At 63.3% G+C, this 56,918-nt stretch carries 49 protein-coding genes (2 of these 49 running past the window's edge); 20 read left to right on the top strand and 29 right to left on the bottom strand.

Going from position 1 to position 56,918, the window contains the following annotated elements:
* Nucleotides 1-685 carry the final stretch of a sodium:solute symporter gene (locus J5M71_RS06520; RefSeq protein WP_207830924.1) on the top strand. It extends 695 nt beyond the left edge of the window, so only the last 685 of its 1,380 coding nucleotides appear in the window; its start codon lies beyond the left edge, outside the window; the stop codon is at nt 683-685.
* 181 nt (nt 686-866) lie between these two features.
* On the opposite strand, the gene J5M71_RS29550 is transcribed toward J5M71_RS06520, so the two are convergent.
* The gene (locus J5M71_RS29550; protein ID WP_009683677.1) at nt 867-995 is read right to left on the bottom strand and encodes a PA1414 family protein; all 129 of its coding nucleotides are present in this window, start codon (nt 993-995) and stop codon (nt 867-869) included.
* Between the two features lie 124 nt (nt 996-1,119).
* The gene (locus tag J5M71_RS06515; RefSeq protein ID WP_207830922.1) at nt 1,120-2,013 is read right to left on the bottom strand and encodes a LysR family transcriptional regulator; all 894 of its coding nucleotides are present in this window, start codon (nt 2,011-2,013) and stop codon (nt 1,120-1,122) included.
* 106 nt (nt 2,014-2,119) lie between these two features.
* Here J5M71_RS06515 and J5M71_RS06510 point away from each other — a divergent pair, with 106 nt between their 5' ends.
* Nucleotides 2,120-3,292 (top strand): MFS transporter, encoded by a 1,173-nt coding sequence (locus J5M71_RS06510; protein WP_207830920.1) that lies wholly within the window; start codon nt 2,120-2,122, stop codon nt 3,290-3,292.
* Between the two features lie 126 nt (nt 3,293-3,418).
* On the opposite strand, the gene J5M71_RS06505 is transcribed toward J5M71_RS06510, so the two are convergent.
* The 4 genes from J5M71_RS06505 to J5M71_RS06490 all read right to left on the bottom strand — a co-directional run bounded on the left by J5M71_RS06505 (nt 3,419) and on the right by J5M71_RS06490 (nt 5,435).
* Nucleotides 3,419-4,345 carry a DMT family transporter gene (locus J5M71_RS06505; RefSeq protein WP_207830917.1) on the bottom strand — a complete coding sequence of 309 codons (927 nt, stop codon included), beginning with the start codon at nt 4,343-4,345 and terminating at the stop codon, nt 3,419-3,421.
* 106 nt (nt 4,346-4,451) lie between these two features.
* Entirely contained in the window at nt 4,452-4,847 is a 396-nt protein-coding gene (locus tag J5M71_RS06500) for a transcriptional regulator (protein ID WP_207830915.1), read from the bottom strand.
* A 77-nt stretch (nt 4,848-4,924) separates the two neighbouring features.
* On the bottom strand, nt 4,925-5,179 hold the full coding sequence (locus J5M71_RS06495) for a BrnA antitoxin family protein (RefSeq protein ID WP_046614667.1): 255 nt from the start codon (nt 5,177-5,179) through the stop codon (nt 4,925-4,927).
* Entirely contained in the window at nt 5,157-5,435 is a 279-nt protein-coding gene (locus J5M71_RS06490) for a BrnT family toxin (RefSeq protein WP_207830913.1), read from the bottom strand. Before J5M71_RS06490 ends, J5M71_RS06495 begins: the two co-directional genes overlap by 23 nt.
* Before the next feature lie 268 nt (nt 5,436-5,703).
* Here J5M71_RS06490 and J5M71_RS06485 point away from each other — a divergent pair, with 268 nt between their 5' ends.
* Nucleotides 5,704-5,976, top strand: a complete 273-nt coding sequence (locus tag J5M71_RS06485; RefSeq protein ID WP_013973700.1) for a hypothetical protein — start codon at nt 5,704-5,706, stop codon at nt 5,974-5,976.
* A 125-nt stretch (nt 5,977-6,101) separates the two neighbouring features.
* Here the strand turns inward: J5M71_RS06485 and J5M71_RS06480 are convergent, their stop codons facing one another.
* Nucleotides 6,102-7,463 (bottom strand): DEAD/DEAH box helicase, encoded by a 1,362-nt coding sequence (locus J5M71_RS06480; RefSeq protein ID WP_063912922.1) that lies wholly within the window; start codon nt 7,461-7,463, stop codon nt 6,102-6,104.
* 103 nt (nt 7,464-7,566) lie between these two features.
* Here J5M71_RS06480 and J5M71_RS06475 point away from each other — a divergent pair, with 103 nt between their 5' ends.
* The gene (locus J5M71_RS06475) at nt 7,567-8,868 is read left to right on the top strand and encodes a mechanosensitive ion channel family protein (protein ID WP_207830909.1); all 1,302 of its coding nucleotides are present in this window, start codon (nt 7,567-7,569) and stop codon (nt 8,866-8,868) included.
* 321 nt (nt 8,869-9,189) lie between these two features.
* On the opposite strand, the gene J5M71_RS06470 is transcribed toward J5M71_RS06475, so the two are convergent.
* From J5M71_RS06470 to J5M71_RS06455, 4 genes are all read right to left on the bottom strand, one after another.
* Nucleotides 9,190-10,566 carry a cytosine permease gene (locus J5M71_RS06470; protein ID WP_207830906.1) on the bottom strand — a complete coding sequence of 459 codons (1,377 nt, stop codon included), beginning with the start codon at nt 10,564-10,566 and terminating at the stop codon, nt 9,190-9,192.
* 72 nt (nt 10,567-10,638) lie between these two features.
* Complete coding sequence (locus J5M71_RS06465) at nt 10,639-11,520, bottom strand: carboxylate/amino acid/amine transporter (protein WP_207830903.1); 882 nt, start codon at nt 11,518-11,520, stop codon at nt 10,639-10,641.
* Between the two features lie 285 nt (nt 11,521-11,805).
* The gene (locus J5M71_RS06460; RefSeq protein ID WP_039612586.1) at nt 11,806-12,405 is read right to left on the bottom strand and encodes an FMN-dependent NADH-azoreductase; all 600 of its coding nucleotides are present in this window, start codon (nt 12,403-12,405) and stop codon (nt 11,806-11,808) included.
* A 111-nt stretch (nt 12,406-12,516) separates the two neighbouring features.
* Nucleotides 12,517-12,831: a hypothetical protein gene (locus J5M71_RS06455; protein ID WP_063912931.1), complete on the bottom strand. Its 315-nt coding sequence runs from the start codon at nt 12,829-12,831 to the stop codon at nt 12,517-12,519.
* Between the two features lie 48 nt (nt 12,832-12,879).
* On the opposite strand from J5M71_RS06455, the gene J5M71_RS06450 reads away from it, so the two are divergent.
* From J5M71_RS06450 to J5M71_RS06435, 4 genes are all read left to right on the top strand, one after another.
* Nucleotides 12,880-13,803, top strand: coding sequence for a LysR family transcriptional regulator (locus J5M71_RS06450; RefSeq protein WP_012273620.1), 924 nt, complete (start codon nt 12,880-12,882; stop codon nt 13,801-13,803).
* A gap of 13 nt (nt 13,804-13,816) precedes the next feature.
* A complete protein-coding gene (locus tag J5M71_RS06445) occupies nt 13,817-14,629 on the top strand; it encodes an alpha/beta hydrolase (protein WP_063912932.1) in 813 nt (270 codons plus the stop codon).
* The gene (locus J5M71_RS06440) at nt 14,623-15,180 is read left to right on the top strand and encodes a peptidylprolyl isomerase (RefSeq protein WP_207830899.1); all 558 of its coding nucleotides are present in this window, start codon (nt 14,623-14,625) and stop codon (nt 15,178-15,180) included. Before J5M71_RS06445 ends, J5M71_RS06440 begins: the two co-directional genes overlap by 7 nt.
* Before the next feature lie 63 nt (nt 15,181-15,243).
* Nucleotides 15,244-17,076 (top strand): ABC transporter ATP-binding protein, encoded by a 1,833-nt coding sequence (locus J5M71_RS06435; protein WP_207830897.1) that lies wholly within the window; start codon nt 15,244-15,246, stop codon nt 17,074-17,076.
* Between the two features lie 125 nt (nt 17,077-17,201).
* Here J5M71_RS06435 and J5M71_RS06430 read toward each other — a convergent pair whose 3' ends face one another.
* Nucleotides 17,202-18,329 carry a GNAT family N-acetyltransferase gene (locus J5M71_RS06430; RefSeq protein WP_207830895.1) on the bottom strand — a complete coding sequence of 376 codons (1,128 nt, stop codon included), beginning with the start codon at nt 18,327-18,329 and terminating at the stop codon, nt 17,202-17,204.
* Nucleotides 18,330-18,591: 262 nt separating this feature from the next.
* Between J5M71_RS06430 and J5M71_RS06425 the strand changes: the two genes are divergently transcribed.
* Complete coding sequence (locus tag J5M71_RS06425) at nt 18,592-19,836, top strand: putative porin (RefSeq protein WP_025340175.1); 1,245 nt, start codon at nt 18,592-18,594, stop codon at nt 19,834-19,836.
* A 198-nt stretch (nt 19,837-20,034) separates the two neighbouring features.
* Here the strand turns inward: J5M71_RS06425 and J5M71_RS06420 are convergent, their stop codons facing one another.
* Nucleotides 20,035-21,156 (bottom strand): beta-ketoacyl-ACP synthase III, encoded by a 1,122-nt coding sequence (locus J5M71_RS06420; RefSeq protein ID WP_207830893.1) that lies wholly within the window; start codon nt 21,154-21,156, stop codon nt 20,035-20,037.
* 237 nt (nt 21,157-21,393) lie between these two features.
* Nucleotides 21,394-25,299, bottom strand: a complete 3,906-nt coding sequence (hrpA, locus tag J5M71_RS06415) for an ATP-dependent RNA helicase HrpA (RefSeq protein ID WP_207830891.1) — start codon at nt 25,297-25,299, stop codon at nt 21,394-21,396.
* Nucleotides 25,300-25,833: 534 nt separating this feature from the next.
* Between hrpA and J5M71_RS06410 the strand changes: the two genes are divergently transcribed.
* Together J5M71_RS06410 and J5M71_RS06405 are read left to right on the top strand one after the other, a co-directional pair.
* The gene (locus tag J5M71_RS06410; protein WP_207830889.1) at nt 25,834-27,198 is read left to right on the top strand and encodes a glutamine synthetase family protein; all 1,365 of its coding nucleotides are present in this window, start codon (nt 25,834-25,836) and stop codon (nt 27,196-27,198) included.
* A gap of 24 nt (nt 27,199-27,222) precedes the next feature.
* Nucleotides 27,223-28,530 (top strand): FAD-binding oxidoreductase, encoded by a 1,308-nt coding sequence (locus tag J5M71_RS06405; RefSeq protein ID WP_063912939.1) that lies wholly within the window; start codon nt 27,223-27,225, stop codon nt 28,528-28,530.
* A gap of 149 nt (nt 28,531-28,679) precedes the next feature.
* Here J5M71_RS06405 and fadD1 read toward each other — a convergent pair whose 3' ends face one another.
* Together fadD1 and fadD2 are read right to left on the bottom strand one after the other, a co-directional pair.
* Nucleotides 28,680-30,377 (bottom strand): long-chain-fatty-acid--CoA ligase FadD1, encoded by a 1,698-nt coding sequence (fadD1, locus tag J5M71_RS06400; RefSeq protein WP_207830887.1) that lies wholly within the window; start codon nt 30,375-30,377, stop codon nt 28,680-28,682.
* A 359-nt stretch (nt 30,378-30,736) separates the two neighbouring features.
* Nucleotides 30,737-32,425: a long-chain-fatty-acid--CoA ligase FadD2 gene (fadD2, locus tag J5M71_RS06395; RefSeq protein WP_207830885.1), complete on the bottom strand. Its 1,689-nt coding sequence runs from the start codon at nt 32,423-32,425 to the stop codon at nt 30,737-30,739.
* A gap of 219 nt (nt 32,426-32,644) precedes the next feature.
* On the opposite strand from fadD2, the gene J5M71_RS06390 reads away from it, so the two are divergent.
* Both J5M71_RS06390 and J5M71_RS06385 read left to right on the top strand, forming a co-directional pair.
* Nucleotides 32,645-33,589: an alpha/beta hydrolase gene (locus J5M71_RS06390; protein ID WP_207830882.1), complete on the top strand. Its 945-nt coding sequence runs from the start codon at nt 32,645-32,647 to the stop codon at nt 33,587-33,589.
* A gap of 34 nt (nt 33,590-33,623) precedes the next feature.
* On the top strand, nt 33,624-34,094 hold the full coding sequence (locus J5M71_RS06385; RefSeq protein ID WP_196182458.1) for a MaoC family dehydratase: 471 nt from the start codon (nt 33,624-33,626) through the stop codon (nt 34,092-34,094).
* Between the two features lie 126 nt (nt 34,095-34,220).
* On the opposite strand, the gene J5M71_RS06380 is transcribed toward J5M71_RS06385, so the two are convergent.
* The 7 genes from J5M71_RS06380 to J5M71_RS06350 all read right to left on the bottom strand — a co-directional run bounded on the left by J5M71_RS06380 (nt 34,221) and on the right by J5M71_RS06350 (nt 37,919).
* Complete coding sequence (locus J5M71_RS06380) at nt 34,221-35,459, bottom strand: RNA polymerase sigma factor (RefSeq protein ID WP_207830879.1); 1,239 nt, start codon at nt 35,457-35,459, stop codon at nt 34,221-34,223.
* Entirely contained in the window at nt 35,459-35,944 is a 486-nt protein-coding gene (locus J5M71_RS06375; RefSeq protein WP_063912944.1) for an SRPBCC family protein, read from the bottom strand. Before J5M71_RS06375 ends, J5M71_RS06380 begins: the two co-directional genes overlap by 1 nt.
* Nucleotides 35,945-35,965: 21 nt before the next feature.
* Complete coding sequence (locus J5M71_RS06370) at nt 35,966-36,310, bottom strand: YciI family protein (protein ID WP_013973721.1); 345 nt, start codon at nt 36,308-36,310, stop codon at nt 35,966-35,968.
* Between the two features lie 43 nt (nt 36,311-36,353).
* A complete protein-coding gene (locus tag J5M71_RS06365; protein WP_207830876.1) occupies nt 36,354-36,779 on the bottom strand; it encodes a nuclear transport factor 2 family protein in 426 nt (141 codons plus the stop codon).
* Nucleotides 36,780-36,936: 157 nt separating this feature from the next.
* Nucleotides 36,937-37,269: a type II toxin-antitoxin system HicB family antitoxin gene (locus J5M71_RS06360; RefSeq protein ID WP_015271315.1), complete on the bottom strand. Its 333-nt coding sequence runs from the start codon at nt 37,267-37,269 to the stop codon at nt 36,937-36,939.
* The gene (locus tag J5M71_RS06355; RefSeq protein WP_207830874.1) at nt 37,266-37,520 is read right to left on the bottom strand and encodes a type II toxin-antitoxin system HicA family toxin; all 255 of its coding nucleotides are present in this window, start codon (nt 37,518-37,520) and stop codon (nt 37,266-37,268) included. Before J5M71_RS06355 ends, J5M71_RS06360 begins: the two co-directional genes overlap by 4 nt.
* A 141-nt stretch (nt 37,521-37,661) precedes the next feature.
* Complete coding sequence (locus J5M71_RS06350) at nt 37,662-37,919, bottom strand: DUF2790 domain-containing protein (protein ID WP_207830872.1); 258 nt, start codon at nt 37,917-37,919, stop codon at nt 37,662-37,664.
* Between the two features lie 354 nt (nt 37,920-38,273).
* Here J5M71_RS06350 and J5M71_RS06345 point away from each other — a divergent pair, with 354 nt between their 5' ends.
* Nucleotides 38,274-38,642 (top strand): GNAT family N-acetyltransferase, encoded by a 369-nt coding sequence (locus J5M71_RS06345; RefSeq protein WP_207830870.1) that lies wholly within the window; start codon nt 38,274-38,276, stop codon nt 38,640-38,642.
* Here the strand turns inward: J5M71_RS06345 and def are convergent.
* Together def and J5M71_RS06335 are read right to left on the bottom strand one after the other, a co-directional pair.
* Nucleotides 38,597-39,133, bottom strand: coding sequence for a peptide deformylase (gene def / locus J5M71_RS06340; RefSeq protein WP_063912947.1), 537 nt, complete (start codon nt 39,131-39,133; stop codon nt 38,597-38,599). The genes J5M71_RS06345 and def overlap by 46 nt on opposite strands.
* Nucleotides 39,130-40,089, bottom strand: a complete 960-nt coding sequence (locus J5M71_RS06335; RefSeq protein ID WP_207830868.1) for a YihY/virulence factor BrkB family protein — start codon at nt 40,087-40,089, stop codon at nt 39,130-39,132. Before J5M71_RS06335 ends, def begins: the two co-directional genes overlap by 4 nt.
* Nucleotides 40,090-40,383: 294 nt before the next feature.
* Between J5M71_RS06335 and J5M71_RS06330 the strand changes: the two genes are divergently transcribed.
* Nucleotides 40,384-40,764 (top strand): hypothetical protein, encoded by a 381-nt coding sequence (locus tag J5M71_RS06330; RefSeq protein ID WP_013973727.1) that lies wholly within the window; start codon nt 40,384-40,386, stop codon nt 40,762-40,764.
* Here J5M71_RS06330 and J5M71_RS06325 read toward each other — a convergent pair whose 3' ends face one another.
* Nucleotides 40,765-41,601, bottom strand: a complete 837-nt coding sequence (locus tag J5M71_RS06325) for a S1-like domain-containing RNA-binding protein (protein ID WP_207830866.1) — start codon at nt 41,599-41,601, stop codon at nt 40,765-40,767.
* 130 nt (nt 41,602-41,731) lie between these two features.
* Here J5M71_RS06325 and J5M71_RS06320 point away from each other — a divergent pair, with 130 nt between their 5' ends.
* A complete protein-coding gene (locus J5M71_RS06320; protein ID WP_207830864.1) occupies nt 41,732-42,592 on the top strand; it encodes a DUF6279 family lipoprotein in 861 nt (286 codons plus the stop codon).
* 111 nt (nt 42,593-42,703) lie between these two features.
* Here the strand turns inward: J5M71_RS06320 and aceK are convergent, their stop codons facing one another.
* A complete protein-coding gene (gene aceK / locus J5M71_RS06315; protein ID WP_207830862.1) occupies nt 42,704-44,419 on the bottom strand; it encodes a bifunctional isocitrate dehydrogenase kinase/phosphatase in 1,716 nt (571 codons plus the stop codon).
* Nucleotides 44,420-44,668: 249 nt separating this feature from the next.
* Here aceK and J5M71_RS06310 point away from each other — a divergent pair, with 249 nt between their 5' ends.
* Nucleotides 44,669-45,544, top strand: a complete 876-nt coding sequence (locus tag J5M71_RS06310) for a DMT family transporter (RefSeq protein WP_063912951.1) — start codon at nt 44,669-44,671, stop codon at nt 45,542-45,544.
* Between the two features lie 13 nt (nt 45,545-45,557).
* Nucleotides 45,558-46,016, top strand: coding sequence for a DUF4265 domain-containing protein (locus J5M71_RS06305; protein WP_207830860.1), 459 nt, complete (start codon nt 45,558-45,560; stop codon nt 46,014-46,016).
* A gap of 3 nt (nt 46,017-46,019) precedes the next feature.
* On the opposite strand, the gene J5M71_RS06300 is transcribed toward J5M71_RS06305, so the two are convergent.
* Nucleotides 46,020-46,901 (bottom strand): DMT family transporter, encoded by an 882-nt coding sequence (locus J5M71_RS06300; RefSeq protein WP_207830857.1) that lies wholly within the window; start codon nt 46,899-46,901, stop codon nt 46,020-46,022.
* Between the two features lie 646 nt (nt 46,902-47,547).
* On the opposite strand from J5M71_RS06300, the gene J5M71_RS06295 reads away from it, so the two are divergent.
* Both J5M71_RS06295 and J5M71_RS06290 read left to right on the top strand, forming a co-directional pair.
* Nucleotides 47,548-48,408: a formylglycine-generating enzyme family protein gene (locus tag J5M71_RS06295; protein WP_207830854.1), complete on the top strand. Its 861-nt coding sequence runs from the start codon at nt 47,548-47,550 to the stop codon at nt 48,406-48,408.
* Between the two features lie 126 nt (nt 48,409-48,534).
* Entirely contained in the window at nt 48,535-50,988 is a 2,454-nt protein-coding gene (locus tag J5M71_RS06290) for a TonB-dependent siderophore receptor (protein ID WP_207830851.1), read from the top strand.
* Nucleotides 50,989-51,256: 268 nt separating this feature from the next.
* Here the strand turns inward: J5M71_RS06290 and J5M71_RS06285 are convergent, their stop codons facing one another.
* On the bottom strand, nt 51,257-56,918 hold the final stretch of the coding sequence (locus J5M71_RS06285; RefSeq protein ID WP_207830849.1) for a non-ribosomal peptide synthetase. 6,170 nt of this gene lie beyond the right edge of the window; only the last 5,662 of its 11,832 coding nucleotides appear in the window; its start codon lies beyond the right edge, outside the window; the stop codon is at nt 51,257-51,259.

Below are 56,918 nucleotides of genomic sequence, written 5' to 3'. Positions count from 1 at the left end.
CTTCGGCATCCTCATCGGCCAGGACATCTGGCAGCGGGTGTTCACTGCCCGTGACGAGAAGGTCTGCCAGCGTGCCGGTACCACTGCCGGTGTGTACTGCGTACTGTACGGCCTGGCCTGCGCCACGATCGGCATGGCTGCGCACGTGCTGATGCCCGACCTGGCCAACCCGAACAATGCCTTTGCCGAGATGATCAAGACCACCCTGCCCGATGGCATCCGTGGCCTGCTGATGGCAGCGGCGCTGGCCGCCATGATGTCCACCGCCAGCGCCGGCCTGCTGGCTGCGTCGACCACCCTGACCGAAGACCTGCTGCCCAAGCTGCGTGGCGGCAAGCAGTCGAGCCTGGGCGTCAGCCGCCTGTTCACCCTGCTCACCGGGCTGGTGGTGCTGGGCATCGCCCTGATGGTGAACGATGTGATCAACGCCCTGACTTTGGCCTACAACCTGCTGGTCGGCGGCATGCTGATCCCGCTGATCGGGGCGATCTTCTGGAAACGCGCTACCACCGCCGGGGCGATCGCCAGCATGTCGCTGGGCTTCGCTACCGCGCTGCTGTTCATGTTCAAGGATGGGCTGGAGGCCAATACGCCGATCTACTACAGCCTGGCGGTTGGCCTGGTGAGTTTTGTGGTCGTTAGCCTGATGTCGCGTAAATCGGTGGCGGCGGTGAAACTGGCCTGATCTACAGCCTGAACTGGCCTCTTCGCGGGCTCGCCCGCTCCCACAGGGATACCACAAGCCTTGAAATTCATGGGGTACCTGTGGGAGCGGGCAAGCCCGCGATGAGGCCGGTACAGGCAACACAACTGGCAGACACGAAAAGGCCGCTGCACCCACCCAGGTGCAGCGGCCTTTGTATTTATCAGCGACGACGCGGTTGGCGTTTGCGCTGCTCCTCATCAGTCGGGATCGGCACCGGCTGCAAGGGTGGTGGAATCAGCCCCAAGGCGACAGCCAGGTCGTGGAGCCAGTTGGACAGTGGTTTATTCATAATGCCCCCTTGACGGGTCAGCCTCACGGCAATTCAATCCTGCGATGTTTCATACAGATCATAGCCCTATGTCCTGTATTACGCATGCCTCTACACCTACAGATACGGGCCATTTTGATACGGATCAAGCCGTAGCGGCGCATTCCGACGACTGGTTAATCGTTTCGCTTTGTTGCAGGTCGATCCAGGCCTGCAAATTCGCCCCGCGCATGCCCTGGCGCCACATCAACCAGGTGACCGCCTGATCGAACGGTGCCTGCAGTTGGTGCACCCGCACCCGGTCGCGCCCGGGCAGGCTGTCGAGCATCGACCGGGCCATCATCGCCACCCCCGCGCCGGCGATCACGCAGGCCAGCATGCTCTGGTAAGACTCGATCTCCATCACCCGGCCCATGGGCGTATGGGCATGGGCATACCAGGCCTCCAGACGCATGCGGTACGAGCAGCCCTGACGGAAGGTGAACACCGCCTTGCCCGCCACATCCTTGGCAGTGTGCACCACAGGATGCTCAGGGCTGGTGATCAGCACCAGCTCCTCCTCGCACAACGGCACGCCATCCAGCCCCGCCAGGCTCGGCGGCCCGTCCACCAGGGCCGCGTCCAGGCTGTGGTTGAGCAGGCCTTCCAGCAGTTCGCCACTGGGCGCGGCGCGCACCTGCAGGTTCACCGCCGGGTAGGCCTGATGATAACGCGCCAGCAACGCCGGCAAATGGGTCGCTGCCGTGCTGTACATGGTCCCCAGCACGAAGTCCCCGGCCGGTTGGCCACCCCGCACGGCGGCCAGCGCCTCGTCGCGCAAGGCTGACATGCGGCTGGCGTAGTCCAGCAGCACCTTGCCCGCCGGCGACAGCTGCAGGCGCTGGCGCTCGCGCAGGAACAGCTCGACACCCAGCTGCTCTTCGAGCTGGCGCAAGCGCGTCGACAGGTTCGACGGTACCCGATGCAGGCGCTCTGCGGCGCGGGTGACCGAACCCTCCTCGGCCACGGCCTGGAAGATACGCAGCTGGCTGAATTCCACGACATTCTCCAAAACAGAACAACTTGATCATCATTATTCAATTTTATTGAAAAAGAAACCGCCCTAACCTGCCAGCCATCGCTTACATCCGTGCAGGAGACTTGCCATGTCGCCACTCATTCAACTGCTGGCCAGCGCCGTGGCGCTGATGATGGCCATGGGCATCGGCCGCTTCGCCCTTACCCCGCAGCTGCCGCAACTGATCGCCGAAGGCCAGTTCGACCTGACGGTCGCCGGGCTGGTGGCAGCGGCCAACTACCTGGGTTACTTCATCGGCGCGGTCGACGCCATGTTTGCCCGCGCGCCGGGCCAGGTGCGCCTGCGCCTGCATGGCGGGCTGTGGCTGTGCGTGCTGCTGACCCTGGCCTCATGGGCCGCCGACGGGTTCTGGAGCCACCTGCTGCTACGCTTCGGCACCGGCGTGGCCAGCGCCTGGGTGCTGGTGATGATCACCAGCCTCAGCCAGCAGGTAGCCAATGCCAACAACCGCCAGCGCCTGGGTGCCCTGGTGTTCGCCGGGCCCGGCCTGGGCATTGCGCTGACGGGTTTGCTGGCGCTGGTGGCGCATTTGTGGGGACTGGGCTCGGCTGCACTGTGGCTGATCTATGCCGTGGCCGCGCTGGTGATGCTGCTGGCGCTCCGGCCTTGGCTGCCCCGGGCGCTGCAAGCGGCGCCGGTGCCGTCGGCTGCAGGCCAGGGCCCGACGCGCAGTGTCGGCATCGGCCGCCTGGGGCTGGTTTATGCGCTGTATGGCGTGGGTTACATCCTGCCGGCCACCTTTCTGTCGCAGATGGCCAACCAACAGTTCCGCGGGCAGTGGCTGGCCGACCTGTTCTGGCCGGCGTTCGGCCTGGCGGCGGCGCTGGGGGTGCTGCTGGTGAGCCTGCGGCGTGGTGGCCGCACCTCGACCTGGTTGACCGCCACCCTGTGGTTGCAGGGGCTGGGCGTGCTGGCCTGCCTGATGGGCGGGGGTGTCGGGCTGGCGTTGGGCGTGGTGCTGTGTGGCGGGCCGTTCCTGGCCTGCATGCAGCTGGTGATGCAGCGCTCGCGGGAGCTGGCGCCGCATGCCACGCAGCGCAATGCCGGGCTGCTGACGGCGTGCTTTGCCCTGGGGCAGTTGAGCGGGCCGTTGCTGGCGGCGCTCAGCAGCCATTACAGCGGCGGGCTGCAGCCGGCGCTGATGGTGGCGGCGGGAGGGTTGGTGGTGGCTGGGGGGTTGGTGCTGTTTGCCGGCTCTGCACCGCAGGGCAGCACCTGTCAGGCCAAGGCTGCATCCTGAATTGCAGTTGCCTGTGCCGGCCTCTTCGCGGGTAAACCCGCTCCCACAGGTACTGCACAGGTCTTGAGGATCGTGCCCCCCTGTGGGAGCGGGTTTACCCGCGAAGAGGCCGGCACAGGCTACAGATTACCCAACAAGCTTACGCAGTTGCTGCTTCACCCAAGGCTCGGCACTCACCAGGATCACCCCCAGCAGCACCATCAACGCGCCAACCACAAAGTTCAGGCTCAGCGGCTCATCCAGCAGCAACACGCCAAAGGTCACCCCGAACAGCGGGGTGATGAACGAAAATACCGCCAGGTTCGACGCCAGGTACTTGCGCAGCAACCAGAACCAGGTCAGGTAGCTGATGAACGACACCACAATCCCCTGGAACAGCACGCTACCCATCGCCAACGGTGTAAACGACACCGCGCCGATCTGCCCACTGAGCAAGGCAATCAGCAGCAAGCCGGCAAAGCCCACCGCCAACTGATAGAACAGGGTCAGGGTGGCCGGCGCTTCCGACAGCCGCGAGCAACGCACCACCACCGTGGTCGCGCCCCAGGCCAGCCCGGCAATCACGCCAAACGCATCCCCCAACAGGGTGCGGCCATCCATGTGCTCGAACGACATACCGCCGGCAAATGCCATGGCAATGCCGCCGAAGGCCAGCAGAATCCCCAGCCATTGCAGCAGCCGCAGGCGTTCGCTGGGCAACCTGAAATGCAGGCCCAACGCGGTGAACACCGGCGCGGTATAGAGGAACACCGACATATGCGCCGCCGAGGTCAGCTTCAGCCCCTCGGCAATGAACAGGAACTCCAGGCCGAACAGCCCGCCCGCCACCGCCCCGGCTCGCCAAGTGCTGCCGACCTGCTCCCAGCCCCCGCGCCAGCACAGCATCAGGCCCACCAGCACGGCGGCGATGCCATTGCGCAAGGCCGCCTGCATCACCGGCGCGATATCGACAGCGGCGGTCTTGATCAACACCTGCTGGCAGCCCCAGATCAGGCACAGCCCCAGCATCACCTGGAAGGCAAAGGCATCAGGGTTCTTGCGGACCGCGCTCATGGGCGGGCCTCTGCGGTGGTCATTGGCATGGGCAAGGGCTCGGCAGTGTTCAGGAACTACCGATTATCGGGTTTCCATGGCCGCCCTTGCCAGCCTCAAAACGACCTCAGGCAATCTGCGCCTTCGCCGACACCTGCTCGAAGGTGGTTTCGTCCAGCGCGTCCTCCTGCTCGTCCAGCACCTGGCGCGGGTGCTCGAAGCCGGGGATGCTGCTGTCGATCAGGCTCAGCAGCCGCGAACCGCGCTCGGTCAGCACGAAGTTCTCGCCATTGCCACCGTCCTCTTCGGGCCGGGTTTCGATAAAGCCACGTTCGAACAGCAGCCTTTCGTACTCGCAGGCACGGGTTTTCAGGTGGTCCAGGTCGCCCACCGGCTCCCCCTTGGCAGCCAGTGCCGCAGCGTGCTGCTCGGCATAGGGGCGTGGCGTGAAGCTGTGACCGGCGCCGTTCTGCACCTCGTGCAGCAAACGCTCGATCAGGTCCCAGTCGTAGGCGATGCTCATGGCTACGGGCTCCTGCTGTGGACGGAAGGGGTACACAGGTTGGGACCTGTCGAGGTTGCCCGGCGTTCCGAAATATCTCAGCGCTGGCGTTGTTGCGCTTGCATGTACTGGCGCAGCAACTGGTTGATCCGGGTCTGGTAGCCACTACCCTGCTCTTTGAACCAGGCGAGGACATCGGAATCGAGGCGAATGGTCACCGTCTGCTTGGCTGGAACTCGCAGCTCGGCCTCTCGGAAGAAATTTTCATCCAGCTCAGGAATATCCGAGGTATCAATAGCCTGGTCGTCCTGTCGAGCCAGGCGACTCCAGTCAGTTTTCGATGCTTTGGTCATAATGTTTGGCCTCCCATCTGGTGGCTTTGCATGCAGAAATGATGCGAATGACATCACCCTGCCTTTCCGTGTACACGACCACGCCTATCAGACACTTCAGCCAGCCCAGGCAGACCCAGCGTTCCTCATCGTGGTCCGGATTGTCATCGCGGCGAATCAGCATCGGGTGATTGAACATATCCGGAACATCGCTGAAGTCGATGCCGTGCTTGCGGATGTTTATCTGGTTCTTGGCATCGTCCCATTCAAAGAACATGGGACGCTCCGTATTTACATCTGTACATACGATACCTCCTGATCCAGGCCAAGGCTAGGGAGCGATCGCCCACTCTTCAATAGCTTCAGGAGGTTTTGGGAAAGGGATTACAACCTGGAGGGAAGTGGCCTGGCCAAATGGCTCACAAGGCTAGGTCAGATGCCCGGCTGCGGACAGGCTGACCATGAAGTGCCACCGGTCGAAGGCGCTGAACTAACGGCCAGGCACATGCCTCCACCGGGCATCACCACCGCCGGAGGTAGGAAGGATGAAACTGCTGCTGCCCATTGCCTGTGCTACTGCCCTGTCCTGCGCCCTGCCCGCCTGGGCCTGCACACCGGAAGAAGCGACGCAGAAACGCGAAGAGCTGGCCGGGTTGGTCACCCAGTTGACCGAGCAAAACCCGCAGAAGGCCAAGGAGATCAATGACGAGCTTCAAGGGATGGAGCTTGGGACGGCGAGCAAGGATTTGCCCGACAAGTGTCAGCTGATCGACAAGCGCATCAAGGAGTTGAAAGAGGCGGAGAAAAAGGCTGAATAGTTGTCGCCTGTGCTGGCCTCTTCGCGGGTAAACCCGCTCCCACAGGGATCGCACAGGCCTGGAAGCCTGTGGGGTCGCTGTGGGAGCGGGTTCACCCGCGAAGAAGCTAACACCGTTACCGAGCGTTACTCAGCCGCAGGCTTGCGCTTCTTCAGCGGCGCCAGGCCGTCAGCGCTGGCCAGCGGTGCATTGGCCTTCGGCTTGGCGGTTGGCTTGCGCTTGGCGGCTGCCTTCTTGTCACCGGTCTTCTTCTCGACCTTTTTCTTCTTGCTGCCCGCCGCCTTGCCCGAGGCCTTGACCTTCTTCGGCCCGCTGTAGGTGCCCTTCACTTCCTTGATTACCCGGCGCTCGAACTGCTGCTTGAGGTAGCGCTCGATGCTCGACATCAGGTTCCAGTCGTTGTGGGTGATCAGCGAGATCGCCAAACCTTCGCCACCGGCGCGGCCGGTACGGCCCACGCGGTGCACGTACTCGTCACCGCTGCGCGGCATGTCGAAGTTGATCACCAGGTCCAGGCCGTCGATGTCCAGGCCACGGGCCGCCACGTCGGTAGCTACCAGCACCTTGGAGCTGCCCTGCTTGAAGCGGTCCAGGGCCAGCTTGCGGTCCTTCTGGTCCTTCTCGCCATGCAGCACGAAGGCCTTCACGTCCTTGGCCACCAGGTGGCCGTAGATACGGTCGGCCAGGGCGCGGGTGTTGGTGAAGATGATCGCCTTGTCGAAGGTTTCGTTGGCCAGCAGCCACTGCACGATCTGCTCTTTGTGCTGGTCGTGGTCGGCGGTGATGATCTGCTGGCGGGTGCCTTCGGCCAGCTGCGAAACGCTGTTGAGCATCAGGTGCTCAGGGTCTTTCAGCACCTTGCCGATCATGTCGCGCAGGGCCGCACCACCGGTGGTGGCAGAGAACAGCAGGGTCTGCTGGCGGTTCTCGCACTCCTTGCACAGGCGCTCCATGTCTTCGGCGAAGCCCATGTCGAGCATGCGGTCGGCTTCGTCGAGGATCAGCACCTGCACGTGGGACAGGTCGAGGTTGCCGGCGTTCAGCTGCTCCAGCAGGCGACCCGGGGTGCCGATCAGCACGTCCGGCACCTTGCGCAGCATGGCGGCCTGTTCCTTGAAGTCTTCACCACCGGTGACCAGGCCCGACTTGATGTAGGTGAACTGCGAGAACAGCTGCACCTGCTTGAGGGTCTGCTGGGCCAGTTCACGGGTCGGCAGCAGGATCAGCGCACGGATCTCCACGCGGCGCTCGCGCAGGTCGACCAAGCGGTTGAGCAGCGGCAGCACGAAGGCTGCGGTCTTGCCGCTGCCGGTCTGCGCGGTCACGCGCAGGTCACGCCCTTGCAGGGCCAAGGGGATGGCCGCGGCCTGCACCGGGGTTGGCTCGACAAAGTTAAGCTCGGCCACGGCTTTAAGCAGGCGTTCGTGCAGGGCGAATTGGGAGAACACGGAGGTAACCTCAGGCAAGTGCGGGAAATTCAGTTGCATAGGGTAACGTTTTCTGCCGCCTTAGCCGAATTTCTTTTGGCAACTTTGTCGCCATACGCGCTCTAATGGCGCTTCGTTTGGCAACAAGACTGTACGCAAGCCCATGGATATCCAACGAATCTGGCGTGACTCCCTCGACCTGTGGGGCACCCTTGACCAACATCCGATGTTGCACGCGGCCATCGGCCTGGCGGTGCTGCTGCTGGTTTCCCTGGTCATCGGCCGCCTGGCGCGCTTCCTGGTGCTGCATGGCGCCCGCCTGCTGGCCCGCCAGCCAGCGCTGAAGTGGCTGGATGACCTGCGCAACAACAAGGTGTTCCACCGCCTGGCGCAGACCACGCCGTCACTGGTGCTGCAGTTCGGCCTGAAACTGGTGCCCGAGCTGTCCGACACCGCCCAGCACTTCCTCGGCAATGTCGCCCTGGCCTTTACCCTGCTGTTCATGACCATGGCGCTGTCGTGCCTGCTGGATGCCCTGCTCGACATCTATGCCCGCACCGAACACGCCCGCACCCGCTCGATCAAGGGCTACGTGCAGCTGGCCAAGATGATGTTGTGGATCTTCGCCGCCATCGTCATCGTCGCCACCCTGATCGACCGCTCGCCACTGTTGCTGCTGTCGGGCCTGGGTGCCATGTCGGCGGTGCTGCTGTTGGTGTACAAGGACACCCTGCTGTCGTTCGTCGCCAGCGTGCAGCTGACCAGCAACGACATGCTGCATGTGGGCGACTGGATCGAGATGCCCCAGGTGGGCGCCGATGGCGATGTGGTGGACATCACCCTGCACACCGTGAAGGTGCAGAACTTCGACAAGACCATCGTCTCCATCCCCACCTGGCGCCTGATGAGCGAGTCGTTCCGCAACTACCGCGGCATGCAGCAGTCCGGTGGCCGGCGCATCAAGCGCAGCCTGTTCATCGATGCGGCCGGGGTGCGCTTTCTCACCCGCGAAGAGGAACACCGCCTGAGCCAGGTGCACCTGCTGGCCGACTACCTGGCCGCCAAGCGCCAGGAACTGCAGCGCTGGAACGAGGCCATGGGGCCGGTGGCCGAGCTGTCGGCCAACCGCCGCAAGCTCACCAATATCGGCACCTTCCGCGCGTTTGCCCTGGCCTACCTGAAGAACCACCCCAATGTTCACCCGAACATGACCTGCATGGTGCGGCAGATGCAGACCACCGCCGAGGGCGTACCGCTGGAGATCTACTGCTTTACCACCACCACCGTGTGGGCCGATTACGAGCGGATCCAGGGGGATATCTTCGACTACCTGCTAGCGGTGTTGCCGGAATTTGGCTTGAGCCTGTATCAGCAGCCGAGTGGCAACGACATGCGGGTGGGGTTGAGCGGGCGTGTATCGCAAGAGCCTGTGCCGCGTCGGCTGGAAGAAATGAGCGAGGCTTGAGATTGCCGGGGCTGCTTCGCAGCCCATCGCCCAGCCCTTTGGGCTGCGCTGTCGCGTAGATAACTGAAATTGCAAGCAATCCGCGCCCCCTGTGGGAGCGGCTTTAGCCGCGAAGAATCCAACGCGGTGCATGGCACCGGCTGCGCCGGTGTTCGCGGCTAAAGCCGCTCCCACAGGGCCCCTGCTAATTCAATGAGTTATGTGCAGTTCAATGAGAGCTGGCTTGCCGGCGATGGGCCGCAAAGCGGCCCCAAATTGCTTGATTGACAGGCATTACGCCTGAGGGGTGTTTAAGCAGCCCCTTTCCGTGCCAAGGCCGAGTCAGGGGTGCGCATTCCAGGTTGTCGAAAGCGGCTTGCTCTCGCGCCCATGGACCATGCAATACAGCGCACCAGCCAGGATCAACCCCATCGCCCAACTGATGTCCGCCCCCAGCCATTCGGCCACGAAGCCCGTGTAGAACGACAGCTTCATGAACGGGATGGTACCGATGATCGACACGGCGTACACCGCCAGGCTTCGACGATTGAAGCAGCCATAACGCCCCTTGGCGTCATACAGCGCCCCCACATCATAGTGGCCGCGGCACACCCAGTAGTAATCCACCAGGTTGATCGCGCTCCATGGAATCAGCAGGTACAGCTGGCCGATCAGGATGTCGGCAAAGAACGTATCGAAATTGTACTGGGTGGCGATGGCGATCACCGTTGCCGCTGCGGTCAGGCCAGCCATTACCAGGGCCTTGGCAGTCGCGGTCACGCGCCGGATGGTCTTGAAGGCGCCAAAGATCGTGACCGACGACATGTAGGCACTGTACAGGCACAGGACGTTGTACTGGATCACCCCCAGCGCAATCACTGCCAGCGCCAACGGCGCCCACGGGCCAAACAACGCGGCAATGGCTGTGGCCGGGTCATGCCCCAGTGCCGAGGGCAGCTCCACGGCTACCAGCGCGCCCAATGCCATCATGGCGAAGGAGCCCAGCGCACAACCGCAATAGGTGGCCCAGAACGTGGCGCGCGGGTTGACGTTGGCCGGGAGGTAGCGCGAGTAATCGGCCACATACGGGCCATACCCCAGCGTCCACGAGGCCGACTGGGCAACGATCAGGTTGAACGCGGTGAACGAAAAGCCGGTACTCACCGCCGTTGTGGTTGCCATGTCGCCGGGGTGCAGCAGAATCAGCACCAGGGCACCAGCAAAAACCAAGGTGGACAACAGGCTCATCCACGCCCCGAGGCGGTGGATGAGTTCGTAGCCGACAAAGCCGATGACAAAGGTCAGCAAGCCGACCACCACGATCGCCTGGTCATCGCTCATGGGCACCAGGGCCTGCAGGGCATTGCGCATCAGCACGCCGCTGGCGGCGAGGAACAGGACTGCGGCGGTGACCATCACCAGCAGTGGGAGCGCCGCGCCATGGACACCGAACTGGGCCCGGCTCTGGATCATCTGTGGCACGCCCAGGTGTGGCCCCTGGGCAGAGTGCGCGGCCATGAACACGGTGCCGATCAGGTTGCCGACCAACAGGCCCAGCAAGGTCCAGCCCAGGCTCAGCCCCGAGGCCACGCCCAGGGTGCCGACCATCAGGGCGGTTATCTGGAAGTTGGAGCTGAACCAGATGGTGAACAATCGTTTAGGCGTGCCATAACGCTCAGCGTGTGGGACAAATTCGATACTTCGCGTTTCTAGCTTCACGCCGGTCTCCCGATTTTATTTTCATGATTATCGGGTAGGTACCGGCGGGATTTGGGTTCAGTAACGAACGCGTCATAGCTGACTGCGCCATGGCTTGCTTGATAACGTCAGGGTACCCAGGCGGCTCATCCACACCGACGCCAGGATCACCGCCCCGCCGATGAACAGCCTGCCCAGTGGTTCGTCCTGGTTCCAGATCAGCAGATTGAGCAGCAGCCCTACCGGCACATGCAGGTTGTTCATCACCGCCAGCGTGGCCCCAGATACCAGGCACGCGCCCTTGTTCCACCAGTACAGGCCCAGCGCCGTCGGGCACAGCCCCAGGAACAGCAGCACCAGCCACTGCACGTTGGTGGTTGGCAGGTGCTGGACGTTGCCAAACAGCAGGAAGGCCGGCAACACCACGATCAACGCGCCCAGGTAGAAGTAGCCAAAACGCTTGTAGTGCGGCAAGTCGCTGGGGTGGCGTGCTACCAGGTGGCGGTACAGCACCTGGCCGGCGGCGTAGGTGAAGTTGGCCAGTTGCAGCAGCAGGAAGCCGATGAAGAACTCGCCGCTGATGGTGTCGAAGCGGATCACCGCCGCGCCGGCCACCGCCACCAGCGCTGCCACCAGGGCCCACGGGTTGAAGCGCCGGTTCATGGCGTCTTCGATCAGCGTCACGTGCAACGGCGTGAGGATGGTGAACAGCAGCACCTCCGGCACGGTGAGCACGCGAAAGCTCAGGTACAGGCAGACGTAGGTGATGCCGTACTGCAGCGCACCGATCAGCAGCATCGCGCGCATGAAGCGCGGCTCGACCTGGCGCCAGCGAGTCAGCGGCAGGAACACCAGGCCAGCCAGCACCACGCGCGCGAGCACGGCAAAGTAGCTGTCGACGTGCCCGGCCAGGTACTCGCCGATCAGGCTGAAGGAAAACGCCTGGATCAGCGCGACGATTATCAGGTAGCCCATGGTTGCCTCTCGTGGATCAAGGCCGCGACCTTAGCGGGTTGCGATGAATGAGTTCAACCATGAGGAATGTGGGGCTGTGCCGGCCTCTTCGCGGGTAAACCCGCTCCCACAGGGACACCACTGATCTCAGGTGCCGTGATATTCCTGTGGGAGCGGGTTTACCCGCGAAGAGGCCGGCACAGGCCCCCACAAAATTCACAGGCATAAAAAAGCCCGGCCATGCGGGCCGGGCAGGTACACCCAAAGGAGCAACAACAGGTGTCAGGGTTGGGAATTCGCTAAGCTTCAGGCCACCGCCGCCAGCTTGGCCTTGGCCTGGTTGACGCCCTTCTCGTGGAACTCGCCGCTCATGTTCAGGCCTTCGGCATGGATGAAGTCGACATCGTGAATGCCGATGAAGGCCATTACCTGGCGCAGGTACGGTTCCTGGTGGTCGCTGGTGGCACCGGCGTGGATGCCGCCACGGGCCGTCAGGACGATGGCGCGCTTGCCGGTCAGCAAGCCCTGCGGGCCGGTGGGGGTGTACTTGAAGGTGATGCCGGCACGCAGCACGTGGTCCAGCCAGGCCTTGAGGGTGCTGGGGATGGTGAAGTTGTACATCGGCGCAGCCATCACCAGCACATCGGCAGCAAGCAATTCATCAGTCAGTTGGTTGGATCGGGCCAGCGCTTCCAGTTCGGCAGCGCTGCGCTGTTCTTCAGGCTTCATCCAGCCACCCAGCAGGTTGGCGTCCAGGTGCGGCACCGGGTTCACGGCCAGGTCGCGCACGCTGATCTGATCGGCCGGGTGGGCGGCCTGCCACTGCTGGATGAAATCACGGGTCAGCTGACGGGAAACGGAATCCTGCTGGCGGGCGCTGCTTTCGATGATCAGTACGCGGGACATTGGGGGTGCCTCCATCGGCAAAAAGGGTTGCGATTCGATGGAGGTGAGATTACGGCTTGACCTATCGATAAAAAAGCGTAAAAAATGGGTTCAATCTATCGATTTATCAGCTTATTCTGCAGTGCAGTTCAAGGCGATCCGTAGTTTGATGATCTGCCGGTTGAACTTGGCGGTGACATCGACACTTTTCCCGGCCGGTACCATCACCCGGCGCACCCGTGGTGCTTCCGGGCCGTTGCGGAAGGTCACCTTGCACGCGGCCGGTACCTGCCCATAGTTGTTGAGGGTGATGGCGCCAATGTCATAGGCCGTGTCATAGGCGGTGTAGTCGAGCTTGACTCCGGTCAGTTCCTTCTCCACGTCGATGGGATAAGCCATGGCCCCGAGGGGCAGGCACATCAGTATTGCCGCACAACATTTCTTCATGGGCCGCTCTCCTTGAAAGAGCGCAGCTTAGGACAACAGGAGCGAAAGATGAAAGCGCCGCGCGTAACCCTTGACCAGTGGCGAACCCTGCAAGCAGTGGTCGATCACGGCGGGTTTGCCCAGGCCGCCGAGGCACTGCACCGCTCGCAGTCATCGGTCAGCTACACCGTGGCCCGCATGCAGGAGCAACTGGGCGTGCCGCTGCTGCGCATCGACGGCCGCAAGGCGGTACTCACCGAGGCCGGCAATGTCCTGCTGCGCCGCTCCCGCCATCTGGTCAAGCAGGCCAGCCAGCTCGAAGACCTCGCCCACCACATGGAACAGGGTTGGGAGGCCGAGGTACGCCTGGTGGTCGATGCCGCCTACCCCAGCGCCCGCCTGGTACGCGCCCTGGCCGCGTTCATGCCGCAGAGCCGCGGCTGCCGCGTGCGCCTGCGTGAAGAAGTGCTGTCTGGCGTCGAGGAAGTGATGCACGAAGGCATCGCCGACCTGGCCATCAGCAGCTACAGCATCGGCGGCTACCTGGGCGCCGAACTGAGCGCGGTGGAGTTCGTCGCCGTTGCCCACCCCGAACACAGCCTGCACCGCCTGGGCCGCGAGCTGACCTTCCAGGACCTGGAAAGCCAGTTGCAGGTGGTAATCCGCGACTCCGGCCGCGCTCAGCCGCGCGATGTCGGCTGGCTGGGTGCCGAGCAGCGCTGGACCGTCGGCAGCCTGGGCACCGCCGCTACCTTCGTCAGCAGCGGCCTGGGCTTTGCCTGGCTGCCCCGGCACATGATCGAACGCGAGCTGCGCGAAGGCGTGCTCAAGCCGTTGCCGCTGGATCAGGGTGGCAGCCGCCACCCACTGTTCTACCTTTATTCGAGCAAAGAGAAGACCTTGGGCCCGGCCACGCAGATTCTCATCGACCTGCTGCGCAATTTCGACACCGCCCCACTGGACGTGCCCTTCGCAGCCCCCCCACAAGCCTGAGAGGACCGCGCCCATGGCCTATTTCGAACACGAAGGATGCGCACTGCATTACGAGGAATATGGCCAGGGCGAACCCTTGGTATTGCTGCATGGCCTGGGCTCCAGCTGCCAGGACTGGGAGCTGCAGGTGCCGGTGCTCAGCCGCCACTACCGGGTGATCCTCATGGACATCCGTGGCCACGGCCGCTCCGACAAGCCACGCGACGGTTACCAGATCGCCACCTTCAGTGCCGACCTGCTGGCCCTGCTCGAACACCTGCACACCGGCCCCGTGCACTTCGTCGGCCTGTCCATGGGCGGCATGGTCGGCTTCCAGTTTGCCGTCGACCACCCGCAATGGCTGCGCAGCCTGTGCATCGTCAACAGCGCCCCCGAGGTCAAGCGCCGCACCCGCAATGACTGGCTGTGGTGGCTCAAGCGCTGGGGCCTGGCGCGCCTGCTCAGTGTCGAAACCGTCGGCAAGGGCCTGGCCGAGCGGCTGTTTCCCAAACCGCAGCAGGCCGAACTGCGGCAGAAAATGGCCCAGCGCTGGGCACGCAACGACAAGCGCGCCTACCTCAAGAGCTTCGACGCCATCGTCGACTGGGGCGTGCAGGAACGCATCGGGCAGATCCACTGTCCTACCCTGGTGGTTGCCGCCGACCACGATTACACGCCGATACAACTGAAGCAGCGCTACGTCGCCCTGATGCCTCACGCCAGGCTGGTGGTCATCGACGATTCCCGGCACGCTACACCCCTCGACCAACCCGAGGTCTTCAACCAGACCCTGCTGCAATTCCTTGCAGCCGCTTCCACCTCTCAAGGATCTTTGAGCCCATGCTGAAAAAACTCCTGCTCACCGCCTGCTCGGTCGCCTTCGCCACCAGCGTCATGGCCTCCGACAAGACCCCGCACGTATTGCTGGACACCAGCTTCGGCCAGGTCGAAATCGAGCTGAATGCCGAGAAGGCGCCGGTCAGTACCAAGAACTTCCTCGAGTACGTCGACAGCGGCTTCTACAACAACACCATCTTCCACCGTGTAATCCCGGGCTTCATGGTCCAGGGCGGTGGCTTCACCGACCAGATGGTGCAGAAGAACACCCGCGCCCCGATCACCAACGAAGCCGGCAACGGCCTGCAGAACACCCGTGGCACGCTGGCCATGGCCCGTACCCAGGACCCGAACTCGGCCACCAGCCAGTTCTTCATCAACGTGGCCGACAACGACTTCCTCAACCCTGGGCGTGACCGTGGCTATGCCGTGTTCGGCAAGGTGACCAAGGGCATGGAGGTGGTTGACCAGATCGTCAATTCGCCAACCACCATCAAGAAAGGCATGCGCGATGTACCGGCCGACCCGGTCTACATCAAGTCGGCCAAACGCATCGACTGACCGCAGGCTTCACAGGGACGTGAAACCGCCTGAGGGCCGGATGAAACAGGAGTGTCGTCACCCATGCTGTACCGCCGTTTCGAACAACTGATCGACATCTTCCGCGACGCGCCCAGCGAGTCGCCGCCCGGCCAGGTCTGGCCGTTCTACCTGTATTACCTGCGCCAGGTGTGGCCGAGCTTTCTCGCCCTGCTGGTGGTCGGCCTGTTCGCCTCACTGATCGAGGTGGCGATGTTCAGCTACCTGAGCCGCATCATCGACCTGGCCCAGGGCACACCCAATGCCAACTTCTTCAGTGAGCACAGTGGCGAGCTGATCTGGATGCTGGTGGTGATCCTGCTGCTGCGGCCGGTGTTCTTCGGCCTGCACGACCTGCTGGTGCACCAGACCATCAACCCCGGCATGACCAGCCTGATCCGCTGGCAAAACCACACGTACGTGCTCAAGCAGAGCCTGAACTTCTTCCAGAGCGATTTCGCCGGGCGCATCGCCCAGCGCATCATGCAGACCGGCAACTCGCTGCGCGACTCCGCCGTGCAGGCGGTGGATGCGCTGTGGCATGTGCTGATCTACGCCATCACCTCGCTGGTGCTGTTCGCCGAGGCCGACTGGCGCCTGATGCTGCCGCTGCTGCTGTGGATCATCGGCTACATCGCCGCGCTGTACTACTTTGTGCCACGGGTGAAGGAACGTTCGGTTATTTCCTCCGATGCCCGCTCCAAGCTGATGGGGCGAATCGTCGATGGCTACACCAACATCGCCACCCTCAAGCTGTTCGCCCATACCGACTACGAACAGCAGTACGCCCGCGAAGCGATCAGCGAACAGACCGAGAAAACCCAGCTGGCAGCGCGCGTGGTCACCAGCATGGACGTGGTCATCACCACCCTCAACGGCTTGCTGGTGGTCGCCACCACCGGTCTGGCGCTGTGGTTGTGGAGCCAGTCGCTGATCACCGTCGGCGCCATCGCCCTGGCCACCGGTCTGGTGATCCGCATCGTCAACATGTCGGGCTGGATCATGTGGGTGGTCAACGGCATCTTCGAAAACATCGGCATGGTCCAGGACGGCCTGCAGACCATCGCCCAGCCGGTCACCGTCACCGACCGGCCCAACGCGCCAGCGCTCAAGGTCAGCCGCGGCGCGGTGCGTTTCGATGATGTGGACTTCCATTACGGCAAGGCCGCCAATGTGATCGAAGGGCTCGACCTGGACATCCGCCCGGGCGAGAAGATCGGCCTGATCGGCCCGTCCGGGGCGGGCAAGTCGACCCTGGTCAACCTGCTGCTACGGCTGTACGACGTGCAGGGCGGGCGCATCCTCATCGACGGCCAGGACATTGCCGAGGTAAGCCAGGCCAGCCTGCGCGCGCAGATCGGCATGATCACCCAGGACACCTCGCTGCTGCACCGCTCGATCCGCGACAACCTGCTGTATGGCCGCCCTGGTGCCAGCGAGGCCGAGCTGCTCGAAGCAGTACGCCGGGCGCGGGCTGACGAGTTCATCCCGCAGCTGTCGGATGCCCTGGGCCGCACCGGCTTCGATGCCCACGTGGGCGAGCGCGGGGTCAAGCTGTCGGGCGGCCAGCGCCAACGCATCGCCATCGCCCGGGTGCTGTTGAAGAATGCGCCGATCCTGATCATGGACGAGGCCACCTCGGCGCTGGACTCGGAGGTGGAGGCAGCGATCCAGGAAAGCCTGGAGACGCTGATGCAGGGCAAGACAGTGATCGCCATTGCCCACCGGCTGTCCACCATTGCGCGGATGGACCGGCTGGTGGTGCTGGACAAGGGGCGGATTGTAGAAAGTGGCAGCCACAGTGAACTGCTGGAGCAGCAAGGCTTGTATGCCCGGTTGTGGCATCACCAGACCGGGGGGTTTGTCGGGGTCGACTGATGCCTGTGCCGGCCTCTTCGCGGGTGAACCCGCTCCCACAGGGACCGCACAAATTTCACGGTCTGTGCAGTACCTGTGGGAGCGGGTTCACCCGCGAAAGGGCCGGCACAGGCAATATGAATGGATCAGTCCCGGCGATAAGGCAACATCCCCCGGGCCTCCTCGGCATAGGCCCGCACCCCTTCCCGCTCCTGCACCAGAAAATCCTCCACCGCCCGCCGCAACCCCGGGTGCAGCAGGTAGTGCCACGACCGCGTCAGCACCGGTTCGAACCCGCGAATCAGCTTGTGCTCCCCCTGCGCCCCGGCATCGAAGCGCTGCAACCCCTCGGCAATGGCAAAGTCCATGCCCTGGTAGAAACAGGTTTCGAAATGCAGCCGGTCGAATTCATCCAGGCACCCCCAGTAGCGGCCAAACAGGCTGTCGCCCCCCACCAGGCTCAGGGCCATGGCCACATCACGTCCCCCCTGCCGCGCCATCACCACACGCAACGCCTCGGGCATGCGTTCTGCCAGCAGGCTGAAAAACGCGCGTGTCAGATAGGGCGCACGGCGGCGCACCGCATAGGTGTTGGCGTAGCAGCGGTAGACGAAATCCCACTGCGCCTCATCCAGTTCTCCCCCACGGTACCAGCGGAACTCAATGCCGTGCCCGGCCACCTGTTCACGTTCCTTGCGCATCTGCTTGCGCTTGCGCGAACTCAGGCTGTCGAGAAAATCCTGGAAGTCGCGGTAGCCGTGGTTGCGCCAATGGAACTGGCAACCCAGGCGCTCCATCCAGCCCGGCTGGCTGGCCAGTTGTTCGTCCAGCGCCGGCTCGGTGAAATTGATGTGCGCGCCAGACAGCCCACCCTTGCCCAGATACTCCGGCAACGCCTGCAGCACCAGCAAGCCATCGGCTGGGTCGGCGGCGAGCAGGCGCGGGCCGCTGACCGGGCTGAACGGCACGGCACCCAGCAGCTTGGGGTAGTAGGCGATGCCGGCCCGCTCACAGGCATCGGCCCAGCCATGGTCGAACACGTACTCGCCAAACGAGTGCCATTTGCGGTACGCCGGCAGCAGTGCCCGTACCTGCCCGTCCCGCTCCAGCACCAGGTGCTCGGCGGCCCAGCCGGTGCTGCGTGCGACGCTGCCGCTGTCCTCCATGGCACTGAGAAACGCATGGCGCAGGAACGGTTGGCCGGCCGGCACCAGGGCATCCCAGGTGGCCGCCGGAAGATCACGCAAATGGGCAAGGCTATACAGGCTGGTCACGGTTTTGGCTCGCTGTCTCAAGGTACCCAGTATCCCCAAGGAAGGCCCGTCACTCAAATCACCAACGCCGGGCCAGATCCTTTCATTCTCAATTACTTAACCGCAGTGCCACTAATTCGACATTAATCTGTCATTCGCCCCCGCAATACTTGCGCCTGTTTTCCGGAACCCCAGAACCTGTCTATTCAGGCCCTTTCCGAAGACATGCCAACACGGGGCGGGCGCTTGAGCCTCCCCCATCTTATTCAACAGGGAGAACCTTATGCGTCTTGTTTCTACACTTACCGGAGTGAGCCTCACCGGCATGATGCTGGCTCTGAGTACTCCGGCCAGTGCAGCTGTCGACGCCAAGCTGCTCGAAATGCTCCGCGCCAATGGCTCGATCAACCAGGCGCAGTACAACGAACTGCAGGCGGACCTGGCTCAAGAAACCAAGGAAAAGGCCGCTCAGAAAGCTCAGTCCGAACGGATGAGCTCCTTTGAACAGAAAGTGGCATGGGCCGCCAAGACTCAGATCAAGGGTGATGTGCGCCTGCGTTACGAAGACGTCAACGTCGACGACCCGATCGCTCGCAGCGGCAACCAGGACCGTGAACGTGTACGTGCCCGTGTCGGCTTCTACAGCGAGATCAACCCGCAGGTAGACGCCGGCGTGCGTGTGGCCACCGGCAGCAGCGCCGATGCCCGCTCGACCAACCAGAGCCTGGACAACTACTTCGAGAAGAAATCGCTGTGGGTTGACCTGGCCTACCTCGACTGGCACCCGACTGCCGTCCCGAACCTGCACCTGATCGGCGGCAAGATGCTGCAGCCATGGGTGAGCATGGGCGACATCATCTGGGACAGCGACATCAACCCGGAAGGCCTGGCCGCGACCTACAAGACCAACCTCGGCCCGGCCGAAGTGTTCGGCAGCATCGGCCACTACAACCTGAAGGACAACGTCGACGGCGACGGCGTGCAGTTCAAGCACGACGCACAACTGTACGCGGCCCAGCTGGGTACCAAGTTCAACGCGGCTGACACCGTCAAGGTCACCGTCGGTGGCAGCATCTACGGCTACGACAACGACAAGGAATCTGCTGCCCTGCGTTCGCTGGGCAACACCACCAACGAGTTCCAGCTGGTGGAAGGTTTCGGCCAGGTCGACTTCACCGGCTTCGCCATCCCGCTGTCGGCCTACGGCCAGTTCGTCAAGAACACCGAAAGCACCGATGGCAAGGACAAGGCCTGGCTGGCTGGCCTGAAGAGCAAGATCGGTGCCTGGAGCCTGGACTACAACTACCGCGACGTGCAGCGTAACGGTGTAGTCAGCCTGTTCACCGACTCCGACTTCGGTAACGGCTTCACCGGTTCCCGTGGCCACAAGTTCAAGGTGGGTTACGAAATCGACAAGAACTTCGCCCTCGGCGCGGCCTACATGATGGCCAAGACCGACTTCTCCAACCTGCCGAACAGCGATGCTGACGTAGACACGTTGCAGGTAGACCTGGAAGCCAAGTTCTAAGCGACACCCTGCACTGCTTCAGCTGAAGCGGGAAATGCCGACCCCATCCGGCATTTCCCGCTTTTTTTGCCTGTGACAAATGCACCGGCCTCTTCGCGGGTAAACCCGCTCCCACAGGGATATCACAGATTCGAATGCTGTGGTGTCCCTGTGGGAGCGGGTTCACCCGCGAAGAGGCCGGTACTGGCTTGCGCTCAATCAGCGCTTGCGCAGGATCACGCTACCAATCGAGTACCCCGCACCAAACGAGCTCAACACCCCCAGCGAGCCCTTGGCCAGGTCGTCCTGGTACAGGTGGAAAGCAATCACCGACCCCGCCGAACTGGTATTGGCATAACGGTCGAGAATCACCGGTGCATCTTCCTCGGCCACTTCACGCCCCAGCAGTTTCTTGACGATCAGGTGGTTCATGCTGAGGTTGGCCTGGTGCAGCCAGAAGCGTTTCACATCGCCTGGTTGCAGCCCGTTTTCCTGCAGGTGCTCACCGATCAGCTCGGCCACCTTCGGGCACACCTCGCGGAACACCTTGCGGCCTTCCTGGATGAACAGCTTGTCCGCCGCGCCCTCGCCCTCTTCCGCCGCGCGGTTGAGGAAGCCGAAGTTGTTGCGGATGTTGTTGGAGAACTCGGTCCACAGCTTGCTGCTGACGATATCGAACTGGTGCGCCGAGGTGGCCTTGTCGGCACGTTCGAGCAACACCGCGGTGGCGGCATCACCAAAGATGAAGTGGCTGTCACGGTCACGGAAGTTCAGGTGGCCGGTGCACACCTCCGGGTTGACCATCAGCACCGCACGCGTCTGCCCCAGGGCCACGCTGTTGGCGGCAGTCTGGATGCCGAAAGTGGCCGACGAACAGGCCACGTTCATGTCGAAGGCAAAGCCCTGGATGCCCAGCGCCTGCTGCACTTCGATGGCGATGGCCGGGTACGGGCGCTGCAGGTTGGAGCAGGCGACGATCACCCCGTCGACATCGGCAGCGCTGCGGCCGGCGCGCTCCAGGGCCTGGCGGGCAGCGGCCACGGCCATTTCGCAGAGCACCGACGGTTCGTCGTTGGAGCGCTCGGGCAGGCGCGGTTTCATGCGCTGCGGGTCGAGGATGCCGGCCTTGTCCATGACGAAGCGACTCTTGATGCCCGAGGCCTTTTCGATGAACGCCGCGTCGGACAGCGGCGCCGCTTCGACTTCACCGCGCTCGATGGCAGCGGCGTTGTCCTGGTTGAACTGCTGCGACCAGGTGTTGAAGGACGCCACCAGTTCTTCGTTGGAAATGCTCTGGGCCGGGGTGTACAGGCCGGTGCCGCTGATCACGACGTTATGCACGGTCGTTCCTCTGGTCAAAGGCCATCGCCACGGGGCGCTGGCTGGAAACATGACAGGTTAATGGCACTTTAGTGCCAATTTAAAGGCGAGGGCTGCGCCCTCGTTCGCGGGCACGCCCGCTCCCACAGGTACAGCACAGGCAGCGAACCTTGCACATCACCTGTGGGAGCGGGCGTGCCCGCGAAGGGGCCGCAAAGCGGCCCCAAATTGCATCAATATTGCCACATCTGCGGAAGTTTAGCCCTCCACCTGGCTCCATTGCTTGCTCAATCGCTTGTCGGAAATCGGCACCTTGGTCCCCAACTGCTGGGCGAACAGCGACACCCGATATTCCTCCAGCCACCAGCGGTACAGGGTCAACTGTTCATCGCGCTTGCCTTCCTGGGCATGCTTGTCGGCACGGGCCTTGTACTGCGCCCACAGGTTGGCCAGCTCGCCGCTCCACACCCGGTCCTTCTGCACCTGCGAACCCAGCTTCTCCAGGCGCAGTTCCACCGCCTTGAGGTAACGCGGCAGCTCCTTGAACCAGGCCCCGGGGGTTTCGCGCACGAAGCCCGGGTACACAAGGTTGCCCAGCTGTTGCTTGATGTCGTTCAGCGCCACCGCCTGGCTCAGGTCGATCTTGCCCTTGAAGCGCTTCTGCAGCCCATGCCACAGCTTCAGCACTTCCAACGTCTGCCGTGCCAGGCGCTCGGCATGCTCGGCCCAGCTGCCGCGCTTGCGCTCGGCCAGGCCAGCCAGGGCCGCACCATCGCGTGGCAGCGGCTGTTCGCCTTCAAGGATGCAGCTGTCCAGGCTGGCCAGCAGAATATCCTCGACCAGCGCCTCGACCCGGCCCATTTCCCGGTACAGCAGGCCCAGCTCGGTCAGTCCCGGCAGCTTGCCGCGCAGGTACTTGGCCGGCTCGGCCAACTGCTGCAGCAACAGGCGCTGCAAGGCGCGGCGGTGCTGGAACTCGGCTTCGGCCTGAGTCGAGAAGCGCCCCTCGCGCACGGTGCCACCCTCCTCCACCAGCGCCGGGTACACGGTCATCGACAGGCCGGCGATCTTCTGCTGCGCGGTCTGCTTCACCTCGCTGAAAGCCTTGGCCTGCACCGGTTGCTCGCTCTTGGCGTCACGCGGCACGGCCAGCGCTGCCTGGCTGGCGGCGGCAAAGCGCGCGGTCAGCTCGGCCAGGTCGCGGCCTTCACCCAGGAACTTGCCCTGGCCGTCGACCACTTCGATGTTCATGCGCAGGTGGCCTTCAACCAGGTTGACCGACTCGTCCCAGGCCTCGTCAGGCACACGGGCGCCGGTCATGCGCAGCAGCTCCTGGCCCAGGGCCTGCGGCAATGCGCCCTGGCCAAAGGTCATGCGCGCCAGCGAGGCCTTGACGAAGTCCGGCACCGGCACGAAGTTCTTGCGCAGGGCCTTGGGCAGGTTGCGCACCAGCGCCACGCACTTGGCTTCCAGCAGGCCCGGCACCAGCCATTCCAGGCGCTCGCCCGGCAGGCTCGGCAGCAGCGGTGCCGGCACCCGTACGGTCACGCCATCGCGGGGGTGGCCGGGCTCGAAGTGGTAACTCAGCGGCAGGCGCAGCTCGCCCACCTGCATGCTGTCGGGGTATTGCGCGGCGGTGACTTCGCTGGCCTCACGGGCCAGCACGTCTTCCTCGCGCATGATCAGCAGGTTGGCGTCCTTCTGGCTGCCCATGCGGTACCAGCTGTCGAAGGTCGCGGTCTGGTGGATTTCCGCCGGCAGGCGCGCTTCGTAGAAGGCGTACAGCGTCTCTTCGTCGGCGAGGATGTCACGGCGGCGGGCCTTGGCCTCCAGTTCGTCGAGCTCTTCCAGCAGGCGCTTGTTGGCCGCCAGGCACTTGGCCCGCGACTGGATTTCGCCACGCACCAGGCCTTCGCGGATGAACAGCTCGCGCGAGGTGACCGGGTCGATGGGGCCGAAATGCACCGGTCGACGGCCGACCAGGATCAGGCCGTACAGGGTGATCTGCTCGTAGGCCACCACCTGCCCGCGCTTCTTCTCCCAGTGCGGCTCGAAGTGGTTCTTCTTGACCAGGTGGCCGGCCAGCGGCTCGATCCAGTCCGGCTCGATCCTGGCCACCATGCGTGCGTACAGCTTGGTGGTTTCGACCAGTTCGGCAGCCATCACCCACTGCGGGCGCTTGCGCCCCAGGCCCGACGACGGGTGCACCCAGAAGCGCCGCTGGCGGGCGCCCTGGTAGTCGCCCTCTTCGGTCTTCTGGCCGATCTGGCTGAGCAGGCCGCTGAGAATGGCCTTGTGCATTTTCGGGTAGTCGGACGGGTCCTTGTTCACCGTCAGTTGCAGGTCACGGCAGATCAGCGCCAGCTGGCGATGGGCATCGCGCCATTCGCGCAGGCGCAGGTAATTCAGGAAGTTCTTGCGGCACCAGTTGCGCAGCGGGTTGGCGGTCAGCGCCTGGCGCTGTTCCTCGAAGCCACGCCACAGGTTGACCAGCGCGGCAAAGTCGGAATCCACGTCCTTCCATTGCGCGTGGGCCTGGTCGGCGGCCTGCTGACGCTCCGGCGGGCGTTCGCGCGGGTCTTGCACCGACAGCGCACTGGTGACGATCAGCACTTCCTGCAGGCTGCCCAGGCGGGCGCCTTCGAGCAGCATGCGCCCCAACCGCGGGTCGATCGGCAGGCGCGCCAGCTGGCGGCCGATCGGCGTCAGCTGGTTCTCGCGGTTGACCGCCGACAGCTCCTGCAGCAGGTTGAAACCGTCGCTGATGGCCTTGCCATCCGGCGGCTCGATGAACGGGAAGGCATCGATCGCGCCCAGGCGCAGGTGCAGCATCTGCAGGATCACCGCCGCCAGGTTGGTGCGCAGGATCTCCGGGTCGGTGAACGCCGGCCGGCTGTTGAAATCCTCTTCGCTGTACAGGCGCACGCAGATGCCCGGCTCGACCCGGCCACAGCGGCCCTTGCGCTGGTTGGCACTGGCCTGCGACACGGCCTCGATGGGCAGGCGCTGGACCTTGGCGCGGTAGCTGTAGCGGCTGATGCGTGCGGTACCGGTGTCGATCACATAGCGGATGCCAGGCACGGTCAGCGAGGTTTCCGCGACGTTGGTGGCCAGCACCACGCGGCGCCCGGTGTGCGGCTGGAAGATGCGCTGCTGCTCGGCCGGCGACAGGCGCGCGTACAACGGCAGGATCTCGGTATGGCGCAGTTGCGCCTTGCGCAAGATCTCGGCGGCATCGCGGATCTCCCGCTCGCCCGGCAGGAAGATCAGTACATCGCCGGGGCCCTTGCCCTCACTCCGCTCGTGGTGCGCCAGCTCATCCAGCGTGGCGAGGATGGCCTGGTCGACGGTGAGGTCGTCCTCGATCTGGTTGCCCTCCTCGTCCTGCTCGCTGGTCAGCGGGCGGTACCAGGTTTCCACCGGGAAGGTACGCCCGGACACCTCGATGATCGGTGCGCCGTCGAAGTGTTTGGAGAAGCGTTCCAGGTCGATGGTCGCCGAGGTGATGATCAGCTTCAGGTCCGGGCGACGGTGCAGCAGGGTCTTCAGGTAGCCGAGCAGGAAGTCGATGTTCAGGCTGCGTTCATGGGCTTCGTCGACGATGATCGTGTCGTAGCGTTCGAGGAAACGGTCGTGCTGGGTTTCGGCCAGCAGGATGCCGTCGGTCATCAGCTTGACCAGGGTGTTGGCGTCGCTCTGGTCCTCGAAGCGCACCTGGTAGCCGACCAGCCCGCCCAGGGGCGTGCCCAGTTCTTCGGCGACCCGCGCAGCAACGCTGCGGGCGGCGATCCGGCGTGGCTGGGTGTGGGCGATCAGGCCATGGCTGCCACGGCCCAGTTCCAGGCAGATCTTCGGCAACTGGGTGGTCTTGCCCGAACCGGTTTCGCCGGCGATCACCAGCACCTGGTGTTCGGCCAGAGCCTTCTTGATTTCGTCACGCTTGGCAGCGATGGGCAGGCTGTCGTCGTAGCGCACGGTCGGCACGCTCTGCTGGCGCGCGGTGACCTGGGCGCAGGACGCCTGGACCTTTTCCACCCACTGCGCCAGCTTTGCCTCGTCTGGGCGCTTGCGCAGTTCGTGCAATTGCCGGCGCAGGCGATGGCGGTCGGCGATCATGGCGTGGTCGAGGTTTTGCAGCAGTTTGTCGATGGCGTGGTCAGTCATGGGGCTTTTTAGTGATGCAGGTGGGCCTGCTTTTTCATGATCGGCATTCGAAGGATGCGCGATTGTCGCAGATTTGCCGGTTCTCTGCTGCCTGTGCCGGCCTCTTCGCGGGTAAACCCGCTCCCACAGGTACCCCACAGCTCTCAGCCTTGATGCGATCCTGTGGGAGCGGGTTCACCCGCGAAGAGGCCAGTTGCAACAGCACATATGTTTAGCCAAATGCGATGTAAAGGTTGCCATTCACTGCTTTAATCAACCTTACGCCGCATGTGAGTATCAAAGGCATGACTCCCGTCCAGCCCATCGCCCCACCGCTGTCCCGCCCTTCGCTGCCGAAGGCCCGGCGCCGTGCCGGTGAAAATCCGCTGGTCCACATCATCCTTGCCTTCTGGGCCCTGTGGCACTGCCGTCACGCGCGCCCACCGGATTTCTCGCTCACGCCTTGGTGACCCAACCCGGCCGTCGTCTGGCCGTTTGAATCAGCCGGGCCGCCTGCATGCGCGGTGGCCCTGTGCGCCCGTGAGCGAATCCATCATGCACTTTGCACCCGTAGAGCAGGCCAGCCGTTTTCTGGCCGACAACCCCGATATCGAGCTGTTTGAACTGTTCATCCTCGACGCCAACGGCGTACCGCGCGGCAAGCTGCTGCACCGCGAGGAACTGCTGGCCGTGTACCAGACCGGCCGGCCGCTGCCCAGCACCATCCTCGGCCTGACCCTGAACGGCGACGACGTGGAAAACTCCGGCCTGGTGTGGGACGTCGGCGATATCGACTGCCGCGCCTACCCGCTTGAAGGCAGCCTGGTGCGCCTGCCCTGGCGCCGGGTGCCGACCGCCGCAGTGCAGGTGAGCATGCACCCAAGCGAGGGCCTGCCGGCCAGCATCGCCGACCCGCGCCACGTGCTGCTGCGAACCATCGAGGCGTTGAAAGCCGACGGCTACCATCCGGTGATGGCCTGCGAGCTGGAGTTCTACCTGCTCGACCAGCAACCAGATGCCCAGGGCCGCCCGCAACCGGCGCTGGACAACGATGGCGGTCGCCCACGCACCACCCAGGTGTATGGCCTGCGCGAACTGGAGCAGATCGAGCCGTTCCTCGCCGACCTCTATGCCGCCTGCAAAGCCCAGGGCATCCCGGCCCGCACGGCGATTTCGGAATACGCCCCCGGCCAGGTGGAAATCACCCTCGAACACGGCGACGCCCTGCAGGCGATGGACCAGGCCGTACGCTACAAGCGCCTGGTCAAAGGCGTGGCCCATGCCCATGGCATGCAGGCCTGCTTCATGGCCAAGCCGTTCGCGCAACTGGCCGGCACCGGCATGCACATGCACCTGAGCCTGGCCGACAGCGCCGGCAACAACCTGTTCGCCAGTGAGGACAAGGCCGGTACCCCGCTGCTGCGCCAGGCCGTGGCCGGCATGCTGCGCCACCTGCGCGACTCGCTGCTGCTGTTCTGCCCCAACGCCAACTCGTTCCGCCGCTTCCAGGCCAACAGCTATGCACCGCTGGCGCCGACCTGGGGCGTGGACAACCGTACCGTGAGCCTGCGCATACCGGGCGGCCCGGCCAACAGCCGGCATGTGGAGCACCGCATCTGCGGCGCCGACGCCAACCCCTACCTGGCCGCTGCGGCGATCCTTGCCGCCAGCCACCGGGGCATCCGTGAACAACTTGACCCGGGGGCACCGGTAGAAGGCAACGGCTATGCCCAGGCCACCGAACACCTGCCCACCGACTGGCTGACCGCTCTCGATGCCCTGCAGCATTCCAGCTGGGCTCGCGAAGCACTGGGCGAGGACTTCCTTGGCGTGTACCTGAAGGTCAAGCGCGCCGAGTACCGCCAGTTCATGGCCGAAGTCAGCGAGCAGGACTGGCGCTGGTACCTGCACCAGGCCTGAGCCCCCACCTAACAAGGAACACCCATGAACGCAGCATTGAACAAGGGCCCGGCGCAGCGCGCGCCGTCCTACTACAGCGCCACCCTCAACGACCACACCGAGTACCCGCAGCTCAAGGGCACGGTACAGGTGGATGTGGCGATCATCGGTGGCGGCTTCACCGGCGTGGCCACGGCGGTGGAACTGGCCGAGCGTGGCCTGAAAGTGGCCATCGTCGAAACCAACCGCATCGGCTGGGGTGCCAGCGGGCGCAACGGCGGCCAGGTCACCGGCAGCCTGTCGGGCGACGAAGCCATGCGCACGCAGATGCGTAACCGCCTGGGTGCCGAGGTCGATGACTTCATCTGGCACTTGCGCTGGCGCGGGCACCAGGTGATCGAGCAGCGCGTGGCGCGCTACGGCATCGACTGCGACCTCAAGCGCGGCCACCTGCATGCGGCGATGAAGCCCTCGCACATGGACGAGCTGCGCGCATTCGAAGCCGAGGCCCGGCGGCGCGGCATGGGCGAGCAGGTGCAACTGCTGGACCGCAACGGCATGGCCGAGCACCTGCAAAGCCCGCTGTACCTGGGCGCGCTGAAGAACCTGCGCAACCTGCACCTGCACCCGCTCAACCTGTGCCTGGGCGAGGCCCGTGCAGCCCATGGCCTGGGGGCGCTGATTTTCGAGAACTCCGAAGTGCTGGACATCGTCCACGGCCCGCGCCCGGCGGTGGTCACTGCTCACGGGCGGGTCGAGGCGCGCCAGGTGATGCTGGCTGGCGATGTGTACCACAAGCTGGAAAAGCGCCAGCTCAAGGGCAAGATCTTCCCGGCCATGGGCGGCATTGTCACCACCGCACCGCTGGGGGAACTGGCCGAGCAGATCAACCCGCAGGACCTGGCGGTGTACGACTGCCGCTTCGTGCTCGACTACTACCGCCTGACCGCCGACAAGCGCCTGCTGTTTGGCGGTGGCGCCAACTATTCCGGCCGTGATTCACGGGATATCGAAGGCGAACTGCGCCCGTGCATCGAGCGCACCTTCCCGGCATTGAAAGGCGTGCCGATCGAGTTCCAGTGGAGCTGCGCCATGGGCATCGTGGTCAACCGCATCCCCCAGTTGGGCAAGCTGTCGGACAACGTGTGGTATTGCCAGGGCTATTCGGGGCACGGGATTGCCACCAGCCACATCATGGGCGAGATCATGGCCGAGGCGCTGACCGGGACGCTGGAGAAGTTCGACACCTTTGCCCAGTGCAAGCATGTGCGGGTGCCGATGGGGGATTTGCTGGGCAACCCGCTGCTGGCGGCGGGGATGTGGTACTACCAGATGCTGGAGAAACTGCGCTGATTACGCGGTAACTGTGGGAGCGGCCTTGTGTCGCGAAAGGGCCGCAAAGCGGCCCTAGGGTCTCAGCGGTGATGCTGAAATTGCTGGGGCCGCTTCGCGGCCCTTTCGCGACACAAGGCCGCTCCCACATTGAGCGTGCAGGGCTCTGATCAGGCGATCTTCTTCAAACCCTGCTTCTTCAGCTCTTCATCGCGCAGTTCGCGGCGCAGGATCTTGCCCACGTTGGTGGTCGGCAGCGCATCGCGGAACTCGATCTGGCGCGGAACCTTGTAGCCGGTGACGTTGGCGCGCATGTGCTCCATCACCTGTTCCTTGGTCACGGTCATGCCCGGCTTGACCACGATGAACACCTTGATCACTTCACCGGACTTCTCGTCCGGCACGCCGATGGCCGCGCACTGCAGCACGCCCGGCAGGGCCGCCAGCACATCTTCCAGCTCGTTGGGATACACGTTGAAGCCCGAGACCAGGATCATGTCCTTCTTGCGGTCGACAATGCGCATGTAGCCGTCGGGCTGGATCACGGCGATGTCACCGGTCTTCAGCCAGCCATTGCTGTCGAGGATCTCGGCGGTAGCCTCCTCGCGCTGCCAGTAGCCCTTCATCACCTGCGGGCCCTTGATGCACAACTCGCCCACCTCGCCCAGCGGCAGCTCGTTGCCGTTGTCGTCGATGACCTTGCACAGGGTGGACGGCACCGGAATGCCGATGGTGCCGACCTGGTTGGCCTCTGAGGGGTTCACCGCGGCCACCGGGCTGGTCTCGGTCATGCCATAGCCTTCGCAGATGGCGCAGCCGGTCACGGCCTTCCAGCGCTCGGCCACGCTCAGCTGCAGGGCCATGCCACCAGACAGGGTGATCTTCAGCGCCGAGAAGTCCAGGGCGCGGAAGGCCTCGTTGTTGCACAGGGCAACGAACAGGGTGTTGAGGCCGACGAAGCCGCTGAACTTCCACTTGCCCAATTCCTTGACCATGGCCGGCAGGTCACGCGGATTGCTGATCAGCACGTTGTGGTTACCGATCAGCATCATGGCCATGCAATGGAAGGTGAAGGCGTAGATGTGGTACAGCGGCAGTGGGGTGATGAGGATTTCACAGCCTTCGTGCAGGTTGGCGCCCATCAGTGCCCGGCACTGCAGCATGTTGGCCACCAGGTTGCGGTGAGTCAGCATCGCGCCCTTGGCCACGCCGGTGGTGCCGCCGGTGTACTGCAGCACCGCCACGTCGTTGGCCTGCGGGTTGGCCTCGGTCACCGGCTGGCCCTTGCCCAGCGCCAGTGCGTCGTTGAAGCGTACGGCACGCGGCAGGTTGTAGGCCGGTACCATCTTCTTCACATACTTGATCACGCTGTTGATCAGCAGGCGCTTGAGCGGCGGCAGCAGGTCGGCCACTTCGGTGACGATGACGTGCCTGACCTGGGTCTTGGGCACCACCTTCTCGGCCAGGTGGGCCATGTTGGCCAGGCACACCAGGGCCTTGGCGCCGGAGTCGTTGAACTGGTGTTCCATTTCCCGTGCGGTGTACAGCGGGTTGGTGTTGACCACGATCAGCCCGGCACGCATGGCACCGAATACCGCCACCGGGTATTGCAGTACGTTAGGCAGCTGCACGGCAATGCGGTCACCCGGCTTGAGGTCGGTATGCTGCTGCAACCAGGCGGCAAACGCCCCCGACAGCGCATACAGCTCGCCATAAGTGATAGTCTTGCCCAGGTTGCTAAAGGCCGGTTTGTCGGCAAAGCGTTGGCAGGATTGCTTGAGTACCGCCTGGATATTGGGGAATTCGTCAGGATTGATTTCCGCCGTAATCCCGGCTGGGTACTTATCCTTCCAAAAATGTTCGATCATGGAAGCCCACTCCTTCAGCAACAGCGAAGTTCGATTCACGCGTCGATGCGCTTATTATTGATATGAGATGACGGCTCGTTGCAAACCGGATCATCTGAAAGCGGGCCGAGAGTAACAGCTTTGCCTGGGGTCGCCTAGAGGCCAAAACAGGCCTCACGGTCACAAAAATGACTCAATGAACAATACAGGTCATTTTTAGAGTAATTATCCAAAATGTTGCAGATCGGGCTGTAAAAGGCCTGCTAGAGCTGTTTGAAAGCATTCGCGGGTGAACCCGCTCCCACACAGGTACTGCACAGGCCTTGAGAACTGCAAGCCCCTGTGGGAGCGGGTTCACCCGCGAAGAATCCAACTCGGTCTCAAGCGATATCCCGCAGCTCCCGCCGCAGGATCTTGCCCACCGGTGTCATCGGCAACGACTCGCGCAGCACGATGTGCTTGGGCACCTTGTAGCCGGTAAAGTTGGCCTTGCAGTAGGCCTTCAGCTCATCCACGCTCAGCCCGCCTTCGCGCGGCACCACGAACAGCTTCACCGCCTCGCCGGAGCGCTCGTCCGGTACGCCGATGGCTGCGCAGTTGGCGACCTTGGGGTGGCCCATCACCACGTCCTCGATCTCGTTGGGGTACACGTTGAAACCCGAGACGATGATCATGTCCTTCTTGCGGTCGACGATGCGGGTGAAGCCGTCCGGGTCGATCACCGCGATGTCGCCAGTCTTGAACCAGCCTTCCGCATCCAGGGCCTGGGCCGTGGCCTCGGGCTGCTGCCAGTAACCTTTCATCACCTGCGGGCCCTTGATGCACAGCTCGCCCCGCTCGCCCAGCGGCAGCTCGTTGCCGTCATCGTCGATCACCTTGAAGGCAGTGCCCGCCACCGGGATGCCCACCGTGCCCAGGCGCGCCAACTGGCCGTAAGGGTTGGTGCTGGCCACTGGCGAGGTTTCGGTCAGGCCGTAGCCTTCGACAATGCGGCAACCGGTAAGCGCCTCCCAACGCTCGGCCGTGGCCTTGACCAGCGCGGTGCCGCCGGAATTGGTGACCTTCAGCGCCGAAAAGTCGAGCTGGCGGAAGCCCGGGTGGTCCATCAGCGCGACGAACAGGGTGTTCAGGCCCAGCAAGGCGGAAAAACGCCATTTGCCCAGCTCCTTGATGAAGCCGGGGATATCACGCGGGTTGGTGATCAGCACGTTGTGATTGCCGGTGACCATCATGCACATGCAGTTCGCGGTAAAGGCATAGATGTGGTACAGCGGCAGTGGTGCGATCATCACCTCCTGGCCGTCCTTGATCAGCTTCTGCCCGTCCGGCCCGTGCTGCGAGAAGCAGGCCAGCACCTGCAGCATGTTGGCCACCAGGTTGCCGTGGGTGAGCATGGCGCCCTTGGCCAGGCCGGTAGTGCCGCCGGTGTATTGCAGCACGGCGATGTCGTCCAGGCAGAGCGGCACCGGCTTGTGCGACAGCTCGCGGCCCTGGCGCAGCACCTGCTTGAACGGCACCGCCTGGGGCAGCTGGTAGGCCGGCACCATTTTCTTCAGCTTGTCGACCACGGTGTTGACCAGCCAGCCCTTGGCGGTAGGCAGCAAGTCGCCCATCTTCGCCTCGATCAGGTACTCGATGCCGGTATCGGGCAGCACCTCCTGCACGCGCTTGCCGAACATGTTCAGGTACACCAGCGCACGTGCGCCGCTGTCCTTGAACTGGTGACGCATCTCGCGCTCGGTGTACAGCGGGTTGGTGTTGACCACGATCAGGCCTGCGCGCAGGGCACCGAACACGGCGATGGGGTATTGCAGCACGTTGGGCATCTGCACCGCGATGCGGTCACCCGGTTTGAGGTCGGTATGCTGCTGCAACCAGGCGGCGAAGGCCGCCGAATGGCGTTCCAGCTCCGCGTAGTTCAGGGTCACGCCCAGGTTGCTGAAGGCCGGGCGGTCGGCGAAGCGTTTACAGGAGCGCTCGAACACCTCGACGACCGAGGTGTAGGCATTGATGTCGATGGTCGAAGGCACGCCCGCCGGGCGCTTGTCATTCCAGAAGTCGGCTTGCATTTATTATTGTTCCTCTGCCTGGACCTGCTGTGAGTCCTGTAGTCCTTTCACCTGCCCGCCCGAAAGCGAAAAGGCGTTGATCCGACGTTAGCAGGTAAGCTCAAGGCGGCATATACGCCAAGTGCCGCCATTAACATTGTGAATCTTATTTGTGTCCTTCCTGCAATCCGGTCGGTTGTGCATACACTGTCCGGATACCTGTGCGCACAAGGACCCGCCATGCCTCACGACGCCTTCTGGCTGCCCGCCAGCGAGCACTGCAGCCTGTACGTGCACCAATGGCTACCGGCCACGCCGGTAAAAGCCGTGGTGCTGCTGGCCCACGGCATGGCCGAACATGCCGGGCGCTACCAGCACCTGGGCCATGCCCTGAGCGCGGCCGGCTTTGCCCTGTTCGCCGCCGACCAGCGCGGCCATGGGCGCACCGCCGAACTGGGCAGCCTCGGCCTGTTCGCCCGCCATCATGGCTGGAATGCCGTGGTCAACGACCTCGGGCTGCTGGCCCAGCACATCGGCCAGCAGTACCCGTGCACGCCGTTGTTCCTGTTCGGCCACAGCATGGGCAGTTACATCGCCCAGGCCTATCTGCTGCACCACAGCGCCAGCCTGCATGGGGCGATCCTCAGCGGCTCCAACTACCAGCCGGCGGCGCTGTACCGCGTGGCGCGGCTGATTGCCCGGCTGGAGGCCTGGCGCCAGGGGCCGCTGGGCAAGAGCGCGCTGATCGAATGGTTGTCGTTCGGCTCGTTCAACAAGGCCTTCAAGCCCAACCGCACCGCGTTCGACTGGCTCAGCCGCGACCCGGCGCAGGTCGATCTGTACGTCAACGACCCGCTGTGCGGCTTTCGCTGCAGCAACCAGTTGTGGCTCGACCTGCTGCAAGGCTTGGCGCAGATCAGCCAGCCGAGTAACCTCGCGCAGATCGATCCGAACCTGCCGTTGCTGGTGATCGGGGGTGAATGTGATCCGGTCAGTGCCGGCAAGCGTCTTACCCACCTGGCCGACGCCCTGCGCGCGACCGGCAATCGACATGTACAGCTGCGCGTCTATCCTGAGGCACGGCATGAAGTACTCAACGAAACCAACCGTGACGAGGTCACCGCCGATATTCTCGGCTGGCTTGAACAGGCGCTTGCCCTTGGCCGCCCTGTGCGCAGTGAATGATAGCCGCCCTCCTCTACCGCTTAAGGAAGCCCCGATGTCCCAGGTCACCAACACGCCTTACGAAGCCCTCGAAGTCGGCCAGAAGGCCGAGTACAAGAAGTCCGTTGAAGAACGCGACATCCAGCTGTTCGCCGCGATGTCCGGTGACCACAACCCGGTGCACCTGGATGCCGAGTTCGCTGCCAAGAGCATGTTCCGCGAGCGCATCGCCCACGGCATGTTCAGCGGTGCCCTGATCAGTGCTGCAGTGGCCTGCACCCTGCCTGGCCCTGGCACCATCTACCTGGGTCAGCAAATGAGCTTCCAGAAGCCGGTGAAAATTGGCGATACCCTGACCGTACGCCTGGAAATCCTGGAGAAGCTGCCCAAGTTCAAGGTGCGCATCGCCACCAATGTGTTCAACCAGAATGATGAGCTGGTAGTCCAGGGCGAGGCCGAGATCCTTGCGCCGCGCAAGCAGCAGACCGTCGAGCTGGTTTCGCCGCCGAATTTTGTGGCTAGCTGAAGATTGATGCAGGCAGTACCGGCCCTTTCGCGGGTAAACCCGCTCCCACATGGACCTCACAGCATCAAGCCGTGACGCAATCCTGTGGGAGCGGGTTTACCCGCGAAGAGGCCGGCACAGCCAACATCATTCGATAGCCTGCAACCGCCGCTCGATATGCCTGCGCTCCGGCTCCTGGCGGGTCAGCGCCAGCGCCTGCCGCCAGGCCGCACGCGCCTGCTCCACATGCCCCAGCTGGTAATACAGCTCGGCCCGCGCCGCATGGGCCAGGTGATAGTCCAGCAGTTCACCCCGCGCCAGAATCCCTTCGACCTCCCGCAGGCCAGCCTCCGGCCCATCCCGCTTCGCCAGCGCCACGGCCCGGTTCAGCTCTACCACTGCTGACGGCCAATGCCGCTGCAACACGTCATACAGCCCGACGATCTCCGCCCAGTCGGTCGCGTCGGCCGTCGCCGCTTCGGCATGCACCGCCGCAATCGCCGCCTGCACGGTATAGGCACCGAACGCCCGGCTTTGCAGGGCCTGGCGCACCAGTTCGCAGCCTTCGGCAATGCGTTGCCGGTCCCACAGGCTACGGTCCTGCTGCTCCAGCAATACCAGGTTGCCCTGGCCATCGGTACGCGCCCGCTGCCGGGACGCTTGCAGCAACATCAAGGCCAGCAGGCCGACCGCCTCCGGGTCGGGCAACAACTGCACCAGCAGCCGCGCCAGGCGAATGGCTTCATCGCTCAGTTCCTGCTGCAACAGCGCCTCGCCCGACGACGCCGAATAGCCCTCGTTGAACACCAGGTAGATCACTCGCAGCACGCTCTCCAGCCGCTCGGGCAGTTCGTTCAGCTCCGGCACCTGATAAGGGATGCCGGCATCGCGGATCTTGGCCTTGGCACGCACGATGCGCTGGGCGATGGTGGCCGGGCTTTGCAGGAAAGCCCGGGCGATCTGCTCGGTGGTCAGGTCGCACACTTCACGCAGGGTCAGCGGCACCTGGGCATCGGCGGACAAGGCCGGGTGGCAGCAGGTGAAGATCAGCCGCAGGCGGTCGTCGGCCAGCAGTTCTTCTTCGCTGGGGTCCTGCGCCTGGCCGTCGAGCAGCATGCTCAGGTCCACCTGGGAACGATCGAAACGGGCGCGCCGGCGCAGCGCATCGATCGCCTTGAAGCGACCGGTTGAGACCAGCCACGCCCGCGGGTTTTCGGGGATACCGTCACGCTGCCAGCGCTCGACGGCGATGAAGAAGGCATCGTGCATGGCCTCCTCGGCCAGGTCGAAATCACCCAGCAGGCGGATCAGCGTCGCCAGGATGCGCCGCGACTCGCGCCGATAGACCGCCTCGACCTCGGCACGTACCTGCGCCAGTGCCGTCATCAGTCGGGCATCCGCTGGGTTACCACCTCCACCAGGCGGTCCAGGCTCTCTCCCCAGCCCTGGTGGAAGCCCATTTCCTCATGGGCGCGGCAGTCGGCGGCATTCCAGTGCCAGGCGCGCGCGGTGTAGCGGGTTTTGCCCTGTTCCTCGTCAAAACTGATCACGGCGGTCATGAAGGCCTTGTCCGAAGGCACCCAGCCCGGGCCGAAGGCATCGGTGAACACCAGCCGCCGCGGCGCGGCGATTTCCAGAAACACGCCCTGGTTCGGGTACTCACTGCCATCCGGTGCCCGCATCAGGGTGCGGAACAGGCCACCGATCCACAGTTGCATCTCGCACTCCGGCGTGGTCATGCCATGCGGCCCCCACCACTGCATCAGCCACTGGGGGTCGGTCCAGGCGCGGAACACCTTGGCCGGCGGCGCGTCGATCAGGCGGCTGATGGACAACTCGTGTTGCGCTTGCGCGGGGTGTGCAAGGCTCATGCTGGTAGGTCTCCGTTGCTGTCAGGGTTGCAGTTCGCGCACCGGCCGCACCTCGACACTGCCGACCCGCGCGGCGGGGATGCCCTTGGCGATGTTCAGTGCCTCGTTCAGGTCGCGGGCCTCCACCAGGTAGAACCCCGCCAGTTGCTCCTTGGTCTCGGCGAACGGGCCGTCGGTCAGGCTCATGTGGCCGTTGCGCATGCGCACGGTGGTGGCGGTCTGCACCGGCTTCAGCGCCTCGGCCGCCAGCATTCGCCCGGAGCCTTGAATGGATTCGGCATACGCCATGCATTCGGCGTCTTCCGGGCTGTCGGGCAGGCTGTGCAGCAGCCCCTCGTCACAATAGACCAGGCACAGGTATTTCATGGTCACCTCCAGGCATTGGCAAAGTGCGTTTGGCGATAACGGCTCAGGGCTTGAGATCGAACAGGGCTTTCTGGGTTTCCATGTCGAACGGCGCCGACCAGTGCTCGTGGATTACCAGCCACTGGCCACCTTGACGACGATAGCCCACGGTGGCGCGCATGAAGCCGCACTGGCTTTCGTTGTCCGCCGGGCCACAGCGGTTCAGCCAGTGAGCCAGGGCCAGGTCGCCAGCGGCATGCACGGTAAGCTCGGCAAAATCGAAAACCATGGGGCCGGGGCACATGCCCATGCACATTTCCCAGTGCGCCTGGTAGGTGGCCTTGCCTTTGAATTGCAGGGCCTGGATGGCATCGAAGGCTACGATGTCGTCGGCATAGGGAGCGACGATGTTGGGGATGTCGCGGTCGCGCACGGCCTGCATCCAGCGCTCGATCAACTGGCGGATCTCGGTTTCGGCTGCGGTGCTCATCGGGGGTTCCTCCGACAGGTCATGGGTGATTGGGCACGGGGTGCAACGTGCTCTCACCTATTGGTCGAACGGGAACCGGAGGAATCGACAGGCAACGGAAACTATTCTGCATGAGTAATTGCAGAATACCCGCGAGAAACAACGAAAGCAGGCTTGTTCAGGCCATTGCGGCTTGTTCGAAGACCTCGTCGGCCCACTGGTTGAGGCTTTTGCCGGCAGCACGGGCAGCAACACTCGCGGCTGCATGAACTTCGGGCCGGATACGCAGCATTACTTTGCCCGAGGCAGGCTTTTCCGGCGCAATGCCCTGCTCTGCACAGTCGGCCAGGTAATCTTCCAGCGCATCGCGAAACGCCTCATGCAGCTCGGGCACCGAGCTTGCGTGAAAACTGATGATGTCACGCATACCAAGCACACGGCCGACGAAGATATCGTCACGCGCGTCGTACTCGATACGGGCGGCGTAGCCTTTGTAGCGCATGCAACTCATATCCTGACTCCTGCCCGCAAGAGGAATTCACGGGCTTCTTCAATCTGATACCGCTTGGCTTCCTTGCCTGGATGAGGCCGATGGCATCTCCAGAATTGGCCACCCAGCACCAGCTTGACCCTGGAACCTTGCCGCTCCAGCACCTCACCACCCAGATGGAGTACCAATGCCTCGATCTCGGAGAAAGCCAACGACGCCGTGGTCGGCGTTCGGAAAATTGCGTCGAGGATTTTGCGGTATCGAGTGTTCATCGAAAAATGCTATCAAATTAAGATAGCACTTTTTCCTCGATATTCATTCAGGATTTTTCTGTTGCTCGAACTGCAAAACGGTTGATGGCCCCGTCACCAGCAGGCCGGCGAAAGGGCCATCAACACCGGGCAAGCGCCCGCTCAACCCTGCTGGCACCCCTCACCCATGGCCCGGTACTGGATGGTGTGCACCTGGCCTTGATGGTCTTCGTAGGTCATGGTCGCAGGGACCACTTCGCAGACGTTGGGGATGGTCGACAGGTTGATCACCCGCTTGATGTCCAGGTTCATGGAGTAGTCGTACTGCTGGGCTACGGGCTCGCTGGAGACGGACTTGGCCTCATCGGCGAGGGCGAACGAGGACATACCGACCAATGCAAGAATCAGTAGTGGTTTCATGTGTGTCTGCCTTTTGAGCATTCAAGCTGATCGATTGACTTCTATTGCCGTAACCGGCGCGGAGAAGTTGCCATCTGCGGTGGAGATGGCACGAAGTACCGATCCCGCTTCGTACTGCCAGGGGGGATGGGTAAAAGTCTACTCCCGGCCCGGAATAGTTGAACCCCGAACTCGGACATTCACCCTTGCCGAATATGCAACAATCTGCGACAAATTAACCGCAAAATATCGAGCCAGAGCCCCTGGCCGCCTTTCAGGGTAGGACGCGCAATTTCTGAAAACCTGTACTGTTCGAAACTTTCGGACCCGGAACGCCGGCTGCTGGACCACTTTTACCGCCAGCACGGCTCACGCATGCGTGCTGCGGGCGACGCTCAACTGTGGGTAGCGCGGGGCCCCGGCATCATCGCGGGCTTGAGCCTGAGCCCGGTGGGCGATGGCTTCTGGCTGACCGGGTTGTTCGTCGACCCGCAGCGGCGCAGCCAAGGGGTGGCCGGGCGGTTGGTCGAGGCGGCGCTGGCACAGGCTGGCGGGCCCACCTGGCTGTTCTGCCACCCGGACCTTGCGCCCTTCTACCAGCGCCTGGGCTTCGACGTGGCCCGGCAACTGCCGCAAGCCCTGGCTGGGCGCCTGCAGCGCTACCAGCGCAGCAAGCGCCTGGTGGCACTGCAGCAGGGTCAGTCGTCGCTGGCGTCGAGCCCGGGGAACAGCACCTCGGTGTAGCCGAACCGGGAAAAGTCCTGGATGCGTGACGGGTACAAGCGACCGATCAGGTGGTCGCATTCATGTTGCACCACCCGCGCATGGAAGCCGTCGGCAAAGCGGTTGATCGGGTTGCCCTGGGGATCGATGCCTTCATAGCAGATGTGCTTGAAGCGCGGCACCACGCCACGCAGGCCGGGCACCGACAGGCAACCTTCCCAACCGTCCTCGAGCTCGCTGGACGTTGGCGTGATGACTGGGTTGAGCAGGATAGTCTGCGGCACCGGTTCGGCATCCGGGTAACGCTCGCTGCGCTCGAAGCCGAAGATCACCAGCTGCAGGTCGATGCCGATCTGTGGCGCAGCCAGGCCCACGCCCCCCACATGGCGCATGGTTTCGAACATGTCGTCGATCAGTTGCTGCAGTTCGGCACTGCCGAGCATATGGTCGGGCACTGGCGGGGCGATGCGCAGCAGGCGTTCGTCGCCCATCTTGAGAATGTCACGGATCATCGGGGGTTCGGCTCGGAAGGTTGGTGCTCGCTCGGTATCGGGTGCTCATGGCCCAGCACGGTAATGGTTTCGCGGGGCTTGTGCTCACCGAAGTCCTTTTCGCCAGGGTTCTTGCCCTCGTTCGACATGTGCTCGATCACTGCGTTCATCTCCGCGCCCAGCAGCAACACGGCGGCGGAAATATAGAAATACAGCAATAGTACGATGATTGCACCGATACTGCCGTACATGGCGTTGTAGTCGGCAAAGGTCTTCACGTAGTAGGCAAAGCCCAGCGACGCCACGATCCACACCACCACAGCCAACACCGAGCCCGGGGTGATGAAGCGGAACTGCTGCTTCACATCGGGCATCACGTAATAGATCAGCGCCACCGCCACCATCATCAGGATGATGATCGCCGGCCAGCGCAGGATGGTCCACACCGTGACGATCACCTCTTGCATGCCGACCTGGGCGGCAATCCACTCCATCACCTGCGGCCCCAGCACCATCAGCGCCGCAGCCACCAGCAGCATGCCGGCGATGCCCACGGTGTAGATGATCGACAACGGAATGCGCTTCCACACCGGGCGGCCCTCGGGCACATCGTAGGCGGCGTTCATCGCGCTCATCATCAGGCGCACACCGGCCGATGCGGTCCACAAGGCAATCACGATACCCACCGACAACAGCCCGCCCTTGGACTGCTGCAACTGGTCGATCACCGGGTTCACCTGCTCCAGCGCCTGGGGTGGCAGCACCAGTTCCGATTGCAGACGCAGCCAGGAGAAGAAGTCCGGCAGGTGCAGGAAACCGATCAGGGCAATCAGGAACAGCAGGAACGGGAACAGCGAGAACAGCATCTGGTAGGCCAGCGCGGAAGCGTAGGTCGACATCTCGTCGTCGAGGAATTCCTTGACGGTGCGTACCAGCACGCGGTGCAGGGGCAGGCCGCGCAGGTCGGGGAAAATCATAGCGTCTCCTTTCGCCGCTTGATTCGTGAGTACCACGGGTAAGTCTAATAGACCATGCCGTTGCTGTGCTGATCCCGGCCATGCTGCGAGAATTTGCTTACGCCTGTACTGGCCTCTTCGCGGGTAAACCCGCTCCCACAGGTCTTCCACTGCCCTTGAGACCTGTGGTGTACCTGTGGGAGCGGGTTTACCCGCGAAGAGGCCGCTACAGGCAGAACAGATGGCAAACCTTGCCCCACTACCCGCCACCCCTCACAATGCAGGCCTTCATAGCGTCAACCCGCAGGAACCTGCATGAAACTCGACAAACCCGCCGCCATTGCCCGGCGCAACGAAGCACTGGCCCGCCCGGTGCTGACCAGCAGCAACACCCTGTTCGCCATCCTCGACCGCAAGCGCAACCTGTGGTGGTTCGAGGTGCCGGTGGCGCTGCTGCGCAAGGGCCAGCCCGACTGGGTCAACCTGCTGCTGCACACCCCGGAAAGCGACGAGCTGCAGCACCTGAAGGTGCCGACCAACTTCCTGCGTGCTCACCAGGAACAGATGGAAGTGCGCAACCCCGGCAAGCGCCGCTCGACCATCAGCCTGGCCCTCAGCGCCGACCGCGACTCGCTGCTGCGCGACACCCGCCCGGGTGGCGAGCAGCTGGACTTCCGAACCTTCGTGCAGGCCTGATCAGGCCTTTTCGATGCGATCGTCATGGATGACGATGCGGCCCTGCTTGAACAACCCGCCAATGGCCTTCTTGAAGTTGCCCTTGCTGACGTTGAACAGCTTGCTGATCAGCACCGGGTCGCTCTTGTCGCACACCCCCAGCACCCCGCCTTCGGCCTCCAGGCGCGCCATGATCTGCTCCTGCAGGCTGTCGGCCAGGGCCGCGCCGACCGGTTGCAGGCTCAAGGCGATCTTGCCGTCCGCGCGCACTTCCTTGATGAAGCCCTTCTCGTGCATGCCCGAGCGCAGGAACTTGAACACCTCGTTCTTGTGGATCAGGCCCCAGTGGCGGTTGTTGATGATCGCCTTGAAGCCCATCGGCGTCTCGCCGGCCACCAGCAGCTCGACCGGCTGGCCCACCTGATAGTCTGCCGGGGTGCGGTCCAGGTAGCGGTCCAGGCGTGAAGTGGCAGTGATGCGACGGGTGCGCTTGTCGAGGTACACGTGCACCACGCAGTAGTCGCCGATCTTCAGCGGCCGCGCCTCTTCCGAATACGGCATCAGCAGGTCCTTGGACAGACCCCAGTCGAGGAAGATGCCGGCACCGTTGATGTCCTTGACCTTGAGGCTGGCGAACTCGCCAACCTGCACCTTGGGCTTCTCGGTGGTGGCGATCAGCTGGTCTTCGCTGTCCAGGTAGATGAACACGTTCAGCCAGTCATCCACTTCGGTTTCGGCGTTTTTCGGGATGTAGCGCCCGGGCAGCAGGATCTCGCCGTCGGCGCCGCCGTCCAGGTACAGGCCGAAGTCCACGTGTTTCACGATTTGCAAACTGTTGTAACGCCCAAGCAGAGCCATTTCCGATGTTCCTCAAGACAAGGCGGCTATTCTACACCTGAAGCCAGCGCGCCGCCCGACCGCTGATGCAGTGGAACCGTCAGCCTCCCCTTGCATCTACCGTCTGGCCAGTCCCTGCAAGGAACAGCCCATGCCGCTACGCCTGTCCAAAGCCCTGCTCGTCGCCATCGGCTTCGCCCTGGCTCTGGCCGCCTGCAGCCGTATCGACCTGGCCTACCGCAACCTCGACCGCCTGGTGCCTTGGTCGCTGGGCGACTACCTGGCCATGAACCGTGAGCAGAAGGCCATGCTTGACGATCGGCTGCGGGAGCACCTGGCCTGGCATTGCAAGACCCAGCTGCCCGGCTACCTCGACTGGCTGGACCGGGTACGCGGCATGGTCGCCGACGACCAGGTGACCGACCAGGCCCTGCAGCAGCGCACCCGCGAAGCCCGCGAGGCGATTGGCCGGGTGGCCGAGGAAATCACCCCTTCGGCCACCGAGTTGTTGCGCGGCATGAGCGATGCCCAGGTAGCGGAGATGCGCGAGGCATTCCGCGAGGACATCAGCGAACGGCAGAAGCTGTATGTGGATACGCCGCTGGCCAGGCAGATCGCCCGCCGTGCCGAACGCATGGAGAAACGCCTGACGCCGTGGTTTGGCGAGCTGACCGCGGTGCAGAAGCAGCGCGTGCAGGCCTGGTCCGCGTCGCTGGGCGACCAGAACCGCGAATGGATCGCCAACCGCGCACACTGGCAGCAGCAATTGCTGCTGGCGATGAACCAGCGCAACGACCCCAGCTTCGAGCCGCGCCTGGCGACGTTGTTGCAGCGCAAGGAGAGCTTGTGGACGCCGGAGTACCGGGCGGCCTATCAGCATACCGAGCAGCAGGCGCGCAGCTTGCTGGTGGATCTGGTGCACCAGAGTACCCCGCAGCAGCGGCGGTTCCTGCAGGAGCGGTTGGGCAAGGTGCGCACCGATTTCAGTGAATTGAAGTGCTTGAAGGGGTGACGGTGAAAAGCAGGCCTGGCCTCTTCGCGGGTAAACCCGCTCCCACAGGGACCCCACTGGTTTCGAATCCTGTACCGTACCCGCGAAGAGGCCGGGCTTGCTAAAGCAGAATCACCGGCCCTTGCGCCGATACGGAAACACATCGATCACCTTCCCTTCACGAATCGCTGCCTGCAGCCCCTTCCAGTAGTCCGCGTCATACAACTCCCCATGCAAGCGGCTGAACAAGCGCCGCTGGCCGATATCGGCAAACAGAAACGGTGGAAACTCCTCGGGGAACACGTCATGCGGCCCGATCGAGTACCACGGCTCACCCGACATCTCGTCTTCCGGGTAACGCGGCGGCGGGATATGGCGGAAGTTCACCTCGGTCAGGAAGCTGATCTCGTCATAGTCATAGAACACCACCCGGCCATGGCGGGTAACGCCAAAGTTCTTCAGCAGCATGTCGCCAGGGAAGATATTCGCCGCCGCCAGCTGCTTGATGGCCAGGCCGTAATCCTCCAGCGCCTCCAGCACCTGGCCCTCGCTGGCGTGCTCCAGGTACAGGTTCAGCGGTGTCATGCGCCGCTCGGTCCAGCAGTGACGGATCAGCACCGTGTCCCCCTCCAGCGCCACGGTCGATGGCGCCACCTCCAGCAGTTCGGCCAGGCACTCCGGCTCGAACTTGCTACGCGGGAAGCGAAAATCGGCGAACTCCTGGGTATCGGCCATGCGCCCGACGCGGTCGACGCTTTTCACCAGCCGGTACTTGTCGATCACCGTGGCGCGATCGACTGTCTTGGACGGCGAAAAACGGTCCTTGATGATCTTGAACACCGTGTTGAAGCCCGGCAGGGTGAACACGCTCATGACCATGCCACGCACCCCGGGCGCCATGACGAAGCGGTCGTCGCTGCTGGCCAGGTGGTTGATCAACGCCCGGTAGAACTCCGACTTGCCATGCTTGTAGAAGCCGATAGAGGTGTACAGCTCGGCGATGTGCTTGCCCGGCAAGATGCGCTTGAGGAAGTTGACGAACTCTGCCGGCACCGGCACATCGACCATGAAGTACGAGCGGGTGAAGGAAAAGATGATCGACACCTCGGCCTCGTCGGTGATCAGCGCATCGGCCTCGATACCATGCCCTTCGCGGTGCAGCAGCGGGATGACCAGCGGCCACTGCTCATCGCTGTTGAACAGCCGGCCAACCAGATAGGCGCCCTTGTTGCGGTACAGCACCGGCGAAAACAGCTCCACCGCCAGGGTCGGGTCCTTGCATACCCAGTCCGGCAGGCAGTCGCGCAGTTGCTCTTCAAGGCGCACCAGGTCGCCTTCCAGGTCACCGTACGGCACATCGAACGGGTAATCGGTGAACACCGCCCGCAGCAGGCCCTTGAGCCCAGCGTCAGGCCGATAGGTACGGGTTTGCGCGGCGCGCTCACGGCCGCGCATGGAGGGTCGGGTGGTGTGGATGAACATGCAGCCGTCGCTGATCAGGTCGTGGCTGAACAGGCTGCAGAACAGCGAGTTGTACCAGGTCTCGGACAGTTCGTCGTCCAGCCGTGGGTCGATCAGGTGGATGTAGGCGTTCTTCACCAGTGGCCATTGTTCCACATCCAGCAGCACGTCCTCGGCAAAGCCCTGGCGCAGCCAGCCGTTGACCTCGGCGACCTTCTCTTCATAGAGGTTGATGCGGGCGGCGGAGGCACGCTGGATATCCTGCCAGCGCGCCTGCTCGAAGCGCTGGCGGGCACCTAGGGTGATGCGCTGGAAGTGGTCGCGGTAGTCGTCGAAGCCGGCAAGGATCATCCGGGCGATTTCGACAGCGGGCCAGGGCTGGGGCATGCGAAGACCTCGGTGCAAGGGTGAGATACAGAGCTTAGTCTGCCTGTCCGGAATACGGCGCCTGTACTGGCCTCTTCGCGGGTAAACCCGCTCCCACAGCTTCTATGCAATGCTCGGCCCTGTGAGTAATCCTGTGGGAGCGGGTTTACCCGCGAAGAGGCCAGCACAGGTTTACACCGCAAGAAAGCACAAGAATCCCCTGCCCCCCTGGCGTACACTCGCGCCCCTGCCCTGCCTCCGGAGACCGTCGTGAGCCCCATCGCCCTAGCCCGCCTGCTGACCCTTGCCGCCGTCTGGGGGGCGAGCTTCCTGTTCATGCGCATCATCGCCCCCGAGCTGGGCACGGTGCCGACGGCGTTCTTCCGTGTGTCCATCGCCTGCCTGGGCCTGGTCGCCCTGCTCGCCGCCGCCCGCGTGCGCTGGGACTTCCAGGGCAAGCTCGGCGCCTGCCTGGTACTGGGCATGATCAACTCCGGTATCCCCGCCACCTTCTACTCCGTGGCCGCCCAGGTGCTGCCCGCCGGCTACTCGGCAATCTTCAACGCCACCACGCCGCTGATGGGTGTGCTGGTCGGCGCGCTGTTCTTCCGCGAACCAATGACCCTGGCCAAGCTCTGCGGCATTTTCCTGGGCCTGTTCGGCGTCGGCATTCTAAGCGGCGCCGGCCCGGTGGCTCTGGACCTGGCATTGCTGCAAGGCGCCCTCGCCTGCCTGGCGGCCACTACCTGCTACGGCTTTGCCGGCTTCCTCGCCCGCCGCTGGGTCAGCGGCCTGGACAGCCGCCTGTCGGCACTGGGCAGCATGCTCGGCGCCACCCTGATGCTGAGCCCGCTGTTTGCCTGGAGCGCGCTGAGCCAGCCACCGGCCAGCTGGGGCGGCTGGCAGGTGTGGCTGTCGCTGCTGGGCCTGGGTCTGCTGTGCACAGCGTTCGCCTACATCCTGTACTTCCGCCTGCTGGAGGAGATCGGCCCGGTCAAGGCCAGCACCGTGACCTTCCTGATCCCGGTATTCGGCGTATTGTGGGGGGCGTGGCTGCTGGACGAACCGCTGTCGATGGCGCACCTGTACGGCGGCCTGCTGATTGGCCTGGCATTGTGGCTGGTGCTGCGCCCGGCGCGCAGCTGAAGCGGGGTACAGGATGAACAGCGCGTACAAGAAAGTCCTGTTCCGCCTGGAGCAAGACGAAAACGGCTACCCGCCCGCCTCGGTCGAGGGCCTGTGGGCCAAGGCCGTGGAAGGCGGCTATGCCGTCGACAACATTCCCTTCCATGTCTACGGCATCGCCCCGGGCGACCTGATCGGCACCCGTGAGGAAGCCGGCGAAACCTGGTTCGCCGAACTGCGCCGCAGCAGCGGCAGCTCGGTGTTCCGGGTTATCGTCAAGCCCCCGGAAACCCTGGACCAGGTACGCGCGGCCTTGCACGACTTCGGCTGCAACTGCGAAACCGAGCAGGCAGTGAAGATGCTGGCGGTCGAGGTCCCGCCGCAGCGCTCGCTCGACACCTTGCTCTACTACCTGCTCACCCAGCGCGAAGCCGGCCTGCTGGACTTCGAGGAAGGCGTACTACGCCACGCCATCCCCGAAGAATTCCGCTAGGGCCTACGCCTCGGCCAGGCGCGCGGCGGGCTTGCGGAACACGAACAGCAGGCCCACCACGATCAGCCCCATGCCCAGCAGGCTGAGCGGCGCCAGGCGGTTGCCAAAGATCAGCAGGTCCATCACCGCGGTCACTGCCGGCACCAGGTAGAACAGGCTGGTGACATTGACCAGGTTACCCTTGGCGATCAGCCGGTACAGCAGCAGGGTCGCCAGCAGCGAGACCACCAGCCCCATCCACAGCAGCGCGCCGACGAAACCGCCAGTCCATTCCACATGCAGCGGCTGCAGCGGCGCGAACAGCGCGCACATGGCAAAGCCGGCCAGGTACTGCAGCGGCAGCGTGCCCATGGGGTTGTCGGTGATGCGCTTCTGCAGGATCGAGCCAAAGGTCATGCTGGCCAGCGCCAGCAAGGCGAACAGCATCCCCGCCAGCGACACCCCGCCCAGGTTGATGCCCTGGTAGACCACCATGATCAACCCGCCAAGCCCCAACCCCAGGCCGAACAGGCGGCTCCAGGAGCGCTGGCGTTCCATCAGTACCACGGTCAGGATCGGTTGTACCCCCATCACCGTGGCCATCACGCCGGGAGTGACATGGGTGGCGAGCGCCAGCAGGTAGAAGATCTGGTAGGCGCCGAGCAACACGCAGCCGGTGCCCAGGGCCCGCAGGATGGCCCCGCGACTGCGCGGCCAGCGCAGCCCCAGCAGCGGGCCGATCAGCAGCAGGCCGGCCAGGGCCAGCGCCGAGCGCAACAGCAGGAAGGCGAACGGGCTGGCATGCGCCAGGCCCAGCTTGGAGACGATCGCCCCACTGCTCCACAGCAGGACGAACAGGCTGGTCGTGGCCGCCGAGGCCACGGATGCTTTGCTAAGGACAGACATGTATTGCCACCTGATATAAGGCGAATAAGCCAAACGGACGGCGTGCGCTTCAGCGTGGGAAGTCGCCGACCGTGTTCAGTAGGTTGCGTGTGCGTAGGGATGCGGCCAGAAGCCGATCAGCCCAGCACGACCACGCAAGGAGGCGGAGCTACGCCGCCTACGACGCCACTGACAGGTGGTGGTGGATAGTGACTGATCATCGCCGGCTGCTGGCAGCCACGCACGACCATGCCCGCGACTGGCGCGATGGCAAAGCTTGTGGTGGAAGGGCTGGCTGGCATGAACAGGTCTTCGGGAAGAGAACAATGGGCTGGACTATAGCCCGGTGCCAGGCAGCTGGCAACCTCCCCAAACTCACCCTCGCGCCAGTAGGGCAACTGCCTGCTCATTGTCTTGAAGCTGCCGCGATCCCTGTGGGAGCGGGTTCACCCGCGAACACCGGCGCAGCCGGTGCCATTCACTGCGTCGGACTGTTCGCGGCGGTTCGACGCCTCGATAAACCCGCACACAGAAGGTTCAGGCAACCCTCCAGTTTCTTCAAGCCAGCCGCGACCATGGGATCGCATCTCTATTGGTTAATTTTTCACCGCCCCGATTCGTCTGAATGCGAAACGCAGCCCGCATTCACCCGTTTCGAGGACCACCGATGAACGTAACCGCCTGGCTCTGCCGGCCAGCCCAGATCACCTGCCTGCTGCTGGTCAGCGCCTACGCCCACGCCGCCAAGCCCGGCGATGTGTTCAAAGACTGCAAGGACTGCCCCGAGATGGTCGTGCTGCCCGCCGGCAGCTACGTGATGGGGGCCCCCGACGACGAAGTCGGCCGCCAGCCCGACGAGGGCCCGCTGCACACCGTGACCTTCGCCAAGCCCTTTGCCATGAGCCGCTACCAGGTCACCGCCGGCGAACTGGACGCCTATATCAAGGCCACCGGCACCGTCATCAAGAGCGGCGACGACCGCCCCGGCCGCTGGTGCGAAGCCAGCAAGCCCACTTACAAGCAAGGCCCCCGCCAGCCGGCGGTGTGCGTCGACTACGACGAAGTGCAGGCCTACACCCAATGGCTGGCGAAAACCACCGGCAAGCCGTACCGCATGGTCAGCGAAGCCGAACGCGAATATGCCGCCCGTGCCGGCTCCAGCGGCCCGTTCCCCTTCCCCTTCGACGAACCGGGCAAGTACGAGATCAGCAAGCACGCCAACACCTATGGCCCCAAGGACGGTCATACCTTCACCGCCCCGGTGGGCAGCTACCCGCCCAATGCCTTCGGCATGTACGACATGCACGGCAACGTCTACGAATGGGTCGCCGACTGCTACCACGACAGCTACGAAGGCGCCCCCACCGACGGCAGTGCCTGGATCCAGGACCCCACGTGCATCCGCGCGCACATGCGTGGCAACGACTGGGGCGAACCGCCGATCTTCTCCCGCTCGGCCAACCGCAACGACCGCCTCAAGACCACCCGCGGTGACTTCCTCGGCTTTCGCGTAGCACGCGAACTGTGAAGTTGTGACGCGGTTAACGCAGCATCGGTTAAAAAAATCGTCAATAAGAATCGTTCCGGTTTTTCACAGGTGCTGCGTCCTATAGCTGACATAGAAAAAAAACCTCTGCCAACGAGACCGCAATAGATGTCCAAGTCCCTCCCCGGCTCGCTCAACCCGCTTGCCAAAGCATTACTGATCCGTCATTCCCTTCGTCCCCAACGCGCGTTCACACGCATCGGTGTGGGCCTGGCGATATCCGCTGCAATGGTCGCCCAGGTGCAGGCGCAGGAGTGGACCCTGGATATTCCCGCGCAGTCGATGAACTCGGCGTTGCAGGCACTGGCCAGACAGACCGATACCCAGTTGCTGTATAGCCCGGAGGACATCAGCGGGTTACGTTCCACGGCCCTCAAGGGCCGGCATGACCTGCAGTCTTCGCTGCAGACATTACTGCAAGGCACCGGGCTGCGTTACCAGATCGATGGCAACACCGTGACAGTGACAGCCGGTTCGGCGGCACAGGACGGCCAGGTCGAGCTTTCGGCAACCAACGTCAATAGCGTGGGGCTTGGTGCCACTACCGAAGGCACGGGTTCCTACACCACCGGTGTGACCAACACCGCCACCAAGATGAACCTGTCGATCCGTGAGACGCCGCAAACCATCACGGTGGTGACCCGCCAACGCATGGATGACCAGCACCTGAGCAGCATGACCGACGTGCTGAGAGAGACCCCTGGCATTACCATGTCCCAGGATGGGGGCGAGCGCTTCAACATCTATTCTCGCGGCAGCGCAATCAACACTTACCAGTTCGATGGCGTCACCACGTTTCAGGATAACCAGACCCGTAACATGCCCAGCACCTTGCTGGATGTGGCCCTGTATGACCGGGTGGAGATCGTCCGCGGTGCAACGGGCCTGATGACCGGTGCCGGCGACCCCAGTGCCGTGGTCAACCTGATCCGCAAACGCCCGACGCGGGAGTTCAAGTCCTATATCCAGGGCGGCGCTGGTTCCTGGGATTACTACCGCGCAGAAGCGGACGTTTCCGGCCCACTGACCGAAGAAGGCAACGTACGCGGACGCTTTGTCGCCGCACAGCAGAACAACCACACCTTCATGGACTGGTACACCCAGGACCGGAGCATCCTGTACGGCGTACTGGAAGCGGACCTTACCGACACCACCCTGGTTCGTTTCGGTATCGACCGACAGACCTACAAGGTCAATGGTGCCTCAGGCGTTCCGCTGATTTTCACCAACGGCCAGCCCACCAACTTTTCCCGGTCGAAAAGTTCCGATGCTCGCTGGGGTTACGATGACTACGAAACCACCAACTATACACTGACGCTTGAGCAGCAACTGGCCAACGATTGGCAACTGAAAGTTTCCACTCTGTACATGGACGTCGATCGCGACACGTTCTCTTCCTATATTTCTACCAGAACCAACAGGTCGTACCTGGAACCTGATGGCTCGACGACCATCAACGCTGGCGTTGCATCGGCGGACCAATACCAGAAAGCTGCTGACGTTTCCCTCCAAGGGCCTTTCCAGTTGTTTGGACAATCTCATGAACTCATTTTCGGCTACAACTACCTGGAGTATGAGAACAAGCATCGCGAATACGCCGGCCCTGACCAGAAAATCAATTACTTCACTTGGGAAAACGTGACGCCCAAGCCAGGCAAAGACGAGCTTTCGCCAAGCATCAAATTCGATATCTTCAACCGCCAGAGCGGCTACTACGTCGCCGGACGGTTCAACTTCACTGACGACCTGCACCTGATTCTGGGTGCGCGTGCTTCCGACTACCGCTTCGACTACAGCCTGGGCATCATCGGTAAACCAATCACGCCTGATACCCAGAAAGAGCATGGAGTAGTGACGCCGTATGCCGGTCTCGTCTACGACCTGACAGAAGAGCAATCGGTGTACGTCAGCTATACCGATATCTTCAAACCACAGAGCAATATCGACGCCAGCGGCAAACCTCTTGACCCGGAGGTCGGCAAGAACTACGAAATGGGTTGGAAGGGTGAATTCCTGGATGGCCGTGTCAACGCCAACGTTGCCGTCTACTTGGTACAAAGGGACAACTTCGCCGAGGAGACCACCGAAAAGTCGCCGACCGGCGGCAATGCCTTCAAAGCGATTGACGGTGCAGAGACCAAAGGCGTGGACCTGGAACTCTCGGGCGAAGTACTGCCTGGCTGGAACGTCTATACCGGCTACAGTCATTCCCGTACCGAGGACGCAGATGGCGTTCGCCAGACCACCCAACTGCCGATGGACACATTCCGCTTCTGGAACACCTACCGCCTGCCAGGCGATTGGGACAAGCTGACCTTGGGCGGTGGCGTGAACTGGAACTCCAAGTCCACACTGCAGTATCCGCGCTACAACGGCCACGTCACCCAGGATGACTACTACGTCGCCAGCCTGATGGCTCGGTACCGTATCAACCAGAACCTGGCGGCCACGCTGAACGTCAACAACCTCTTCGACAAGAAGTACTACGCAGGCATGGCAGGCAGTTACGGCCACTACGGTGCGCCGCGCAACGCCACGGTGACTCTGCGCTACGACTTCTAAGCCGCACAGGCCAGACCCGGGACATACACCGGGTCTGGCCACACTTACCCCGCTTCGCCCTCCCTGCGCCCTCTGCTGTTTCCTCTCCCCTTGCTACCACACATTGCGTGCCGCCCTTGCAAGTCATTCCCGTCCGTGAAAGCGCAGCCCCGAGGGGTGCAAGGCTACGTCAACCCTGTGAGTAAACGACATCGCCCCGCATCAGCAGCTTCCGGGCTGCCAGTGCGGGGCGATGGGTGATGACATCAGGTCAGCCCGTCAGCGTCCTTCAATCAGCCATGGCGTCCTCCATCGTCCAGTGCATGGCCAAGCCTTCGATCACTTCAGGCTGCCTGAGAATGTCATAGTGCCCCGCCTCGACCGCATGGTTCCCCTCTGTTTCGAAAGTCCAGGCCGGGTCGCTATCCTGGCCAGCCCACCAGCAGGTTGCCAATGCCCGGGTCCGCGGCAGGCTGGTCAGGTTCGCCGACAAGGCTTTCAAGCGCATCGCCACCACAAATGTGTGGGCCAATTCGGCACTGTCGATATCGGCATAACGTGACTGGCCGGCCTGCGCGGCGCGTATCTGCCCAATAACGCCCTGCAGCGACTGAACATCAGTACCCACGGCCACGGCGGGCACTGCCAGCTGTTGCTTGGGTACGCCCAGCAACACGCTGAGGAAACCCTGCAAATCGTCCTTCCAGTCCTCGACCACCTCAGCATGTGACGCATTTGGCACAAAGCTGTCCACCAAACCAAGCAATGCCACTGCCTGCCCCTGTCGCTCCAGCTCCTGGGTTACCAGCACCGCCAAGGTGCCACCCAGCGACCAGCCAACCAGCCGATACGGCCCTTCAGGCTGCTTCTGGCGGATGTACTGCGCATAGTCGATAGCCATCGCCTGCAGCGACTCGTCCTGCCACGTGCGGTCCAGCAGCATGCGGCACTGCACGCCATAGACACTGCACACACCTTCCAGGCGACGCGCCAGAGGCTCGTAGTCGAACACCGTGCCGAAGCCTGCATGCAGGCAGAACAGCGGCGTGCCACTGGCGATACGGGTGTTGAGCAATAGCACCGGGTCCAGGCTGGCTTCAGTAGCCGAGTAGCCCGACAGCTCACCAATGGTCGATCTGGCCATTACGTCACGCAACTTCAGGTCCAACTGCAAGCCGCTGTGCCCACGCACTTTGGAAAGCATTTTCAGCACCCGTAGCGAATCGCCACCCAGCTCGAAGAAATTGTCGTCCATACCGACTTCCTCAATACTCAGCACCTCTTGCCAGATTTGCGCCAAGGCCTGCTCAACCTCATTGCGCGGCGCAAGACGCAGGCGCTGCCCTACAAAATCAGGTGCCGGCAGCGCATTGCGGTCGATCTTGCCGTTGGGTGTCAGGGGCATCGCATCAAGCAGCACCAGTTGCGCTGGCACCATGTAATCCGGCAGCTCCGCACGCAGGGCTTCGCGCAATTGTGCCGGCGTGGTGACCACACTACTGCTGACCACATATCCAACCAGTTGCTTGCCGGTGGCACCTTCACGCGCCACTACCACTGCATCGCGCACCCCAGCCAGGTTGCGCAGGCGTGCTTCGATCTCGCCTGGCTCGATGCGAAACCCGCGAATCTTCAACTGGTTGTCGAGTCGGCCGATGAAGTCGACGGTGCCATCGGCACGGCGGCGTACGCGGTCGCCGGTACGGTAAAGGCGCGCACCGTCGGCGAACGGGTCGGCGACAAAGCGCTCGGCGGTAAGCGCCGCACGCTGGTGATAGCCCCGCGCAAGCCCTTCTCCACCGATGTACAACTCACCCGCCACGCCATCAGGCAGTGGATTGAGGTCTTGATCGAGCACATGCAGGGTACGCAGGCCGACCCGATCACCGATCGGCGCATACACTGCCTGGCAGGACTGCATGGCCGATACCTTCCACAGCAACGGCGTGACCACCGTCTCGGTAGGCCCGTAGCCGTTGGTCAGGTATTGCGGCCGTAGCGAACGCTTGACCAGTTCGAACAGGGCATCGGGCACCGCATCGCCACCAAAGCAGTAAATGCGCACAGGCGGCGCAGCCTGTTGCTGGCTCTCGCCGAACTCGGCCAACTGTTGCAGATAGGCCGGCGGGAAGCAGGCGATATCGATGCGCTGCTCATGGAGGACTTGCCAGGTTTCCTCCGCAGTCCACAAGCGATTGCCACGGACCACCAGGCAGCCACCTGACGACAGCGTCGACAGCCAGCGCTCCTGGGCACCATCGAAAGCGAACGACATGAACAGTAGCTCACGTGTGCTTTCGTCCATCTCATAAAGCTGAACAATGGCCTGGCAATGCATACGGATCTGCCCGTGGCTGACTGCTACCCCCTTGGGCTTGCCTGTCGAGCCAGAGGTGTAGATCAGATAGGCCAGGTTGTCGTCCAGCACCGGCACGTGCGGCACACTGGCAGGCAGGCCTGCCAGCTCCAGGCGGTCAAGCTCGACGCACTGTTCCACCTCGGTGAAACGCTCGCGCAAGGCACTGTTGGTCAGCAGCAAGTGCATGGCCGAGTCTTCGACGATCCACTGCAAACGCTCCTGAGGATAATCGATGTCCAGCGGTACGTAGGCAGCACCGGTCTTCATCACCGCGAGGAAGGCGACAATCACCTCTACCGAGCGTTCCAGGGCAATACCAACCGTGGTTTCCGGCCTGGCACCCAGGGCAAGCAGGTGGTGCGCCAGGCGGTTGGCACGCTGGTCAAGCTGCGCATAGCTCAACTGCTGACCAGCGCAGACCACTGCCGGGGCATCAGGCTGCAGTCGAGCGTGCTCGGCGATACGCTGGGCCAAACCCGGCACATCCGCTGTGCCTGGCACCATCAGGTTGCGCTCGTTGGCCTGCTGCACTTGCCCTGATGTCAGCATTTGCAGGCTGCCCAGGGCGGCATTCGGGTTGTCCAGCATACCTTCGAGCAGGCGCTCGAAGCTGCCACGGATAACCGCGGTAGCGGCCTCACTGAAGCTGCCACGCAGGTACATGAACTCCACCGAGAGAACATCGGTCAGGTGTACGGCAAGGTCCATTGCATAGTTGGTCACACCTCGCTCGGTCACGGCGCCAAACTGCAAGGCGTTATCGCTGCTGTCGTGCAGACGATCGTCCAGCGGGTAGTTCTCGAACACGATGATGCTATCGAACAACGGTTGCCCCGGGCGCCCGGCCCAGCGCTGAACATTCGACAACGCCGCATGTTCGTGGTCACGCAACTCAAGGTTGTAGTCCTGCAGTTGCCGCAGCCAGTCGCTGACGCGCCAATGTGCGGCAGGCGCCTGCACGACGGGGAGCGTATTGATGAACAAGCCGAGCATGTTGTCCACACCCGGCAGGTTCGCCGGCCGGCCGGCCACGGTAGCGCCGAAACAGACAGCCTGTTGCCCGCTGTAGCGCTGCAACAGCAGCAACCAGGCGGCCTGCACCAAGGTATTGGGTGTTACCCGCAGGCGCTGAGCCAGAGCACGCAGGCGCTGGGTACGCTGGGCATCCCAATGCAGGTAGAGCGCTGCATGCCCTGACAGGTTGGCATCCGGCCGTGGCAGCAACGCCTGTTCCAGCAGAGTTGGGCTTTCCAGCGCGGCAAGCTTGCGCGTCCAGAACGCCTCGAGCTCGGCCTGAGGTTGTGCCTCGAGCCAGCGGATGTAGTCGCCAAAGCGCGGTACAAGCGTGTCCAGCGCCTGTCCATGATAGGCCTGGAACACTTCACCCAGCAGGCGCGAGTTGCTCCAGCCATCCATCAGGATGTGATGACGGGTCCAGATCAGTTGCATGCGCTGGCCATCCAGACGCACCAGCGTTATCCGCATCAACGGGGCCTGCGACATGTCGAAGGCCTGCTCGGCGTCGCTGTCGACCAAGGCCTGCAAAGCCGCGGCCTCGACCTCACGGTCACGCCAGTCAAGCACCCGGATCGACAGTTCGGCATGGCGATGAACGATTTGCATCGGTTGTGTCAGTTGCGCGTCGGACCAGAACCCGGTGCGCAGGATGTCATGCCGCGCCACCACCTGTTTCCAGGCCTCTGCAAAACGCTCGATATCCAGGCCGTCAACCGCTACCGACGTCTGGTTGAGGTAGAGCGCCGCGTCCCCACCCTGGGCGCTATAGAACAGCATGCCTTGCTGCATCGGTGACAGAGGGTAGATATCGTCAATCTGCTCCACGGGTACCGGCAGCCGATCCAGCTGCGCCTGGGTCAGGCCAGCCAAGGATACCGGTTGGCTGCCTGTGACCTGATCATCGCTAACTTGCACGCCAACTTCTGCAACGCCAGCCAGCAGTTCCACCGTCTGGTGCTGGAACAGTTGCTTGGGCGTAAAGCGGATACCCGCCTGGCGCGCGCGGCTGACCAGCTGAATCGAAATGATCGAATCGCCACCTAGCTCGAAGAAGTTGTCGGTAATCCCGACTTGCGCCACTTTCAGCACGCCAGCCCAGATATCCGCCAGTTGCCGCTCAAGCGCATTACGCGGTGCCACATGCTCACTGTGCGCCTGCGCCTGATCGATACCCGGGAGCTGCTTGCGGTCAAGCTTGCCACTCGGGGTCATGGGCATACGCTCGAGCAGCATCAGGTAGGTCGGCACCATGTAGTCCGGCAGGCTGGCCTTCAGTGCCTGCTTCAGCGCCGCGCACAAATCCGCACTTTCAACGGTTTGGTCAACAGGCACCACATATCCGCACAGCTGCTTGACGCCTGCATGGTCGGCGGCGATAACCGCTGCCTGGCGGACCTGTGGATGCGCTTGCAAGTGTTGCTCGATCTCGCCCAGCTCGATGCGAAAGCCACGTACCTTCACCTGATGATCGGCCCGGCCACGGTAGGCGAGCTCACCCTGCTCGTCGAAGTATCCCAGGTCACCGGTACGGTACAGGCGCGCGCCCGGTTTTTCAGCCAGCGGGTCCGGAATGAAGCGCTCGGCGGTCAGCGACGGCCGCTGGTGGTAGCCACGAGCCAGGCAGCCGTCACCACCGATGTACAGTTCACCCGACACACCGATTGGCGTAGGCGACAGGCCATCATCCAGGGCACGCATGACGCGCCCGGCCAGCGCACGACCGATCGGCACGCCGTTCTGCGCGCCGGGCACCTGTGCCAGACGCGAGCAATCATAGGTGGTAGCGACCACGGTAGCTTCAGTGGGGCCGTAGGTATTGAGCAAGCGTACCTGCACCGGCCCATCCTCCAGCCATGCCTGCAGCCCGTCCAGGGCCACGGCCTCACCGCCGACGTGGATCTGTTTCAAACGGCCATAGGTGTGCGCAGCGCGGCGATCCAGCGCCAGCAAACGCCAGTAGGCCGCTGGCAGGTCAGCCACGGTGACGCCATGGCGAATGACCTGCTCGCTGAAGGTGTCGGTGTCCCACAGCTGCTGGTCGCGCATCACCACGCACGCACCACGCGACAACGGTGGGAAGAACTGCTCGATGAACCCGTCGAAACTGAATGTGGCGAACTGCAGTACCCGGTCTTGCGGGGTCAACTGCGAGTAGACACTGGCGACGTCACAAAACACCGACAGCGTTTGGTGAGCAATGGCCACGCCCTTCGGCATGCCGGTGGAACCTGAGGTGTAGATAACATAGGCCAGGCTGTCGAGCGAAACCTCACAGGGCAGCGACTGCTCACTAAAAGCTTGCAGCCACTGCTCACCCGGCTGCAGGTCGATGCATGGCAGGCCTGCAGGCACCGGCATGCGCGCCATGGCCTCAGCGTCGCCCAGCAGCGCGCCAATGCCGCTGTCCTGGATCAGGTAGGCCAGGCGGTCCTGTGGGTAGTCCGGGTCCAGTGGCACGTAAGCCGCGCCGGCCTTGTGGATGGCAACCAACGCCACGGCCAGTGCCAGGCCGCGTTCGGCAGCAACGCCCACCAGGCTGTTGGCAGTAACACCGTGCGCAACCAGCAAGTGCGCA

The organism is Pseudomonas sp. 43(2021) (genome assembly GCF_017490805.1).
Lineage (GTDB): Bacteria > Pseudomonadota > Gammaproteobacteria > Pseudomonadales > Pseudomonadaceae > Aquipseudomonas.
The sequence above is the reverse complement of the archived record's forward strand: the minus strand, read 5'-3'. Positions and strand labels throughout refer to the sequence as shown.

What these genes read in the sequence shown, in the direction of transcription:
- J5M71_RS06460 (WP_039612586.1), bottom strand. Translation starts at nt 12,405, where the DNA reads ATGTCCCGCGTACTGATCATCGAAAGCAGCGCCCGCCAGCAGGATTCC.
- J5M71_RS06475 (WP_207830909.1), top strand. Translation starts at nt 7,567, where the DNA reads ATGGATATCCAACGAATCTGGCGTGACTCCCTCGACCTGTGGGGCACC.
- J5M71_RS06345 (WP_207830870.1), top strand. Translation starts at nt 38,274, where the DNA reads ATGCGTGCTGCGGGCGACGCTCAACTGTGGGTAGCGCGGGGCCCCGGC.
- J5M71_RS06360 (WP_015271315.1), bottom strand. Translation starts at nt 37,269, where the DNA reads ATGAGTTGCATGCGCTACAAAGGCTACGCCGCCCGTATCGAGTACGAC.
- def (WP_063912947.1), bottom strand. Translation starts at nt 39,133, where the DNA reads ATGATCCGTGACATTCTCAAGATGGGCGACGAACGCCTGCTGCGCATC.
- hrpA (WP_207830891.1), bottom strand. Translation starts at nt 25,299, where the DNA reads ATGACTGACCACGCCATCGACAAACTGCTGCAAAACCTCGACCACGCC.
- fadD2 (WP_207830885.1), bottom strand. Translation starts at nt 32,425, where the DNA reads ATGCAAGCCGACTTCTGGAATGACAAGCGCCCGGCGGGCGTGCCTTCG.
- J5M71_RS06505 (WP_207830917.1), bottom strand. Translation starts at nt 4,345, where the DNA reads ATGAGCGCGGTCCGCAAGAACCCTGATGCCTTTGCCTTCCAGGTGATG.
- J5M71_RS06375 (WP_063912944.1), bottom strand. Translation starts at nt 35,944, where the DNA reads ATGAGCCTTGCACACCCCGCGCAAGCGCAACACGAGTTGTCCATCAGC.
- J5M71_RS06300 (WP_207830857.1), bottom strand. Translation starts at nt 46,901, where the DNA reads ATGTCTGTCCTTAGCAAAGCATCCGTGGCCTCGGCGGCCACGACCAGC.
- J5M71_RS06405 (WP_063912939.1), top strand. Translation starts at nt 27,223, where the DNA reads ATGAACGCAGCATTGAACAAGGGCCCGGCGCAGCGCGCGCCGTCCTAC.
- J5M71_RS06320 (WP_207830864.1), top strand. Translation starts at nt 41,732, where the DNA reads ATGCCGCTACGCCTGTCCAAAGCCCTGCTCGTCGCCATCGGCTTCGCC.
- aceK (WP_207830862.1), bottom strand. Translation starts at nt 44,419, where the DNA reads ATGCCCCAGCCCTGGCCCGCTGTCGAAATCGCCCGGATGATCCTTGCC.
- J5M71_RS06510 (WP_207830920.1), top strand. Translation starts at nt 2,120, where the DNA reads ATGTCGCCACTCATTCAACTGCTGGCCAGCGCCGTGGCGCTGATGATG.
- J5M71_RS06370 (WP_013973721.1), bottom strand. Translation starts at nt 36,310, where the DNA reads ATGAAATACCTGTGCCTGGTCTATTGTGACGAGGGGCTGCTGCACAGC.
- J5M71_RS06435 (WP_207830897.1), top strand. Translation starts at nt 15,244, where the DNA reads ATGCTGTACCGCCGTTTCGAACAACTGATCGACATCTTCCGCGACGCG.
- fadD1 (WP_207830887.1), bottom strand. Translation starts at nt 30,377, where the DNA reads ATGATCGAACATTTTTGGAAGGATAAGTACCCAGCCGGGATTACGGCG.
- J5M71_RS06350 (WP_207830872.1), bottom strand. Translation starts at nt 37,919, where the DNA reads ATGAAACCACTACTGATTCTTGCATTGGTCGGTATGTCCTCGTTCGCC.
- J5M71_RS06390 (WP_207830882.1), top strand. Translation starts at nt 32,645, where the DNA reads ATGCCTCACGACGCCTTCTGGCTGCCCGCCAGCGAGCACTGCAGCCTG.
- J5M71_RS06440 (WP_207830899.1), top strand. Translation starts at nt 14,623, where the DNA reads ATGCTGAAAAAACTCCTGCTCACCGCCTGCTCGGTCGCCTTCGCCACC.
- J5M71_RS06290 (WP_207830851.1), top strand. Translation starts at nt 48,535, where the DNA reads ATGTCCAAGTCCCTCCCCGGCTCGCTCAACCCGCTTGCCAAAGCATTA.
- J5M71_RS06295 (WP_207830854.1), top strand. Translation starts at nt 47,548, where the DNA reads ATGAACGTAACCGCCTGGCTCTGCCGGCCAGCCCAGATCACCTGCCTG.
- J5M71_RS06455 (WP_063912931.1), bottom strand. Translation starts at nt 12,831, where the DNA reads ATGAAGAAATGTTGTGCGGCAATACTGATGTGCCTGCCCCTCGGGGCC.
- J5M71_RS06380 (WP_207830879.1), bottom strand. Translation starts at nt 35,459, where the DNA reads ATGACGGCACTGGCGCAGGTACGTGCCGAGGTCGAGGCGGTCTATCGG.
- J5M71_RS06325 (WP_207830866.1), bottom strand. Translation starts at nt 41,601, where the DNA reads ATGGCTCTGCTTGGGCGTTACAACAGTTTGCAAATCGTGAAACACGTG.
- J5M71_RS06425 (WP_025340175.1), top strand. Translation starts at nt 18,592, where the DNA reads ATGCGTCTTGTTTCTACACTTACCGGAGTGAGCCTCACCGGCATGATG.
- J5M71_RS06495 (WP_046614667.1), bottom strand. Translation starts at nt 5,179, where the DNA reads ATGACCAAAGCATCGAAAACTGACTGGAGTCGCCTGGCTCGACAGGAC.
- J5M71_RS06450 (WP_012273620.1), top strand. Translation starts at nt 12,880, where the DNA reads ATGAAAGCGCCGCGCGTAACCCTTGACCAGTGGCGAACCCTGCAAGCA.
- J5M71_RS06490 (WP_207830913.1), bottom strand. Translation starts at nt 5,435, where the DNA reads ATGTTCTTTGAATGGGACGATGCCAAGAACCAGATAAACATCCGCAAG.
- J5M71_RS06480 (WP_063912922.1), bottom strand. Translation starts at nt 7,463, where the DNA reads ATGCAACTGAATTTCCCGCACTTGCCTGAGGTTACCTCCGTGTTCTCC.
- J5M71_RS29550 (WP_009683677.1), bottom strand. Translation starts at nt 995, where the DNA reads ATGAATAAACCACTGTCCAACTGGCTCCACGACCTGGCTGTCGCCTTG.
- J5M71_RS06385 (WP_196182458.1), top strand. Translation starts at nt 33,624, where the DNA reads ATGTCCCAGGTCACCAACACGCCTTACGAAGCCCTCGAAGTCGGCCAG.
- J5M71_RS06330 (WP_013973727.1), top strand. Translation starts at nt 40,384, where the DNA reads ATGAAACTCGACAAACCCGCCGCCATTGCCCGGCGCAACGAAGCACTG.
- J5M71_RS06465 (WP_207830903.1), bottom strand. Translation starts at nt 11,520, where the DNA reads ATGGGCTACCTGATAATCGTCGCGCTGATCCAGGCGTTTTCCTTCAGC.
- J5M71_RS06410 (WP_207830889.1), top strand. Translation starts at nt 25,834, where the DNA reads ATGCACTTTGCACCCGTAGAGCAGGCCAGCCGTTTTCTGGCCGACAAC.
- J5M71_RS06445 (WP_063912932.1), top strand. Translation starts at nt 13,817, where the DNA reads ATGGCCTATTTCGAACACGAAGGATGCGCACTGCATTACGAGGAATAT.
- J5M71_RS06335 (WP_207830868.1), bottom strand. Translation starts at nt 40,089, where the DNA reads ATGATTTTCCCCGACCTGCGCGGCCTGCCCCTGCACCGCGTGCTGGTA.
- J5M71_RS06305 (WP_207830860.1), top strand. Translation starts at nt 45,558, where the DNA reads ATGAACAGCGCGTACAAGAAAGTCCTGTTCCGCCTGGAGCAAGACGAA.
- J5M71_RS06355 (WP_207830874.1), bottom strand. Translation starts at nt 37,520, where the DNA reads ATGAACACTCGATACCGCAAAATCCTCGACGCAATTTTCCGAACGCCG.
- J5M71_RS06365 (WP_207830876.1), bottom strand. Translation starts at nt 36,779, where the DNA reads ATGAGCACCGCAGCCGAAACCGAGATCCGCCAGTTGATCGAGCGCTGG.
- J5M71_RS06485 (WP_013973700.1), top strand. Translation starts at nt 5,704, where the DNA reads ATGAAACTGCTGCTGCCCATTGCCTGTGCTACTGCCCTGTCCTGCGCC.
- J5M71_RS06500 (WP_207830915.1), bottom strand. Translation starts at nt 4,847, where the DNA reads ATGAGCATCGCCTACGACTGGGACCTGATCGAGCGTTTGCTGCACGAG.